The organism is uncultured Sunxiuqinia sp., assembly GCF_947495665.1.
GTDB classification, from domain to species: Bacteria; Bacteroidota; Bacteroidia; order Bacteroidales; family Prolixibacteraceae; genus Sunxiuqinia; species Sunxiuqinia rutila.
Genome location: NZ_CANLZV010000007.1, coordinates 115343 through 173013, shown reverse-complemented (window position 1 = coordinate 173013; position 57671 = coordinate 115343). Strand labels below are relative to the sequence as shown.

The 57671-nt window shown below is 45.8% G+C and carries 45 protein-coding genes and 1 riboswitch (2 of these 46 running past the window's edge); of the genes, 18 read left to right on the top strand and 27 right to left on the bottom strand.

Translation table 11 applies throughout. The features are described 5' to 3' along the window. Both Q1A18_RS10855 and Q1A18_RS10850 read left to right on the top strand, forming a co-directional pair. Positions 1-410, top strand: partial view of a M20 family metallo-hydrolase gene (locus tag Q1A18_RS10855; protein ID WP_299579553.1) — the end only. The gene continues 646 nt to the left of window position 1, outside the view; the window shows 410 of its 1056 coding nt (coding positions 647-1056); its start codon lies beyond the left edge, outside the window; its stop codon occupies positions 408-410. A gap of 88 nt (positions 411-498) precedes the next feature. After that, on the top strand, positions 499-1875 hold the full coding sequence (locus Q1A18_RS10850) for an MFS transporter (RefSeq protein ID WP_299579550.1): 1377 nt from the start codon (positions 499-501) through the stop codon (positions 1873-1875). A 162-nt stretch (positions 1876-2037) separates the two neighbouring features. On the opposite strand, the gene Q1A18_RS10845 is transcribed toward Q1A18_RS10850, so the two are convergent. Next, positions 2038-3591, bottom strand: a complete 1554-nt coding sequence (locus Q1A18_RS10845; RefSeq protein WP_299579547.1) for a M48 family metallopeptidase — start codon at positions 3589-3591, stop codon at positions 2038-2040. 164 nt (positions 3592-3755) lie between these two features. Between Q1A18_RS10845 and Q1A18_RS10840 the strand changes: the two genes are divergently transcribed. After that, entirely contained in the window at positions 3756-4307 is a 552-nt protein-coding gene (locus Q1A18_RS10840) for a hypothetical protein (protein ID WP_299579544.1), read from the top strand. On the opposite strand, the gene Q1A18_RS10835 is transcribed toward Q1A18_RS10840, so the two are convergent. Continuing rightward, the gene (locus Q1A18_RS10835) at positions 4259-4900 is read right to left on the bottom strand and encodes a hypothetical protein (RefSeq protein WP_299579541.1); all 642 of its coding nucleotides are present in this window, start codon (positions 4898-4900) and stop codon (positions 4259-4261) included. The genes Q1A18_RS10840 and Q1A18_RS10835 overlap by 49 nt on opposite strands. 283 nt (positions 4901-5183) lie before the next feature. Further along, positions 5184-6572: a LamG domain-containing protein gene (locus Q1A18_RS10830; protein WP_299579538.1), complete on the bottom strand. Its 1389-nt coding sequence runs from the start codon at positions 6570-6572 to the stop codon at positions 5184-5186. A 229-nt stretch (positions 6573-6801) separates the two neighbouring features. Between Q1A18_RS10830 and Q1A18_RS10825 the strand changes: the two genes are divergently transcribed. Further along, positions 6802-7113, top strand: a complete 312-nt coding sequence (locus Q1A18_RS10825) for a potassium channel family protein (RefSeq protein WP_299579535.1) — start codon at positions 6802-6804, stop codon at positions 7111-7113. Positions 7114-7238: 125 nt separating this feature from the next. Here Q1A18_RS10825 and Q1A18_RS10820 read toward each other — a convergent pair whose 3' ends face one another. The 3 genes from Q1A18_RS10820 to argH form a co-directional block, all read right to left on the bottom strand. Further along, on the bottom strand, positions 7239-8657 hold the full coding sequence (locus Q1A18_RS10820) for a glutamate synthase subunit beta (protein ID WP_299579532.1): 1419 nt from the start codon (positions 8655-8657) through the stop codon (positions 7239-7241). A gap of 46 nt (positions 8658-8703) precedes the next feature. Then, positions 8704-13224: a glutamate synthase large subunit gene (gene gltB, locus Q1A18_RS10815; RefSeq protein ID WP_299579529.1), complete on the bottom strand. Its 4521-nt coding sequence runs from the start codon at positions 13222-13224 to the stop codon at positions 8704-8706. Positions 13225-13553: 329 nt separating this feature from the next. After that, entirely contained in the window at positions 13554-14885 is a 1332-nt protein-coding gene (gene argH / locus Q1A18_RS10810) for an argininosuccinate lyase (protein WP_299579526.1), read from the bottom strand. 744 nt (positions 14886-15629) lie between these two features. On the opposite strand from argH, the gene Q1A18_RS10805 reads away from it, so the two are divergent. The 4 genes from Q1A18_RS10805 (at position 15630) to Q1A18_RS10790 (ending at position 18488) form a co-directional block, all read left to right on the top strand. Next, entirely contained in the window at positions 15630-16280 is a 651-nt protein-coding gene (locus Q1A18_RS10805) for a hypothetical protein (RefSeq protein WP_299579523.1), read from the top strand. Positions 16281-16297: 17 nt separating this feature from the next. After that, the gene (locus tag Q1A18_RS10800; RefSeq protein WP_299579520.1) at positions 16298-16654 is read left to right on the top strand and encodes a P-II family nitrogen regulator; all 357 of its coding nucleotides are present in this window, start codon (positions 16298-16300) and stop codon (positions 16652-16654) included. A 21-nt stretch (positions 16655-16675) separates the two neighbouring features. Continuing rightward, positions 16676-17908, top strand: coding sequence for an ammonium transporter (locus tag Q1A18_RS10795; protein WP_299579517.1), 1233 nt, complete (start codon positions 16676-16678; stop codon positions 17906-17908). A 136-nt stretch (positions 17909-18044) separates the two neighbouring features. Further along, entirely contained in the window at positions 18045-18488 is a 444-nt protein-coding gene (locus Q1A18_RS10790; RefSeq protein WP_299579514.1) for a GNAT family N-acetyltransferase, read from the top strand. Between the two features lie 139 nt (positions 18489-18627). Here the strand turns inward: Q1A18_RS10790 and uvrB are convergent, their stop codons facing one another. The 5 genes from uvrB to Q1A18_RS10765 all read right to left on the bottom strand — a co-directional run bounded on the left by uvrB (position 18628) and on the right by Q1A18_RS10765 (position 25838). Beyond that, positions 18628-20646, bottom strand: a complete 2019-nt coding sequence (gene uvrB, locus Q1A18_RS10785) for an excinuclease ABC subunit UvrB (RefSeq protein WP_299579511.1) — start codon at positions 20644-20646, stop codon at positions 18628-18630. Positions 20647-20764: 118 nt separating this feature from the next. Continuing rightward, positions 20765-21763, bottom strand: coding sequence for an endonuclease/exonuclease/phosphatase family protein (locus Q1A18_RS10780; protein ID WP_299579508.1), 999 nt, complete (start codon positions 21761-21763; stop codon positions 20765-20767). 274 nt (positions 21764-22037) lie between these two features. Continuing rightward, positions 22038-22646, bottom strand: coding sequence for a beta-phosphoglucomutase family hydrolase (locus Q1A18_RS10775; protein WP_299579505.1), 609 nt, complete (start codon positions 22644-22646; stop codon positions 22038-22040). Between the two features lie 133 nt (positions 22647-22779). Next, complete coding sequence (gene rsgA, locus Q1A18_RS10770) at positions 22780-23883, bottom strand: ribosome small subunit-dependent GTPase A (protein ID WP_299579502.1); 1104 nt, start codon at positions 23881-23883, stop codon at positions 22780-22782. Between the two features lie 101 nt (positions 23884-23984). Further along, entirely contained in the window at positions 23985-25838 is a 1854-nt protein-coding gene (locus tag Q1A18_RS10765) for a hypothetical protein (RefSeq protein WP_299579499.1), read from the bottom strand. Positions 25839-26468: 630 nt separating this feature from the next. Here Q1A18_RS10765 and Q1A18_RS10760 point away from each other — a divergent pair. Beyond that, the gene (locus tag Q1A18_RS10760) at positions 26469-26783 is read left to right on the top strand and encodes a DUF3303 family protein (RefSeq protein ID WP_299579496.1); all 315 of its coding nucleotides are present in this window, start codon (positions 26469-26471) and stop codon (positions 26781-26783) included. 199 nt (positions 26784-26982) lie between these two features. On the opposite strand, the gene Q1A18_RS10755 is transcribed toward Q1A18_RS10760, so the two are convergent. The 7 genes from Q1A18_RS10755 to Q1A18_RS10725 form a co-directional block, all read right to left on the bottom strand. Beyond that, positions 26983-28134, bottom strand: a complete 1152-nt coding sequence (locus Q1A18_RS10755) for an iron-containing alcohol dehydrogenase (protein ID WP_299579493.1) — start codon at positions 28132-28134, stop codon at positions 26983-26985. A 110-nt stretch (positions 28135-28244) separates the two neighbouring features. After that, the gene (locus tag Q1A18_RS10750) at positions 28245-29120 is read right to left on the bottom strand and encodes a helix-turn-helix transcriptional regulator (protein WP_299579490.1); all 876 of its coding nucleotides are present in this window, start codon (positions 29118-29120) and stop codon (positions 28245-28247) included. A gap of 213 nt (positions 29121-29333) precedes the next feature. Next, positions 29334-31634 carry a family 20 glycosylhydrolase gene (locus tag Q1A18_RS10745; RefSeq protein ID WP_299579487.1) on the bottom strand — a complete coding sequence of 767 codons (2301 nt, stop codon included), beginning with the start codon at positions 31632-31634 and terminating at the stop codon, positions 29334-29336. Positions 31635-31961: 327 nt separating this feature from the next. Next, positions 31962-32525 carry an L-threonylcarbamoyladenylate synthase gene (locus tag Q1A18_RS10740; protein ID WP_299579484.1) on the bottom strand — a complete coding sequence of 188 codons (564 nt, stop codon included), beginning with the start codon at positions 32523-32525 and terminating at the stop codon, positions 31962-31964. Then, positions 32518-33642 (bottom strand): glycosyltransferase family 1 protein, encoded by a 1125-nt coding sequence (locus tag Q1A18_RS10735; protein WP_299579482.1) that lies wholly within the window; start codon positions 33640-33642, stop codon positions 32518-32520. The genes Q1A18_RS10740 and Q1A18_RS10735 overlap by 8 nt, the downstream gene beginning before the upstream one ends. A 124-nt stretch (positions 33643-33766) precedes the next feature. Next, positions 33767-34309, bottom strand: a complete 543-nt coding sequence (locus Q1A18_RS10730; RefSeq protein ID WP_299579479.1) for an isochorismatase family protein — start codon at positions 34307-34309, stop codon at positions 33767-33769. A 3-nt stretch (positions 34310-34312) separates the two neighbouring features. Beyond that, positions 34313-34930: an SIS domain-containing protein gene (locus Q1A18_RS10725; RefSeq protein WP_299579476.1), complete on the bottom strand. Its 618-nt coding sequence runs from the start codon at positions 34928-34930 to the stop codon at positions 34313-34315. A gap of 449 nt (positions 34931-35379) precedes the next feature. Between Q1A18_RS10725 and sucC the strand changes: the two genes are divergently transcribed. Together sucC and sucD are read left to right on the top strand one after the other, a co-directional pair. After that, on the top strand, positions 35380-36522 hold the full coding sequence (sucC, locus tag Q1A18_RS10720) for an ADP-forming succinate--CoA ligase subunit beta (protein ID WP_299579473.1): 1143 nt from the start codon (positions 35380-35382) through the stop codon (positions 36520-36522). Positions 36523-36534: 12 nt separating this feature from the next. Beyond that, complete coding sequence (gene sucD, locus Q1A18_RS10715) at positions 36535-37416, top strand: succinate--CoA ligase subunit alpha (RefSeq protein ID WP_299579470.1); 882 nt, start codon at positions 36535-36537, stop codon at positions 37414-37416. Between the two features lie 48 nt (positions 37417-37464). Here the strand turns inward: sucD and Q1A18_RS10710 are convergent, their stop codons facing one another. Beyond that, on the bottom strand, positions 37465-38325 hold the full coding sequence (locus tag Q1A18_RS10710) for a DUF4861 family protein (protein WP_299579467.1): 861 nt from the start codon (positions 38323-38325) through the stop codon (positions 37465-37467). Between the two features lie 318 nt (positions 38326-38643). On the opposite strand from Q1A18_RS10710, the gene Q1A18_RS10705 reads away from it, so the two are divergent. From Q1A18_RS10705 to Q1A18_RS10690, 4 genes are all read left to right on the top strand, one after another. Beyond that, the gene (locus Q1A18_RS10705; protein WP_299579463.1) at positions 38644-42420 is read left to right on the top strand and encodes a response regulator; all 3777 of its coding nucleotides are present in this window, start codon (positions 38644-38646) and stop codon (positions 42418-42420) included. A gap of 73 nt (positions 42421-42493) precedes the next feature. Next, complete coding sequence (locus Q1A18_RS10700) at positions 42494-44113, top strand: response regulator (RefSeq protein WP_299579460.1); 1620 nt, start codon at positions 42494-42496, stop codon at positions 44111-44113. Continuing rightward, entirely contained in the window at positions 44100-44945 is an 846-nt protein-coding gene (locus tag Q1A18_RS10695; protein WP_299579457.1) for a protein-glutamate O-methyltransferase CheR, read from the top strand. The genes Q1A18_RS10700 and Q1A18_RS10695 overlap by 14 nt, the downstream gene beginning before the upstream one ends. Next, positions 44938-45516, top strand: coding sequence for a chemotaxis protein CheB (locus Q1A18_RS10690; protein WP_299579454.1), 579 nt, complete (start codon positions 44938-44940; stop codon positions 45514-45516). Before Q1A18_RS10695 ends, Q1A18_RS10690 begins: the two co-directional genes overlap by 8 nt. A gap of 98 nt (positions 45517-45614) precedes the next feature. On the opposite strand, the gene Q1A18_RS10685 is transcribed toward Q1A18_RS10690, so the two are convergent. Next, the gene (locus Q1A18_RS10685; protein WP_299579451.1) at positions 45615-45863 is read right to left on the bottom strand and encodes a hypothetical protein; all 249 of its coding nucleotides are present in this window, start codon (positions 45861-45863) and stop codon (positions 45615-45617) included. 452 nt (positions 45864-46315) lie between these two features. Here Q1A18_RS10685 and Q1A18_RS10680 point away from each other — a divergent pair, with 452 nt between their 5' ends. After that, on the top strand, positions 46316-48040 hold the full coding sequence (locus tag Q1A18_RS10680; protein WP_299579448.1) for a DEAD/DEAH box helicase: 1725 nt from the start codon (positions 46316-46318) through the stop codon (positions 48038-48040). A gap of 58 nt (positions 48041-48098) precedes the next feature. Here the strand turns inward: Q1A18_RS10680 and thiD are convergent, their stop codons facing one another. From thiD to Q1A18_RS10645, 7 genes are all read right to left on the bottom strand, one after another. Then, positions 48099-48923: a bifunctional hydroxymethylpyrimidine kinase/phosphomethylpyrimidine kinase gene (thiD, locus tag Q1A18_RS10675; RefSeq protein ID WP_299579445.1), complete on the bottom strand. Its 825-nt coding sequence runs from the start codon at positions 48921-48923 to the stop codon at positions 48099-48101. A 16-nt stretch (positions 48924-48939) separates the two neighbouring features. After that, positions 48940-49941 (bottom strand): thiamine-phosphate kinase, encoded by a 1002-nt coding sequence (gene thiL, locus Q1A18_RS10670; protein ID WP_299579442.1) that lies wholly within the window; start codon positions 49939-49941, stop codon positions 48940-48942. Positions 49942-49993: 52 nt separating this feature from the next. Further along, on the bottom strand, positions 49994-50641 hold the full coding sequence (locus Q1A18_RS10665; protein WP_299579439.1) for a TenA family protein: 648 nt from the start codon (positions 50639-50641) through the stop codon (positions 49994-49996). A 4-nt stretch (positions 50642-50645) separates the two neighbouring features. Continuing rightward, positions 50646-51275: a thiamine phosphate synthase gene (gene thiE, locus Q1A18_RS10660; protein WP_299579436.1), complete on the bottom strand. Its 630-nt coding sequence runs from the start codon at positions 51273-51275 to the stop codon at positions 50646-50648. A 2-nt stretch (positions 51276-51277) separates the two neighbouring features. Further along, positions 51278-52072 carry a hydroxyethylthiazole kinase gene (gene thiM / locus Q1A18_RS10655; protein ID WP_299579433.1) on the bottom strand — a complete coding sequence of 265 codons (795 nt, stop codon included), beginning with the start codon at positions 52070-52072 and terminating at the stop codon, positions 51278-51280. A 112-nt stretch (positions 52073-52184) separates the two neighbouring features. Further along, positions 52185-52281: riboswitch (TPP riboswitch) on the bottom strand. Between the two features lie 74 nt (positions 52282-52355). Continuing rightward, positions 52356-54029 (bottom strand): HAMP domain-containing sensor histidine kinase, encoded by a 1674-nt coding sequence (locus Q1A18_RS10650; RefSeq protein WP_299579429.1) that lies wholly within the window; start codon positions 54027-54029, stop codon positions 52356-52358. Between the two features lie 91 nt (positions 54030-54120). Continuing rightward, complete coding sequence (locus Q1A18_RS10645; RefSeq protein ID WP_299579426.1) at positions 54121-55374, bottom strand: response regulator; 1254 nt, start codon at positions 55372-55374, stop codon at positions 54121-54123. A gap of 603 nt (positions 55375-55977) precedes the next feature. On the opposite strand from Q1A18_RS10645, the gene Q1A18_RS10640 reads away from it, so the two are divergent. Together Q1A18_RS10640 and Q1A18_RS10635 are read left to right on the top strand one after the other, a co-directional pair. Next, positions 55978-56478, top strand: coding sequence for an outer membrane beta-barrel protein (locus tag Q1A18_RS10640; RefSeq protein WP_299579423.1), 501 nt, complete (start codon positions 55978-55980; stop codon positions 56476-56478). Between the two features lie 87 nt (positions 56479-56565). After that, on the top strand, positions 56566-57671 hold the 5' portion of the coding sequence (locus Q1A18_RS10635; protein ID WP_299579420.1) for an OmpA family protein. It continues 202 nt past the right edge of the window; only the first 1106 of its 1308 coding nucleotides appear in the window; the start codon lies at positions 56566-56568; its stop codon lies beyond the right edge, outside the window.

The following is a 57671-nucleotide window of genomic DNA, read 5'->3' as shown; positions in this document are numbered from 1 at the left end:
AACTTTCGGTTACCCAAATCAATGCGGGCTCGCAACACAATGTGGTGCCCGACCAGTGTTCCTTTGTCATCGATGTGCGTACCAACGAGTATTATTCCAACCAGGAGACTTTTGAACTGGTGGATCAGCTGATTGAGTCCGAAGTAAAGGCACGGTCTTTTCGCTTAAACTCATCGGGTATTGCGGTGGATCATCCCCTGGTGCGTCGGGGGCAGGAGCTGGGCCTGACGTATTACGGTTCGCCCACCACATCAGATCAGGCGGTAATGCCTTTTCAATCCATCAAGATTGGGCCTGGCGACAGTGCCCGTTCGCATACGGCAGATGAATACATCCTGGTTTCGGAGATGGAGGAAGGCTTCCGGATTTATCAGGCCTTACTGGATGGAGTGGATCTTAGCAAAGCCTAGGGAAGAGCAGCAACTCTTGCCTGGTGTGCTTTCTTTTTGTTGACGTATTTTATTCCGTTTTTGTAAAACGAATGCCAAACCCAATAGAATGCAGTGGACCCGAGCGCAAATTTCCATTATAGCCGTTGTGGCAGTAACTTCTTTCATGGGGACTTTTTTGATCTCCTCGGTCAACATTGCCCTTCCGGCTATTGAGCGGGACTTTGGGCTGGATGCGGTGAGCTTGAGCTGGGTGATCACTTCCTTTTTACTGGCCACAGCAATGTTCTTGTTGCCGGTGGGGCGTTTGGGTGACCTGAAAGGTGTTCGACGACTCTTTAAGTTTGGTGTGTTGGTTTTTACTTTGTCATCGCTGGCTTGTGGCTTGGCTCCTTCAGGTTTTTGGCTGATTCTTTTCCGCTATGTTCAGGGGGTAGGCGCTGCTTTTACGAGTACCACTGGCCCGGCAATTCTGGTTTCGGCGTTTTTGCCTCGTCACCGGGGGCGGGTGCTCGGACTGGCTGTTTCGGCGGTGTACCTGGGCCTGGCTTTTGGGCCTTTTGCCGGAGGTTTGCTGACGCAATACCTGGGCTGGCGCTCCATCTTTTTGGTGGCCACCTTTTTCGGGGGCATTGCGGTGTTGGTGGCTTATCTTTTTCTAGGAAAGGATGAGATGCGCCAAGAGAAGCCGGCACAAATTGCCTTCGGAGGAACAATCTTTTATATGCTTGGGCTGGTGGCGCTGGTTTATGGCTCGGCTCATATCGACAAGCCGTTGGGCTGGTTGCTGATGGGAGCAGGCAGTTTCGCTTTGCTGGGCTTTTGGTGGATGGAATCCCGCTCGACAGCCCCGGTGATTGATACCCGGCTGTTTACCCGTAATCGCTTGTTTGCCTTTTCGAACCTGGCCGCGCTCATCAACTATAGTGCAACCTTTGCCATTGTGTTTTTGCTGAGCTTGTACTTGCAGAAAATTCAAAGTTTGTCGCCACGCGATGCCGGCACCATTCTGATTGCTCAGCCCATTATGATGGCCATTTTTTCGCCCATGGCCGGCCGGCTCTCCGATCGGATTCAGCCCCGCTACCTGGCAACACTGGGAATGAGCATGTGTACCCTGGGCCTGGCAGCCTTTGCGTTTCTTGCGGAGAGCACCCCGATTGGACTCATTGTGGCTTTGCTGGTTTGGGTGGGACTGGGTTTCGCCTTTTTCTCTTCGCCCAATATGAATACCATTATGAGTTCGGTTGATAAAAGTCAGTATGGTCTGGCTTCGGGATCGGCGGCTACCATGCGGGTGTTGGGGCAAATTGTGAGCATGACCATTGCCACGTTGTTTTTTGCAGCCATGCTGGGTGGAGAAGCAGTCGAACAGGTGTCGGATGCCTTGTTTCTGAAGGTTGTAAAGTGGGGCTTCATCAGCTTTTCGCTCATCAGTGTTTTGGGTATTTACTTCTCCTACAACCGGGGACAAATCAAGCGCTAAAGGTTAAAAATTTTATTGAACGGATTGGCTTAATGAGGGCTTCACTCAAAGTGAAGCCCTCATTAAGTTCTCTACTGTCAATGCTCCCCCTGTTTTCAATTGCGCTATGATGAAGGGCCGTAGGTATGACAACGGGGACAGACCAGCACCAGTGGACGAGAACTATTTCTTCATTTTAAACAACATTTTCTTTGTCCATATGAGTTCGTCATTTAAACGACTATTTAAGTCCATCCAGTTATTAGAGGTCAATAAATTTAGATCAATACTGTTTAAATGTTCTTGTAATTCTGTCTGATAACGAGAAAGTGCATTGATCGCTGCCAATTCATCATTCTTTCTTAAATGGATTAAGGATTCAACTTTGAAAGTCTGGTAGTCTGGATTTATACCCAATTGATTCGCTTTTTCTAAAAAATTAAGAGATTCTGCATATTTTTCGCTTGTGTTATACTGGGCCAAATTTACCAACGCCATAAGGATGTAGTCTTCTTCTGTTGCAGCACCTGATTTAATATTACGCCACAACAGCTTTTCACAGGTCTGGAAGTGACTCTTGCTATATTCATAATATGCACCTTGAGTTAGTAAGTCTGAAATTTTCTTATCGAAATCGGTGTCACGATATTCAATTTCCGGAATTCCTACGTTTTCAATGCGATAACTAATGTTTGGATGTGTGCCTTCGTCTGAAAAGACTTTAAAATTGCCAGTATAGTAATAATAGTCTTTTAGCTTCGACAAGACTGAGCCTAAAGCGTCTTTATTGTAACCCAGATATTCCATAAGTTCTGCCGCACAGTTATCAGCAGCCATTTCCTGCTCTCGCGAATATTTTAACCCCACTCTTTCGCTAATTTGTGATGAAATCGTATAAGCTAAAGCAGCTGAGGTTGAAATTATCGATGGATCAACGTATATGTCATGGTTTACCGAAGCATACGTGGCCGTAGCTGCAACAGCAACGGATGTCACGCCTGCCCAGAATTCAGCCCGCTTCTGTTTTTTTAGTTCAAGATTTATATTCTTGACAGCATGATCCAAAATAAAGTGTGCCGTTTCATGAGCAAGAACAGCGGTTAATTCCTCTTCTGTATTAACCAGGTTTAGCAAGCCAATTGATATTAAAGCTGTTCCATTTGGAAGTATCGCAGCATAGGGCTCATTGTTTTTTAGGATTCGGATATCTAACTGGCCAAGCCGCCCATCGTTTATAGGTTTTTGATATATTTTTAGGAAGATGCTTTGGAGATAGTCTTTGATAACTGCATCGTTTACAAAGGCATCCTGATTACTGAGGTAACTCAGATAATCAAGACTCTCTTCCTCCAGGTAATTTCTGACATCGTATTGAAATCCTGCTTCAATGATGTCGTTGTAGACTCTGGCTTGTAGGGCTTTAACTGTCCAGAATGATTCTGGAGTAATGGTGAGATTTAAGTCCTCCTCAAACTTTTTAGAATAGTCAAAGTCTAAAACTTCTCCATTTGTTTTTATCACAGAAACCACATTTTTTCTTGTAGGATATCCTGAGTTTGACGTGTTGTCTGCCATCCCTTTTAAAATGAGAGCTTCAAATTGATCTCCTTCCTGGATGTCCTTTGAGATCTTCTTTAAGGCAGATCCTGCAACATCTAATCTCACATAAACATCTTGAGCATTTGTTGAGGAAATTGTTAGGACTACCATCAAGGCCGCGAATAAATAGTTTTTCATAATAGTTGACTTAAGGTTGTTTTAGGTGATTGTTAATATCTTGGTTTTAATTTCGTTTCCCGGCTGGTCGGGATTTGCAATCCCGACCCTGCTAAATCCGGATTTTTAATCCGGTTGCCCGTTTTCCTGTTGTATGAGCGAATCGGTAAGCAGGGGCTAGCTGTTTGGAGTTTGTAACTCATTTTACCTCCGACCAAAGACTTTCTTTTTCCAGTCCCCAGGGGAATGGCTCTTTTCTTGATCACCTGCCCGGTATCCCAATTCAGGTCGTTTCCCCTGCTTCCCGCGTCCTGCCGATGTTCTGGCGCCTCGCCGAGTGCGTCTGGAGGGTTGGCGACACCGTCTGGCGCTCCTCCAACATCGTCTGGAGGGTTGGTGTCATCGTCTGGCTCCCGGCCGGCTTGTTCTGGCTGTTCGGCGACATCGTCTGGCGAGTAGCGGAGTTGGTCTGGCTATTCGGCATCATCGTCTGGCGAGTCGCGGAGTTCGTCTGGCAGCCGGGCATCATCGTCTGGCAGGTAGCCGGGGTGGTCTGGCTAGTTGGCTTCATCGTCTGGCTATCGGGTATGCTGTTCTGGCTGTTTGGCGGTATGCTTAAAGCAACCGGCAACCAGGTTTCCCCGGCTGCCGGTTTAAGATTGCAAGAAGTAAACGTCAATACCCCGGTTCAGTCAACAATGACCCGGGCCCGGGTATATTCTTCGAAAAAAGGCTGATCGGTAAATTCGAAACGGATCATCAGCTTATCCATTTTTTGCTTCAGCAGGGCATCCACTTGGTCCATCATTTCTTCGAGCATGCTCATCGCCGAAAAGGCCTGGTTGCGGATGGTACGCGGCTGCCCGATCAGGGCTTTAAAGCTGTCGAGGCTGGTTTCGGTTTCTACCACCATGGCTTCGGTGAGCATAAAATCGGCCAGCTCGGTAAGCAGGTTACGGGCCAGGGTTAAAACCGGGCGAATTGCTGCTTCCACATCGGTTTCGCGACAGGTTAACAAGTCCGATTTAATGAGCTTTGCCTGCCCGGCCAGCACCTTGTCGTCGTTAAAAGCGGCGTAAGCCTGCAAAATGCCGGAGATGCTCACCGCCTTTTCGGCCACCCCTCGGCGAACAGTCTCTTTCTGCTCGGTCGTGCCTTTGCTGTTGGCATCGGTCTCTTCATTTTTTTCTTGAATACGCTGGATCAGTTCATCCAGCTCGTTTTTCACAGTCACCATTACCGGAATGGTGTTCCAGCGCGGGGTGTGGTTGTCCAGCGCCGTCTGCGTAGCCAGGTACATACGCATGTGTTTGTTCTGATCTTGATTCATTTTTGTTCGTTTTTTAATGATTAATCCTGAACGTATTTTCTCTTACCACACCTTAAGCAGAATAAAATAAAGCAATTTATTATTTACATCAAATATGTTAATGAGCATGTAGTGTCTGAAATTCAACAAGAAAGGGGTGTTGCAGGTTCGGCATTTGCTTGTTTGGATGGAATACAAATAAGAGGCGAGGTCTGGTGAGGGCTTTTAGTAAGGGTCTCACTCAAAGTGAAACCCTTACTGGTGAAAGATCCAGAGTTTGGTGATGGAGGAAAGGGCGATGGAATTATTTTACCATGGCACTTTCAGCATACTCAAGCTGTTTGCACAAGGCATCAAAAGCCACTTTAGCACATTTAATTTTCAGAGGTTCTAAATTAGCCGGCTCAGCATTTACTGCCCACAAACTGTTGTAGGCCATATAATCGTGGTGCGCATTCAGTAAAAACGAAAAAGCATTCTCTGTATCCTTATCCAGAACGAGGATATGAATGCCAAAAACATTGACTGCCTCAGACTGCCGGGGAGGAAACAGGATTTCCAAAACCACGTAGTAGTCGGCATTTGTTCCTTCTTCCCGAATGGCACTGGCCAGCCGTTTCATGTCGTTATTGAAGAAGTTCAGCTGCCCCTGACCTTCCAGTTGTCCCGGGTTGAGTATTGTTTCGTTGAATTCGGCATTTAAATGCAAATCGTTTATCAGCAAGTCGGCAAAAGCTTTGGCCGAGCCTGGCGAAAAAGCGGTTGAATCAGGGGTGCGAATAACGGTGGGGTAAACCACAAACTTGCCGGGCTTATACGATTGCAGAAAGTCTGCGGACAAGTCGCTTTCGGGTTTAAATCCCGGATTGACCAGGACATTGGCGAGCAGTGCTTTGATTTCCGCAGGTAAGTCTTTTAGGCCAGCCTGGTATTTTTTAGCCGAAGCGGCAATGGTGGTGGCGTCCAGAACACCCTCGTAAATGTTGAAACGGTCGATGGTGCCAAACCAGGTGGGGTCTTGCATATAGCCCGATTTGCACAGGTAGGCGAACTGGTTGCTGAGGTTGGCAATTGAATTGTTGGGAAACTCATCAATGGTGTTTTGCCCAACTAAGATTCCATCCACATAAAATTTCATTTCATGGTTGTCGAAGGTGCTCACCACATGGTGGTATTTGGCATCTACGAGTGGCGTACCAAATACATTGGTGCAGGTAGCCCAGGGGGTCTGGTCGTTCTTGCACGATATGGCGGTTGCGCTGTGTCCGCCGTTGGTCAGCGATTGAAACAGGTAGCTTGTTCCGAGAGGTCCCACTGAATTTCCAAAGTAGGAGAACATGGTGAAATAGGCATTCAGATGCCCGGCACCCAGGTAAGCTTCCAGGCTCAACGCGGGATAGCTGTTGAGCGCAATCTTATTGGCCGGCAGAACGATGAACTGCCCTTGCGAAAACGAAACATACTCCCCGTTGATGATTTTTCCGCCATTAATGGTGCCATGTGCCTCGCCAACAATGTCATTGGCCGTTCCATCCTCAAAGGTATACGCGTGTTTCAACAGGGCATCCTGGCTCAAAGCGGTAGTTGAAGAGAGTGCCAGTAAGCAAAAAACAACAAGCAAACAGGGGAGGTATTGTTTTAAGATCGACCGGGTAGCTTGAGGGGTGAATCGGGTTTGTGCTGATTCTTTCATAACGTACGATCTTTGGTTTGTAACTGATGTTACGGATTTTATGGCCTTTTGATGCTGTATCCGACTGGTAATTGGGTTTGTTTGTTAGTGAGGTCTTCACTCGAAGTGAAGACCTCACTGGCAAAGGGGGTGAGGTTGAGAGCCAGGATGATGGGGTGTTGCAGTTTTGAAATATGTCGTACTTTTGCGTTAGAAAATCACACGCGTAGTAAAAATTTCATGCATGGGGATGTTTAAGACAATCATACTTTTTCTTAAGGAAAAAACGTATCGTAACCTGGTAATTTCAACTTTAGTAACACTGTTTAACGGAACGTTTGTCTACCATTTTGTAGAAGGGTGGAGATGGGTTGATGCTTTTTATTTTTCGGTCATTACTTTAACAACGGTTGGCTATGGTGATTTTAGCCCTCAAACTGATTTTGGGAAAATATTCACGACGATTTATATCCTGACAGGCATTGGTATTATGCTGGGATTCGTGAATGCGATTTATGCGACGGAAGAAAAGCACCGACGAAAGTTTGGGGCTACGAAATAAGGTGTTGACGGCGGATTGGAATTTGCGATTTCTGCTTTGAGTTTCTCCGGCTTGCAGAGGCTGCCAAAACAAAAGCCCCGCAAAATGTTGCGAGGCCTTTGGAGGGTATTACGAGTTAAGTAATTCTAGCTTAAAAATTCATCGATGGCTGCTGCTGCCTCTTTGCCGCATTGAATGGCATGAACCACCAGGCTGGCGCCTCGCTCCACGTCGCCGGCTGCAAAAACTTTGTCCACGGAGCTTTGCTTTTTCTGGTTGACTTTCACGTTGCCGCGGTTGTCGTATTCTACGCCCAGTTCTTCCAGCAAGCCGTTGTGAACCGGTTGGGTGAATCCCATGGAAAGCAAGACCAGGTCCGCTTTCAGGATTTGTTCCGTTCCGGGTACTTCAGACATCAGCCAGCGTCCGTCTTTATCTTTATCCCAGGCTACTTCAATCACCTCAGCTTCTTTTACCTGCCCGTTTTCGCCAATCAGCCGTTTGGTTGAAAGTGCCCATTTGCGGTCGCAGCCTTCCAGGTGCGAGCTGGAGGTACGCAGCGTGGTGGGCCAATAGGGCCAGGGGTTGTTTTCGGCTCTTGTTTCTGAGGGCTTGGGCATAATCTCAATCTGAGTTACGCTGGCCGCTTTTTGGCGGATGGATGTCCCCACGCAGTCGGAGCCGGTATCGCCACCACCAATCACAAGTACATGTTTGCCTTCGGCCGACAGGCGCGCTTTCGTGCTTACCTTTTTGCCGGCCACCACTTTGTTTTGCTGAGTCAGGAAATCCATGGCAAAATGAACGCCATTCAATTCCCGTCCTTCGGTAACCAGGTCGCGGGGTTGTTCGGCCCCCATCGCCAGCAAAACGGCATCGTAATCATTCAGCAGTTCTTTTTGCGAAATGTCTTTCCCCACGTAAACATTCGTTTTGAATATGATTCCTTCTTCTTCGAAGATGGACAAACGGCGATCAATGATTCCTTTGTTCAGTTTGAAGTCGGGAATACCATAGCGCAGCAGTCCGCCAATGGCATCGTTCTTTTCAAAAACGGTTACTTCATGTCCGGCCCGGTTCAACAGGTCGGCAGCCGATAAACCGGCCGGTCCGGAGCCAATAATGGCCACTTTCTTTCCGGTACGGGTTTGGGGCGGATTGGCTTTAATCAGGCCCAGGTCAAAGGCTTTCTCTACCGTTGAGGATTCGTTCTCGCGGATGGTCACCGACTCGTTGTGGATAGCCAGCACGCAGGATTTTTCGCAGGGTGCCGGGCAAACCCGTCCGGTCATTTCCGGAAAGCTGTTTGTGGAGTGCAGAATATCATAAGCCGCTGCATAGTTCTTGTGGTAAATGGCATCCTGCCATTCCGGAATCTTGCTGCCAACCGGACATCCCCAGTGGCAAAACGGTACGCCACAGTCCATGCAACGTGATGCCTGTAATCTTCTGTCTTCTTCGTTCAGGGTTTGCTCCACTTCCCCGTAGTCGTATATTCTTTCGTTTAAAGGTCGGTAGCCGCTTTCTTTCCGCGCTACTTTCATAAAACCTCTTGGATCTCCCATAATGCTATAATCTTTTCTTTTTGTTTTACAATTCGTTCTTTACTTCTTATTCGTGACGGGATGGATCGTCTTCCGTCAGTTGTAATTTGCGTTCCAGTTCCTTCAACTTCAGTTCCTCAAGCACTTTCTTGTACTCGAACGGAATTACTTTTACGAATCGAGGCAGGTACTCTTCCCAGTTGGTCAGAATTTTTGCCGCTAAAGAACTTTGCGTGTATAAAAGATGTTTGCTGATCATTTCCTGTAGTTCATCAATGTCGGTGCGGTCTTCCACTGCCGAAAGTTCAACCAGTCCTTTGTTGCAGTAGTAATCGAAATCACCGTCCACATCCAGCACGTAAGCAATACCGCCACTCATTCCGGCAGCGAAGTTACGACCGGTTTTGCCCAGCACCACAACGCGGCCGCCGGTCATGTACTCGCAGCAGTGGTCGCCGGTACCTTCAACAACGGTTTTGGCTCCTGAGTTTCGTACGCAGAAACGCTCTCCGGCCACTCCGCGGATGTAACCTTCACCTTTGGTAGCACCATAGAAGGTGGTGTTGCCGATGATGATGTTTTCTTCCGGCTTGAAGGTTGACCCGGCTGGTGGAACCACCACAATCTTACCGCCGGAAAGCCCTTTGCCGATGTAGTCGTTGGCGTCTCCTTCCAGTCGGAAGTTAATCCCTTTGACCAGGAAGGCACCAAAACTTTGGCCGGCAGTTCCGTGGAAGGTGCAGCTGATGGTATCTTCCGGCAGGCCTTCTTCGCCGTAGCGCTTGGATATTTCACCGGACAGCATGGCTCCGATGGTCCGGTCGGTGTTGATGATCGGATGTGAAATCCATACTTTCTCCTTGCCTTTAATCGCTTTGTTGGCATCCAGAATCAGTTTGTGATCCAGGTGATCCTCGATGGATTTCAGGTTCGGATGCGTGTTGCGAATGTCGTATTTTTTGGCTTCTTCCGGCATGTGCAATACCTGGGAGAAGTCGATGTTTTTCATTTTCCAGTTGGTGGCTTTTTCATCTACTTCCAGCAGGTCAGCACGTCCAACAATGTCTTCGAACTTGGAGAATCCCATTTCGGCCAGGTGTTCGCGAACTTCTTCGGCTATGAAACGGAAGAAATTAATCACAAACTCGGCTTTTCCGATGAAGCGTTTCCGCAGTTCTTTATCCTGAGTGGCAATACCCGCCGGACAAGTGTTCAGGTGGCATTTGCGCATCATGATACATCCCATGGTAATCAGGGCTGAGGTGGAAAAACCAAACTCTTCGCCTCCCAGGCAGGCCATGGAAACCACGTCTTTACCGGTTTTCAGCTGGCCGTCAACCTGCAGCTTCACCCGTCCGCGCAGGTTGTTCATCACCAGGGTTTGCTGGGCTTCAGCAATTCCCATTTCAGCAGGCAGTCCGGCATGTTTGATTGAGCTGGCCGGGCTGGCTCCGGTTCCACCTTCTCCACCGGAGATGATGATCAGGTCGGAGAAGGCTTTGGCTACCCCTGCGGCAACGGTTCCAACGCCATTTTCGGCTACCAGTTTCACGGAGACTTTGGCTTTGGGATTGGTCACTTTCAGGTCGTAGATTAACTGTGCCAGGTCCTCAATGGAGTAGATGTCATGGTGGGGTGGTGGCGAAATCAAAGTAATTCCGGGGGTTGAGTTCCGAAGTTTAGCAATGATCTTGTTCACCTTAAAGCCCGGAAGCTGACCTCCTTCACCCGGCTTTGCCCCTTGGCAAACTTTAATTTGAAGTTCATGGGCGTTGGTCAAATAGTTGTTGGTCACTCCAAAACGTCCGGAAGCAATTTGCTTGATCGAGCTTTGTTTGATGGTGCCAAAACGGTCTGAGCTTTCGCCCCCTTCACCAGTGTTGCTTCTTCCGCCAACGGTATTCATGGCAATGGCCAGCGCTTCGTGTGCTTCCTTGCTGATGGATCCGTACGACATGGCGCCTGTAACAAAGCGTTTCATGATGTTTTCAACAGGCTCCACCTGGTCCAATGGAATTGGGTTTTGCTTGAATTTGAAGCATCCTCGAATGAAGCCCGGCTTTTTGTTGTCCTGGTCAATCAGGGCGCTGTATTCTTTGTATTTGTTGTAGTCGTTGGTGCGGGTTGCCCACTGCAGCAGGCCAATGGCCTCGGGGTTCCAGGCATGGTGTTCGCCGTATTTCCGCCAGGCGTAAACCCCTGAATTTTCGAAACGAAACCTTTCGGAAGTTTTGGCAATTTTATAGGCTGCTTGATGGAAGCGGCTGTATTCTTCAGCGATTTCCTCCAGACCAATACCGCTTAAGCGGGAGGCTGTGCCGGTAAAATACTGGTTGATCAACTCGCGGCTGACGCCCATCGCTTCAAACATTTGAGCGCCGTGGTAGGAGCGGAGTGTGGAGATTCCCATTTTCGATAAAATCTTCAGCAAGCCTTTATCAACCGCTTTGATGTAGTTTTTGCGGGCATCTTTGTATTCCAGTTCAACCTCCCCTTCTTTAACCAGGCGGTCGATTGCCGCAAAGGCCATGTAGGGGTTGATCACGCTGGCTCCATAACCCAGCAATAAGGCAAAGTGGTTGATTTCGCGTGCTTCGGCTGTCTCTACAATGATACCAACCTGCATCCGTTTCTTTTTGGAGATCAGATGGTGGTGAACAGCAGCAACGGCCAGCAGCGAAGGAATTGGTGCGTGTTCCGAGTCAACTTTACGGTCCGACAAAATGATGAAATTCTTTTTATCGTCAACGGCTTTTTCGGCCATCTCCAGCATGTTGTCAAATGCTTCTTTGAATGCCTGGTAGCCACCTTTTACCGGGAAAACCATAGGGATCGTTTTGTGGGTAAACATTTCGTCCTTCAGGTCTTTAATTTTGCCAAGGTCGGTATTGGTAATCAGTGGTCCGTCAAATTTAATCAGCTTGCAGTGTTCCGGCGTTTCTCCCAAAATGTTGGAGCTTAGGGAGCCGATATAATTGGTTAGTGCCATCACCAGCCCTTCCCGAATGGGGTCGATGGCCGGGTTGGTAACCTGGGCAAACATTTGCTTGAAATAGGTAAAGAAAAGCTGGGGCTTGTCAGAGAAAATAGCCAGCGGGGTGTCATTTCCCATGGAACTGGTTGGTTCGGCAGCGCCCACAGCCATCGGCTGAATGAGGTCGTGCAGGTCTTCTTTGGAGTAATTAAACACCTGTGCCAGGGTCTCAAAATCTGCTACTTCAGAAGGAACCCGTTTTTTGACTTTAATATCTTTCATACGCATGCGGTTCTGTTTTAACCACATCTCGTAAGGATTGCGTTTGCTTAACTGGTCTTTGACTTCCTTGTCGGGAATGATAATGCCGAGTTTGGTGTCTACCAGTAGAATTTTTCCGGGGCGAAGACGGCCTTTTTCAATGATTTCTTCGGGTTGGAAATGCTGAACACCAACTTCCGATCCCATCACAATGAGGTCGTTTTTAGTAATGACGTAGCGCGAAGGACGCAGGCCATTGCGGTCGAGTGTTCCTCCAATGTATCGTCCGTCAGAAAAAACCATGGAGGCTGGTCCGTCCCACGGTTCCATGATGGTGGAGTGGTATTCGTAAAACGCTTTGAGCGATTCCGGAATGGGGTTCTTTTCGTTGAACGATTCCGGGATCATCATACACAAGGCATGATGCAGCGAGCGTCCGGTGAGGTGCAAAAATTCCAGCACATTGTCGAAGGACGCGGAGTCGGATTTATTGTCTTCAATGACGGGTAGAAGCTTTTGCAGGTCTTCGCCAAATATTTCCGATTTCAGCAAGGCTTCCCGGGCTTCCATCCATTTGCGGTTTCCTTTAACCGTATTGATTTCGCCATTGTGGGCAATCATGCGGAAAGGCTGGGCCAAGTCCCAGGTTGGGAAGGTGTTGGTGCTAAAGCGCGAGTGCACCAAGGCAATGGCTGATTTAAAACGTTCGTGTTGCAGGTCTTTGTAATAATCCGACAGCTGGTGTGGGGTTAACATCCCTTTGTAAACAATGGTTCTGGCTGACAAACTGGGTTGGTAAAATGCTTCCTTGTGTGTCAGGTTGGAGTTCGCAATGGCATGTTCCGTTAGCTTGCGGATGATGTAAAGTTTACGCTCCATCGCTTCGGGCTCCAGCTTTCCTTTAATAAATACCTGCTTGATGGCCGGCTCGGTTTGCTTGGCGATCTCTCCTGGCGCAGAGGTGTCAACAGGAACATCGCGATAGCAAATGAGTTCCAGGCCTTCCTCGTTGATGTGTTTGGTCAGAATGTCCAGACAAATATCTGCTTCGCTTTCTTTTTGAGGCAGAAATATTAATCCGGTGCCATATTGACCAGGCTCAGGAACATCGATCTTCAGAACCGACTGAATGTATTCGTGAGGAATTTGCATGAGTATTCCTGCGCCATCTCCTGTGGCATTATCGGCACTGGTTGCTCCCCGGTGATCCAGGTTTTCTAATACCCGAAGGCCTCTGGTGATAATGTCATGAGAGGCCTGGCCCTTGATGTGCGCCACAAACCCGATCCCACAATTGTCATGTTCGTTGGCAGAGCTGTAAAGCCCTTGTTCTTTTGGAAATCTTAACTGCATTCTATATCCTTTTTTAAGTTTTTATCACACCTTGTCTTGCCTTTTCACAGCAGGACACAACACGAGTAGATTGAAGCCATTTACAGCTACTTAAAAACTCTAAGCAAAACCCACAAAATACTTATGAAGTGATAGCGAAAATAGCTATTAATTGAATGATATCCAATTGCTAGCTCTGTTTTGCATGTTTGATAACATGAACAAATTCCTTTGTTCTTTTAAAGTTTGTGATATAAAAACGTGGAATTCACCGTGTTTACGCGTGAAGACCGAATGTCATTTTGTAATTAAAAGGATTTTAGAAATAACGTTTAGTTAACAGTTGACCCCTATTTTAATAGCTTTTTGATTGCCAAATCCATCTTTTTAAAGTTAAATGAATTTATGATCTGTTCCATTTTTTGTTGAATCTCGGGAAGGCACAGGTTTCCGATGCTTCCGGCATGGGTGTGAGCCACCTGTTTGGTGGGGGTGTATTCGCCCTGCTGAATCTGCTTGCCAATCTGAATGTAGGCATCGCGGAAGGGAGTTCCTTCCTGAACCAGTCGGTTAACATCTTCAACACTAAACAGGTATTGGTAGCGATTATCTTCCAGAATGTTTTCCTTGATCGTCATTTCACTAATGGCGAAGTTGGCAATTTTAATGCAGCTCATGAGTTCCTGAAAAGCGGGCAGGAAGACTTCCTTGATAATCTGCAGGTCGCGGAAATAGCCGCTGGGCAGGTTGTTGGTCATTAAAGTAATTTGGTTTGGAAGTGCTTGCAGCTTGTTGCAGTGCGAACGAATCAACTCAAAAACATCCGGGTTTTTCTTGTGAGGCATAATGCTTGAGCCGGTCGTCAGTTCATCGGGCAGACCGATAAAGCCAAAGTTTTGGCTCATGAACAGGCAGGTGTCAAAGGCCAGTTTCGAAAGTGTGGCCGCAATGGATGAAATGGCAAAGGCGACCGTTTTTTCCATTTTGCCCCGTCCCATTTGGGCATAAACTACATTGTAGTTCATCGAGTCGAAGCCCAGCAACTCTGTGGTAAGCTCGCGGTTGAGGGGGAATGAAGAACCATAACCGGCTGCTGAGCCCAGTGGGTTTTGGTTGGTAATTTTAAAGGCTGCCTGCAACAGGGTGAGGTCGTCAACCAGGCTTTCGGCATAAGCGCTAAACCAAAGACCAAACGACGAAGGCATGGCTACCTGAAGGTGGGTGTAGCCTGGCATCAGTTGCTCTTTGTGCTTGTCGGCCTTGGCGATAAGGGTGGCAAACAATTCCTGGCTGGCCTCTACCAGCTGGCGGATTTCGTCGCGCGCATAAAGTTTCAGGTCAAGTAACACCTGATCGTTCCGGGAACGGCCACTGTGTATTTTCTTTCCAACATCCCCCAGTTTTTGAGTCAGGAGGGCTTCTACCTGAGAGTGTACATCTTCAACTCCTTCTTCGATGGTGAACTCGCCATTTTCGGCTAATTGGTAAATCGCTTTCATTTCCTGAAGCAGCTGGTCCAGTTCGTCCTGCTCTAGTAAGCCGATTGATTGCAGCATTTTGGTGTGGGCCATGGAGCCCAGGATGTCAAACTTAGCCAGGTAAAGATCCAGTTCGCGATCTTGGCCTACGGTGAATTCTTCGATGAGTTTATTTACAGATATACCTTTGTCCCAGAGTTTCATACAATAAAAAATTAGCGAGTTACTTGGTGCCGGTCATCACTGGACAAGCACGAATCAATTTATTCTGTGAAAGAAAGAAACTACAAATTAATTACTTTTTTCCCAATAGTCCTATTCTGGCTTCCTTGAAAAATAGTCTTTCCCCTCAGGCTTGGCCTGGCTTTAAGTTGAAGGATGACGAGCGCGGAGGGTGTATATTAATATATAGTATACGAGTTCGCATGTTGGGTGTTTGATCGTATGGCAGGTCTTCTTTGGAATTGCTTTTAGTGCGATCATAAGGCGGGTGAATTGGAGTGGTTTTTAGCAAATGGGTGGTTTCTATTTGTCTTTTGTGTCATTTTGAATATTCGAGCAAGATAAGGATGTCTTGGTGACTTCATTGTGAGCTGAAAAGTGTTAAAATGTCATTTTTCTTGTTGTTTGTTGTCCATTGTGTCTAAAAAACGATATTTTTTTTGTCTACTCCTCCATAATCTGACATATTTCCATAAAAACAATGATTTTTCAAGATTAACCCCCTCTGAAATAGGGGGGGTGTGATGTTAATTGAGTATTAAATATGAAATCAACCCTGTCTGTACTGGGGGTGTGTTCTCGAAATAGACATACTTTTGAATGAGAGACCACAAAAAATAGGGGGTCATGTTCAAAAAAAGAGACTTTTTCAGAATTACACGCTATAGCAAGTACACACCAAAGTAGATCAAATGAAAAATTGTAAAACCATTAAATTTTAGAATCATGAAAAAATTACGATTACTTCCCGTTTTTGTATTGGCAATAACACTGGCTGGAAATTTACAAGCTCAGGACTGGGATACCGGGGCAGACTTTGTTTCAAGCTATGTGTGGCGTGGAACGAAATTCGGAACAGGTCCGGCTATTCAACCTTGGGCGGAGTATAGTACCGGCGGTTTTGCGCTTGGGGCCTGGGGCTCATACGGGTTTACCGATGATGAAGCGGCGGAGGCTGACTTATATGTCAGTTACGGGTTTGATTTGAGTGAGGGAGCGGCTTTGTCTTTTACGGTTACGGACTATTACTTCCCCGGAACGGATTATTTCAATGGTGATTCCCACTTTTTTGAGCCAATGGTTGGACTGGAATTGGGTGACTTCTCTTTCCTGGCGGCTTACATGATTGGCTCGGATGCCACAGATGTGAGCGATGTTTACCTGGAGGCCGGTCTGAACGTTGGAAAACTGGCTTTAACCTTGGGGGCAGGTGACGGGGCTTATACGACAAATGGCAATTTCAATGTTTGTAATATTGGTGTAGGCACTTCGAAAGAAATCAAAATTACAGACTCCTTCTCACTTCCTGTTACCGGAACAGCCATTTTGAATCCTTCTTCTGAGCAGTTTCACATTGTTGTAGGCATTTCATTATAAAACAAAATTCGATAGAGATGAAAAAGATTGAAGCAATTATTAGAAAAACCAAGTTTGATGAAGTGACTGAAGCGCTTCATGAAGCAGGCATTGAGTTCTTCTCTTTCTGGGATGTCCGTGGCGTTGGACAAACCCGGCAAGAGCGCGCTTATCGGGGTGTTGTTTACGATACCAGCACGATTGAGCGGACGATCCTCTCCATTATTGTACGCGATAAAAATGTGGAAAAAACGGTGTTGGCCATTATGCAAGCCGGACGAACCGGCGAGATTGGCGATGGTAAGATATTCATTTCAAACATTGAAGAGTCGTACCGCATACGCACCGGAGAGTTTGGTGATGAGTCCTTATTCATCAAAGGCAAAGAAGAGTAATAACCCTAAAACAAAACAATCATGGATGAAACTTTACAAGGCCTACAAATAGGCATCGACAATATGTGGTTACTGATTGCAGGGTTTATGGTGATGTTTATGCAGCCTGGTTTTGCAATGGTGGAGGCTGGTTTTACCCGCTCGAAGAATACTGCGAACATTTTGATGAAGAACTTGATGGACTTTTCCATTGGCTCCTTGCTCTATTGGTTTATTGGATTTACCCTGATGTATGGAGACTCGCTTGGAGGTTTGATTGGGACACCCGACTTATTCTTTATGAGTGAAGGATTTGGCGAGAACTATTCGGACTATACTGACCTGTTTTTTCAAACTGTTTTTGCCGCAACGGCCGCAACGATTGTGTCGGGGGCCGTGGCTGAACGGACTGAATTTAAGGCTTACCTGATTTTTAGTGTTGTGATTACGATTTTTGTTTACCCGATCTCAGGACACTGGACCTGGGGTGGTGGCTGGTTGAGCCAGCTGGGTTTTCACGATTTTGCCGGCTCGTCTATTGTGCATTCGGTGGGGGCCTGGTTGGGATTGGCTGGTGCTGCCATCATTGGTCCGCGTATTGGCAAATACGGGAAAGATGGCAAGGCTAAAGCTATTCCGGGACATAACCTGGCCTTAGGTGCTTTAGGGGTTTTTATCCTGTGGTTTGGCTGGTTTGGCTTTAACCCGGGCTCGCAGCTGGCAGCCGCCGGAACCGAAAATGCCGTGGCACTTGGGCACATTGCTGTAACAACCAACCTGGCCGCAGCGGCGGGTGCAGTGGTGGCTATGTTGGTTTCCTGGTTTCGCTACAAGCGGCCGGCGCTTTCCATTTCGTTGAACGGCGCTCTTGCCGGTCTGGTAGCCATTACTGCCGGTTGTGATGCCGTTGATCCGGTGGGGGCCGTTTTGATTGGAACCATGGCCGGAATAGTGTTGCCTTTTGCGGTTGAGTTTTTTGATAAAGTTCTGAAGATTGACGACCCGGTTGGAGCGATCTCGGTGCATGGTATTAGTGGTGCACTGGGAACCCTGGCCGTTGGCTTGTTTTCAACTTCAGAAGGCTTGTTTTACGGGCATGGCGCCGGCTTGCTGGGAATTCAGGCTATTGGCGTACTTGCCTTCTTTGTTTGGGCGTTCGGATGTGGTTTGGTTTTATTCTATATCCTGAAAAAAGCCAAAATCCTCCGGGTGTCTAAACGCATCGAGGAAGAAGGCCTTGATGTTTATGAACATGGAGAAAGTGCCTACAATTAATAGTTTCTTCAGCCTTCAAAGTCTGTAGCTTTCTCAAGGGTCTGCCTGTCTGGCAGGCCCTTTTCTTTGGCTGTCAATTTTATTCAACTTTTTGCTGAAGTAGCCGTTGGTGTAGTTGAATGATTAAAACCAAACCATGATTGAATTGAAATTTTTTACGGAAACCAATCAGCCAAGCCGGGAAGAAAAGAGCCGGTTGCTGGATTTTTTATACCATCATCTGGAGAATTTTGGAGATCCGAAGAACGACATTGAAAAAGCCATGGATTATGCCTTGAAAGTGTATCCATCGTTTGGCGGTTTTGTCCTTGGGGCTTATGATGCCGGGCAGCTAGTTGGGGCAGTGGTGATTAATCAAACCGGGATGAAGGATTATATTCCGGAGAATATTCTGGTGTATATTGCCACGCATAACGAACACCGTGGGCAGGGTCTTGGCCGGCAGTTGATGGAGGCGGCCATTCAGCAGGCGGAAGGAAACATTGCTTTGCATGTGGAGCCGGATAATCCGGCACGTCGCCTGTATGAAAAGCTGGGCTTCAGCTCGAAATATCTCGAAATGCGCCTGCAGAAGAAGTAGGTTGCTGGTGGGCGGAGTACAGTATTTGGAGTTCAATATTCTGAAAATCCAGAAATCCGAATATCTGACAATCCTTCCTCCGGCTTCCTGTTTCCATTCTCCTCTTCGCCCTATGCCCTTTGCTCTTGGCTCTCTGCCCTTACTTTTTCTTCTCTTTCAAAATTTCCTGCAGGCGATACATCTCATCGCGCAGGCGGGCAGCCTCAATAAAGTCAAGTTCTTTCGCAGCAGCCTGCATTTCTTTTTTCGTTTTTTCAATGGTTTTTTCCAGGGCCTCCGGGCTCATATACTGAACAACCGGGTCGGCTGCAACATCCGGATGACTTGCTCCGCCTGCATATTCTTTCTGCTTGCTGTTGCGGTACTCGTAGCCGATGATTTCGCGTGTGGGCTTAACGATGGCTTTGGGCGTAATGCCATGCTCCTCGTTGTAGCGTATTTGCTTGGTGCGTCGGTAATTGGTGGAGTCGATGGTTTTTTGCATCGAGTCGGTAATCTTGTCGGCATACATAATGACCATGCCGTTGAGGTTTCGGGCCGCACGCCCTGCAGTTTGGGTGAGTGAGCGTTCCGAGCGCAGGAAGCCTTCCTTATCGGCATCGATAATGGCGACCAGTGAAACTTCCGGCAGGTCGAGCCCTTCCCGAAGCAGGTTGATGCCGACCAGCACGTGAAAGCCGCCATTGCGCAGTTCTTCCAGAATCTCAATGCGCTCCATCGTGTCGATGTCGGAGTGGATGTAGCGCGTTTTAATCCCCATGTTGATCAGGTATTTGCTGAGCTCTTCAGCCATACGTTTGGTAAGTGTGGTTACCAGGATGCGCTCGTTCTTTTCAATGCGCAGGTTGATTTCATGAATCAGGTCATCAATCTGGTTGGCCGAAGGACGTACGTCAATGATTGGGTCAAGCAGTCCGGTGGGGCGTATGATCTGTTCAACAACCACCCCTTCCGATTTTTCCAGTTCGTAGTCGGCTGGCGTGGCGCTAACATAAAGTGTTTGGTTGACCAGGTCCTCAAATTCTTCAAATTTCAGCGGGCGGTTGTCGATGGCTGCCGGAAGCCGGAACCCGTATTCCACCAGGTTGATTTTGCGCGAATGGTCACCCCCATACATGGCGCGGATTTGGGGAATCGTCACATGGCTTTCATCCAGGATGGTCAGGAAATCGTCCGGGAAATAATCCAGCAGGCAGAAGGGGCGTGTGCCTGCCGCCCGTCCATCGAAATAGCGTGAGTAGTTTTCAACACCGGGGCAGTAGCCCAGCTCACGCATCATTTCCATGTCGTATTCCACCCGTTCTAAAATACGTTTGGCTTCTAAGGGCTTTCCGATTTCCTTGAAAAAATCGACTTGCTTAAGAAGATCATCCTGAATTTGGTGGATGGCCGACTTCATGCGTTCCTTGGTGGTGACAAAAATATTGGCCGGGTAGATGATGGCTGTTTCCAGCTCATCTATGGTGGTTCCGTCTGTCGGATCGAAGCTGTAGATTTCCTCAATTTCATCTCCCCAGAAAACCACGCGGATGGCTTTGTCGTCATAGGCCAGGAAAATATCAATGGTGTCGCCTTTCACCCGGAAGTTGCCTCGCTTGAAGTCGGCTTCGTTGCGGGAGTAAAGTGCGTCAACCAGCTTATGCAGAAACTGGTTGCGGTTGAGTGTTTCGCCAACGCTGACGCTGGTTACGTTAGCATGGAAATCTTCGGGGTTTCCAATACCGTAGAGGCAAGAAACGGATGAGACCACCACCACATCACGCCTTCCGGACAGCAGGGCAGAGGTGGTGCTGAGTCGCAGCTTCTCAATATCCTCGTTGATGGAAAGGTCTTTTTCAATGTACGTGTCGGTGGTGGGCAGGTAAGCTTCGGGCTGGTAATAGTCGTAATAAGATACAAAGTATTCCACCGCATTGTCGGGGAAAAACTGCTTCATCTCGCTGTACAGCTGGGCGGCCAGCGTTTTGTTGTGGCTTAGGATGAGGGTTGGGCGCTGCACCTCCTCAATCACTTTTGCCATGGTGAATGTTTTTCCTGATCCGGTTACCCCTAAAAGAGTCTGGTTGCGTTCTCCCTGACGGATGCCGGCTGCCAGTTGTTTAATTGCTTCGGGTTGATCCCCGGTTGGTTCATAGGGTGAAACTACTTTTAAATCCATCTTCTGTCTGTCCTAAATGCTACGTTTCTGAATTGCTGAAAAATGCTCAATTCCTGTTTTAATGCTTCCGTCCTCCGGTTTCCGTTCTCCTTTCTCCCGTTTCCCTTCCCCATTTTGGCTATTGCCAGTTCAGTTGAAGATAAACCGGAAAGTGGTCGGAAATGCCGCCGTAATAGTTGGGGCCACCGTAGGTCCGGTTGGGCGATACCTGTCCGTTCTTGTTCCGGTATTCCATCCATTCCTGCTGAAAAACTTGTCCCAGCTGGTCGGTAACAACAAATCCTTTTCCGCGAAGTACCGAAGCTGAAACAACCAGGTTGTCCAACATGTTCCAGTTGCCGCGGTAGAAATAACTCCCTTTTTGCTGTTCATCCAGTGGAATCATCAGGTTATAGAGTTCGGCCTGGGTGTTGGGCGCCCGGGCATTCAGCACTTCGGCCAGGCTTTTGTTGTCTGGCTCGTCATTCATATCGCCCATAATGATAATCTTGGCTTGGGGGTCGGCAGTCAGCAGCTCGTCCACTTTGGTTTTGAGCGTTTGCGCAGCGACCAGCCGGTTGGGCTGCGATTTTTTTAGTCCACCCCAGCGCGAAGGCCAGTGATTGACAAACAGGTGTATTTTATCCTTTCCCAGCTTGCCATATACGTGCAGGATGTCCCGGGTTTCGAAGCCCGGATCAACGGGCAGGGCTTCGTGATGAATCAGTTTAAATGCACCTTTTCTGAAAAGCAGGGCCACATCAATGCCGCGCTTGTCGGGACTGTCGATATGAACCGCTTGGTACTTGCCCTCAGCCAGCGGAGCTGTTGCCGCCAAATCTTCAACCACCTGCCGGTTCTCAACTTCGCACAGACCAATAATTTCAGGAAGTTCTTCGGGGTTAACCGCCCCAAGCACCCGGCTTAGGTCTTCCAGTTTTTTCGTGTATCGTTCGCTATTCCACTTTTTCTCCGCATCCGGCAAAAACTCTTCATCGTTAATGGCCGGATCATTGATGGTGTCAAACAGGTTTTCAACATTGTAGAAAACAAGGGTTGCCCTTTTGGTCAGCGGGTTAGGCTGACAGGCGCTAAGGACAAGGACGACAAGAGCAAGTAGAATAAGTTTTGATTTCATCGTTGGCGTTGTTTGAATGTCTGGTTATTGATAAACGGATTTGCCCCTAAAGTTAATCAATCTGCCTGGAGTTGAGTTCCTGTGTTCAAAAGTTCCTGAGTTGGCATCGTTCTCTGCTCCCTGCTCTTTGCACTCTTTACTGGTGATCGGTGACCCGTGAATTGTGGTCGGAACGTTCGTCTTCAATCTTAACGCTTTGCTCCATGCACTCTGCCCTCTGCTCCATGCTTTTGCCCCACGCTCTTCTTCCTCCGGTTTCCTTTCTCCCAATCAACTACTCCTGTCCAATGGTTACCTGGTAGTATTGGGTAACATCCACTACGCGCATGCCGGCGGTTTGGGCGGCTTGAATTCCCAGTACGCCATCTTCAAATACGAGGCAGTCTTTGGGATCAATACCAATCAGCTCGGCACATTTCAAAAAGGTTTCCGGGTGGGGTTTGTGGTGAGTAACATCGTCGGCCGAAACCAGTTCATTAATGTATTGATCGACACCCACCAGGCGCATGGCTTTTTGCGAAATTTGGCGGCCACCACCGGTTCCAACAGCCATGGGTAATTGGCCATGATAGCGACGGATTACTTCCATTACCGGTTCTACCGGACGCGCTTGGTGCATGTTGTCTTCGTATTCCTGTTCTTTGGCATCGCCCATTTCCCGGGGATCAATGTTTTTGTTGAAGAGCTCATTCAGCTTTTCAACTGTTGGGTAGAGCGGAATGCCGGCCAGCTGCTCAAACAGCTCGGTGGTGAAATCGATGCCGTGGCGGGCGGCTGCATTTCTCCAAGCGATGTAATGAATTGGCATGGTATCGGAGATGGTACCATCCAGGTCAAAAATCAGTCCTTTAATCTCCGGGCTTACTTCTATTTTTGCTGTCATGTTAATGTGCTTTCTAAAATGAGCAGCAAAAGTAGCCAAATTCTAATGAACGCCCTTAAGTCCAGCATTACCAAAAAATTAAGAGTTCGGGCCGGGAGGAATGCACGGATGTTGCCTGGGGTGAACGTGTGCGCTATTTTTTGGTGGGTTTGTGGTGTTTGGCACTTAACTTTTGCATGTCGGTTTTAACGTTCTTAATCATTTTTCCAAAGGCTTTATCCTTTTTGCGTTTTTCAGAAACCGAAAGGTCAAAATGCGCCTGCTCCCGTTCCATTTTCAGGAAGTTTTCATAGGCCTGCTCATCCAGCTTTCCTTGTTTGACGGCTTCGGAAACCGCACAGCCTTTTTCCGAAGTGTGGGTGCAATCGCCGAATTTGCACTGCTGCGCAAGATGCATAATCTCGTCGAAGGTCGCTTCCAAAGCTTGGGCAGCGTCTGTGATTCCGATTTCCCGCATGCCCGGGTTGTCAATAAGGATTCCTCCGCCGGGGAGAATAATCAGTTCGCGGTGGGTGGTAACATGCCGGCCTTTATGGGTACTTGTGCTGATGGAGCTGGTCTTCATGAGGGGCCTGCCCGACAGCTTGTTCATCAGTGTGGACTTGCCAACGCCCGAAGAACCCAGCAAGCAATAGGTTTTTCCTTTTTCCAAAATTCCTGTTAGTGAGTCATAACCTGCCATGGTTTCGTTGCTGATGGCCAGGATGGGGCTGTTTTTAATCCGGCGTTTTATGCTTTCCTCAATTTCCTGTAGCCTTGGCGGGGCGATTAAATCGGTTTTGGTCAGCACGATGATTGGGCTGACGTTTGACGAATAGCAGATGGTCAGGTAGCGCTCCAACCGGTTGATGTTGAAATCACGGTCGACGGCCTGCACCAAAAAAGCAAAGTCGATATTGGTGGCAATGAGCTGTTTTTCGCCAAACTTCCCAACGGCCTGCCTGGCAAGTACCGACTGGCGGGGCAGGATGCTGTGAATAAAGGCCAGATTGGTGTCGTAGCTGATTAAGGCCACCCAGTCGCCAACCGCAGGAAAGTCCTCCCGGCTCTGAGCCGCAAACCGTAAGTTGCCGGTCACCTCGGCTTCGAAATCGCCCGTTGCGGTTTTCACCAGGTAGCGTTCCTTGTGTTCGGCAATCACCCGTCCGATTTCAAAATCCTCCAACTGATTGGCCTTCCGTAATTCTTCGAAGCTTGCCTTATAGCCCAAGTCTTCCAGGCTGATGTTCGTTGTCATGGGATCGTTGTTTTCCCCTAAAAATAGTTGTTTTTGTGCAATAAAGCACCGATTTGACGACTGCTTTAAGGTTGCAAGGTTGTTGGAATTTATTTGATCATCTACTTCTTTATTGCCTTTAAAATTCTTTCTTCTTTTATCAGAACATCTTTCATGAGCAATTGGTAAGGAAATTGCTTGTGTTTTGATTCTCGGAATCCATCAAGGATGCTTACAAGCGAACTTGCCGTTATCAATGATAAATTTATTTCGAATTCTAAGTCACAATCGTTTACAAATTCATCGCTAAAGTCAGGTGCAACCAGGAGCGATTTTACAACATTGAAGCCTTCTTTTTTGGCTAGATCCACGTAAGACTTTATTTGTCTGGAAACGGAACTGAATTTATTATAACCGCTCTCTTTTACTGTTTTGCATTCAACTATTATTATGTCATTATTCCCTAAGTTCAACACAAGGTCGATTTTGTTCTTAGCAGTATTAAGTTTTTTCTTCAATGATTCATCAACATTAAAACCTAGTTGCTCAAAAATTTTCTGGGTGAGGCATTCAAACTTTAATCCAAGTTCACTTTCTTTAATGATGATGCCATTTTCTTTCAATAGATTCAAGTTTCGAAATCCAATAGCAACATAGTTTTCAATGAGTAGGTTTTCTGAATCTTTGTAAGCATCTAAAATGTTAAGAACTAAATCACCTCTTGATTTTAATTCTTTGGCAGCAATAAAGGTTTTAAGGTCCTCCGTTGGTAAAATGTCGAGAACATCACGTGGTTTGATGTTAAAATCTAAAAGAGTACTGCTGTTCAAGACTGTCTCGTCAGGCATCTCAAACTCATTTAGCACTAACTTTCTAAAAGACTTCAATTCATCATTGATCTCTAAAAGTAGTTTTTCGTAGCCTTCAACTGAAATACCGACTTTTTCATCAAGTTCAATTTCATTGAAATGGGCAATTATATTTTCAATTTTTTCATCCAGTGTACTCCCTTTTAGTGTTGTCGATATTTTTAACCCTTTGCTCCAAATATCGGTAATTGCTTTTTTTCTATCAGTTAAGTTAGTTCCATCTTTGTGCATACTGCTTTTTAGCAGATTTGAAAATGAAATACCCTCTTTAATTATTTGCTTAATCTTTGATTCGTAATCAAGTTCTTTAACATCGATGTTATGTTTGCGACAGATGAGGTTTATTTGTGATTCCTTTAAGGTCTTAAGTATCCGGCGGAAGTATTTGTCTGCGATTTGTTTTTTTCTGACTTTTCGCAGAACCAGAACAACTTCATCTGCTACATAAATCAGGTTGTTCTTTTTTGAGAAAAATATTACCCCAATATTTTTAAGGAATGTTGTTACCGTATCAATATCAGATTTCTCAGGTGGAATGATTAGGTAGTTGATCAGTTTTACTTCCTCTTGTGATAATTCTAATTGATTTGTTAGTGTTAGTAAAATTGATAATTCATCATCAGTGATTTTTGAATCTCTGTTATTTTCGTAGTCGTTATTATAGGCCGTTTCTACACATGCTTTATAGATGAGATAGTCACGTTTTCTCAATTCGCTAATTTCAGATTTGTCGGATTCAAGTTGTGTTTTTAGTTCTTTCGTTTTCTTTCTGATTTTTACTAATTCTCTTTCGTAGAGCCTTGCAAACCAATCTTGTTTTAAGATGTTGTTTCCGTCTTTTATAACTATGTCAATTAGAATGTCGAGTTGCGAGGTTGTATTTACAAACTCTGCTTTAATGGTTTCTGCAAACTCATCTTTTATTAGGTCAAAAACCTTGGCGATGTTAATACTGTCCACGCTTTTTAGGTTATTACTACTCTCCGAAAGAATTTTATCAATTTCCTTACTGTTTTTGGGATTGGAGGACTTAATGTTGTCAATAATCTTTAGAAAAGAATTTTTTTCAAGAGAATTAACATTGTCAAGGATTTTTTCAAGTTTCATTGTTTCAGGTTTTTGTTAGTATTTCTCTTTTTAATGATAAAGAGTTTTTTTGTCGTGTTCAGATTTGCAATTTTGGTAATAAACTATGAATCACTTGCACTTTCATCTCCCCCCGCCTTATCTTCATTTCTTCCAATTCCAGAGCAAGTTAGCAAAACAAAATGATAAGTTGGATTATGTTTTTTATGCTATAGAGCGTGTTGGCGCCCTGTGGAATCTTTAGCCGTCCTGTAGCTTTTCTGGTTGTCCTGTAGGTCTTTTCCCTGTTCCTGTAGGTTTTTTTCTGATCCTGTGCCCTTTTTTGTCGTCCTGCAAGCTTTTTTTGTAATCCTGCAGGGTTTTTTCCGGCCCTGTAGTCAGATTTTGTAATCCTGCGTAGCAGGGAAGGGGACAAGGCCGCAGGGAGGCTTTAGAAGCTACAGGGCTTCCCGGATGCTTACAGGACGCCTCAAGGGCTTACAGGGAAGGGCTGTTGGGTGAAAGCAGCTTGCCGGCATGTAACTTTTTCGGAAACGAGGGGTAAGCTTTCAACAGGTGGTTCTACTTGCTTTTCCGAATCCTGTTCGTTGCAGAAGTGTGCTGCCTGAGTATTCAATACCAGTAATTTCCCAAAAAAGAAAGGAGCAATTTATGAAGTATGTCATGCGCGTGAAGTGGCCCACAGCCGCGAGTAGCAACGACCTGTTGAAAGACCCTAAATTTGGCGAAAAGATGAAAGCGCTTTTGGCCGAAGTGAAAGCGGAAGCTGCTTATTTTACAACCCTTTGCGGAAGCAGGGGCTGTTTTGTGGTGGTGAATATGGATGATGCTTCGCAAATGCCTGCTGTGGCTGAGCCGTTTTTTATGTGGCTCCATGCGGAGATTGATTTTTACCCGGTAATGACTCCGGAAGACCTGGGCAAGGCCGGTGCGGCCATTGAAAATGCGATTAAAAAATGGGGATGATGCCCGGGGCTGCTTAGCTAAATGCCGGGTTTTGGATCGGGGCTAAGCAAGTTGCTGTGCTTCCCTTGGTGAAAAAGGACAACTGGATGTGAGGTTGCCCTTTTTTTTGGCCGGATGTTTAGGACCACCAATGAAAAAGGCCGCCCGTGGGGGCAGCCTTTTTCGAATAAACGGAAGAATCCGTTTTTTCTTTTAATGCTTAAAAGTTGATTGCTGTTCCTTCGAAACAAGCCTGGTAAATGGCTTTGATTTCTTCAGCCTTGGGTACCCGCGGATTAAACAAGGTACAGGGATCTTTCAGGGCATTTTCGGTTAGCTGATCCAGGTGGTCAGCCCACACTTGTTCGTCAATGCCATATTCCTTGATGGATGAAATGGTACCTACCTTGCTGCGCAGGGCTGCAATTTCCTCAGCCAGCTCTTCGGCGTTTGTTTTGCCCAACACAGCAGCCAAGTCATTATACTTGTCGGTTACCTGGCTGTTGAAGCGAATGACGTTCGGCATCAGAATCGCATTGGCACACCCGTGAGGAATGCCAAAGGTGCCTCCCAGTTGGTGCGACATGGCGTGGACAATACCCAGCCAAACGTTGGTGAAGGCCATGCCTGCCATACAGGATGCGTCGTGCATGGCCTGGCGGGCTTCCTCATTTTGGGGCTCGCTAACGGCCGTTGGCAGGTAGTTGAAGATCAGGTCGGTGGCGTTTTTAGCCAAGGCGTCGTTGTAGCGGTCAGCAATGTTCGACACATACGCTTCCACGGCATGGCTCAGCGCGTCCAAGCCGGTGTTGGCGGTTACATGCGCTGGCATCGACTTGCAAAGCTCTCCGTCAACAATGGCAACATCAGGCGTCAACTCGTGCGACACAATGGGGTGTTTGGTGCCTTTTTCGGTGTTGGTAATAACTGCCAGCCCGGTAATTTCGGTGCCGGTTCCACTGGTTGTTGGAATGGCGACAAAGATTGCTTTGTTGCGCAGGGGCTTTACGGCAAACGGCTGAGCCAGCTCTTCCAGTTTCGAGTCCGGGTACTCGTAATACACCCACATGGTCTTCGCGGCATCAATGGCCGAGCAACCTCCCAGCCCGATGATTACATCCGGTTGTTCCTGGCTGAAAAACTGAGCACCTTTCAATACGGTTTCAATAGATGGGTCGGCTTCAACACCTTCAAACACAACCGAGCTGATGTTGGCTTCGGCTAAATAGGCCTGAGTGCGCTGCAGGGCCCCATTCTTTTTTACTGAGCTTCCGCCGATCACAATCACGGCTTTTTTACCTTTTAATTCTTTTACATTTTCGAGACTTCCAATTCCATGGTAAATCTCCTTGGGAACAATAAATTTTGCCATCTTACTTTCTACTTTAATCGATTCGTTTGGGGAATTTCCGTTTGAGGAAGAGTTCCCTTGTTTTTTCGAATACAAAAGTAGTCTGACTGTCAGTGACTGGCGATATACATTTAGGGCTGTTTGATATAAATTTGGGTGAGGCGGTTCTGCAAGTCTGAGGGACTGCAGCCGGCTTTCTTCTGAATAAACTTGTTCAGGGCCGAGGGGGAGTCAAACTTGAGCTGGTAGGCAATTTCCTTGTGGGTCAATCCGGAGAAGGCCAGCAGGTGTTTGGCTTCCTGAAAAATGCGTTCGTGAATGACCTGCAAGGCCGTGATTCCGCCATAGGTTTTGGATAGGGCGTTTAACTTTTTGGGGGTTACGTCCAGCAGGTCGGCAAATTCGCTCACCAACCTTTTCTCTTTAAAATGAAGGTCGACCAGATTGGAGAAGGCATAATACAAGTCTGACTCGGAGGTTTCCTTTTGCGACAGTTCTTTGGTCTTGCTGTAGTCCATCAGTTTCAGCAAAATCACCTTGATTAAATGCCTGATTTGTTCTTTGCCCAGCACATTCAAATCGTTGAAAAGCGATTGGATGAGCTGGAAAAGGAGTTGGATTTCGGTAAACTGACTTTCGCTTAGCTTCAGGAAGTTGAGCCTGTTTTTTAAGTCCACACAATAGGCCCGTAGCTCTTTGCGAAGCATTTCGGAACAAAACAATTCTTCGTTAAACATGATGACATGCCCTTGTGCGTCGGCACTTCTGTTGAATTGGTGGGTCTGATGGGGAAACACGACCGACACACAGCCGGGATGGTAGTTGTAGCTTGTAAAGTCGATGGTGTGTGTCCCTTGGCCTTGTTGATACAGGTATATTTCGTAGTAGGCGTGCCGGTGAGCCGATCGATTGTCGTAGGGAGGGGTGTGGTTGAGTTCCTCCATATTGAATAGTAAGCAAGGCATACCGTCTTTAAAATAAGTGTCGAGTGTGTAAGTTGTATCCATTGTCAGTTGTGTTAAGAGCCCGGTGCTTCGGTTAGTCATCCATTAAAACGAGTACGGTCAGGCAATTGTTGCACCCGGAAGAGGTTGGGAAGAGATGGTTGGTTGGGTAATCCTCCTTCAGGACTTGCGAATGATGGGATGGCGAAGAGCTGCCCAAAATAAACGAGGGCTTAACCTTGCGGTAAGCCCTCGCTGCTTATGATTGAAAATGAATTATTTGCTGGTTTCTTTTTCAGAAAGCTTGCAGTTGAAAACCTTTAGTTCATCAATCTGGAAGGTTTCCTTGTTTGTATCAGAGCCTAAGTGTCGGAGTGGGAATACCAGCGTTTGGATGCAGGCCATTTTGTCTTTCCCTTCGTTGAATTCCTGCATTTTTCCTTCCAGGCGCTCCAGTTGCTTGTCATTCACAAAAAGAGATGTCCCTTTGTGGTCGCCTTCAATGACGATGGAGGTCCATTCGTTTTCCGGAACCGTGTAGTCAAAGTTGAAGGTGTAACCATCGCGTGAGAAGGCCAGCTTGCCGGTTTCAGCATCACTCAACCAAAGTTTGGCGTTGGGTGATTCAAAAAGCACGGTTCCGGGCAGGGCCTGATCTCGTTTGATGGTCATGCTTACCGTGTAGTTGTAGCCAATTTCATCAATGGGCAGTTGAACCACCGATCCTTTGGACAGCTGCAGTGCCTGGCTGTTTGTGCTGGGAACCGTTTTGGTTTGTTTGCCGGCACGGGCATGATAGGCATTGGCCGACCGGTCCTGAATTTTTTTGTTGTTGAAGCTATAGTGTAGCACCAGCTCGCTTTTCGAGGCTACCTGTCCTGCCAGGTTAACCCCAGGTGCTTCGCTCAGCTTGGCCGCTTTCGACTGGAACTGGTCGAAGCTTAGTGCGGTGCTGTTGCCCATCCACATTTTTTGCGACAAGACTTTCATGGAATTCAGTGCGCGATGATGCACATCTTTTTCCGAAATACCATTGCCAACATGGTCGTTCCAAACGGCAAACTTTCCACCTAAAATCTGCGGGTGTCCAAACGGAAATACTGCCTTCCCGATCTGAACCGGTTCCCAGTTCTCATAAAGGTATTGGTCGTTGAGGTAGTCGTAGTAATAGCCGGCAGCCGGAACAATGTAAACCAGTCCGTCCGGAATGCTTACCAGGTCGTAGCCCAGTTCAATCATGTCGGCCGGGTTGGCGTAACCGTTGTACCAGGCATCCATAATGACATTCTCCGATTTAACCGGCGTGCTTCCTTTGGCGTGTGTTAAAGCTCCCCAAACACGGGCTCTTTTCCCGAACGACTCCACATACCGAATGTACCGATCGGTAAAGGCACGGAACTTTTCAGCTACTTTATTGGAGTACTCATCGGTTCCGATATGGACCTCGTTTCCAATGAAAACCGGATTTGGTCCCTCCAGGTATTCCTTGAAAAGAGCATCCATGAACTCATAGGTTTTGGGATTGTCAAGATCAAGGTGGTCGCGGCCAAATTCCTCGCTTCCCAACTCCTGGTTGTAGTGGTAAAAGGCCAGGGTGTGTGCCGGAGCATCAATCTCAGGGACAATGTTCACGCCGTATTGCTGAGCCAGTAATTGCAGATCGATAAATTCTTCTTTACTGTAATGACCGTCTTTGGCGGTAAGGCCGGGGAATGTGGTGCTTTCAAGGCGGAAAGCCGAGTAGGTGCTGTCCCAGTCGTGGTTGAAGAACTGCTTAAATCCGTTGTCGTTCAGGTGAATCTGAAACTCATTCATTTTATAATACGACATGAATTTGACGTAATCGCGAAGAAAATCGATGGTGAAAAATTTGCGGGCTACATCGAGCATAAAGCCCCGGCGTTCGTATTTTGGGTAGTCGCGGGCAAGGCCTTTGGGAATACGGTCCGATTGTTCCAACAGCTGCAGCAGTGTTCTGGTTCCCCAGAAACAGCCTTGGCTGGTGTTGGCTTTTAGGCTTATCCAGTCCTTAATCTCCAGTACATAGCCTTCATCGCCTATGGTTTTTTCTTCGTTGTTGAGGGAAAGGAAGATGTTGCCTTTCTTAGGAAGCTTGTAGCGGATCTTCATTTTTTTACCGAAGAGTTCCGCGTAATCGCCGGCCAGTGTTTCGGCTACCTCCTGCAGTTCCGACTTGTACTGTGGATCTACGGCAAGCTCCATTTTGTCGGAAATAAGAAATTCTCCTTCGTGTCCCAGCCATTCGCGAAGTGCGGGAACCACAAAGGGTTTCGGATTTGATTGATCCGTGTTTTGGTAGCGTCCCGGAATAAGTACCGGAATGGAAGGCACATCGGTTTTATTGCCTTGCTGGTCGCTTAACACATAGTAAAGATGAACTTTGGTATCGACCAGTGGCGAAACAATTGAACCATCAGCTGCAACTACCGGAAGACAATCGGAGCTAATCAGTTTTAGCTTAAGGTCGGTAGGTACTTTCGGAGTGTTGATCGATTGGTCGCCTTTGGCGGGCGAGCTTAGCTGAATGGTTGAGGCGACTTCTTTTAGTCGGGCCATTGAAGTTGAATCAGCGCTTGACGCTGTGTTTGCATGGGCGGCTGAAAATAAAATACAACCAAGTGCAAAGAGTGTAATTTGTTTGAGCATGATTTGAAATAATTATTGGGGTAAAATTTCATAAGCGTGCAAAGATAATTATTCTGTTGAGCTCTCAAGATTCGGCCTGTTGGGGAGAGCAGAGGGCGGAGAGGAAAGAGCAAAGAGGAGAATGGAGGCAGGAGCCAGGAAGCGGGAGAAAGGAATTTTGGATGTTCAGGTTTTCGGAAGTTGAAAGTCGACCAAGGCTTCCATCTTTTGTGAAGGGATGGAAGCCTTGGGGACAGGTTATTTCCTTAAAATATCTATTTCGCCGCCAACACCCAGTTTTATAATGCTTGACGGGCTTTTCGGAGTGGTGTCATCCTGTCGGTATTCTACCACATAGTCAACTGCATCGATAATCTCCGGGCTAATTTCATCAAAAAAGGCGGGCGAACCCTCGCCGCTGATATTGGCCGAAGTAGAAACCAGCGGTTTTTTGAAACGCTGAATCAGCTGGCGGGTAAAATCCTCGGAAGTCAAGCGTATGCCAATGCTTCCATCCGCTGCCACCAGGTTTTTAGCCAGGTTTTTGGCTCCCGGATAAATGATGGTCAGTGGTTTGTCGCTCACTTCAATCAGGTCATAGGCGATTTCAGGAACTTCTTCCACATAGCGGCTCAAGAAATTAATGTTTTCCATGAGCACCAGCATGCTTTTGGAGTCTTCCCGCTTTTTTAGCTGGTAAATACGCGATACTGCTTCTTCGTTGGTGGCATCGCAGCCAATTCCCCAAATGGTATCGGTAGGGTAAAGAATAATTCCCCCGTTTTGCAGCACTTCCAGTGCTTTTTTAAGATCGTTATGCATGGTCTAATTCTTTATAAAGGGTCATCAATTGTTGGGCATAAGCCTTACCGGTAAAACGTTCGGCATTTAACTGGCCTTTAAAAATCAGCACATCACGATAGGCTTTATCCTTACTGATCTGCTGGATGGCCTCGCTGATTTCCTTGTATTTTTTCGGATGAATGTAGTGCGCGCCATCACCTCCTGCTTCGGGCATACTGCTGATGTTGGAGGTAATCACCGGGCAGCCACAGGCCTGTGCCTCGGCAATGGGGAGGCCAAATCCTTCAAAAACCGAAGGGTAAATCATTAGTTCAGCCAGCTGGTAAAGCCGGCTCAGGTCGGTGTCGTTGACTTCCTGCAAGAAAATAAGCTGATCGCCCAGCTTTTGAACCAAGGGTTTTAAGTGGTTCAGGTAATTGGTTTTTTTACCAATAACGACCAGCGGTGTCCGGGTGTTTAGCTTGTTGAGGGCTTTCAGAATGGAAGCCAGGTTTTTCCGGGCTTCAAGGGTGCCAACCGTGAGCATGAAATGCGGAGGAAGCGCCAGTTTCTTTTGAGTTTCCAGCAGTTCCTGTTTGCTGGACTTGGTGAAATAGATGGGCTTGATGGCTTGGTAAATCACCTTGATTTTGGCTGGATCAGCTCCGATAAACTGAATCAGGTCATTTTTGGTTTGCTGACTGATAGCGATGATTTTATCGGCTGCCTGGCAAGCGTGCTGTACCTTCCGGAGATAGATCTTTCGGTCGGTCATGTTGTAGAACTCCGGGAATCGCATAAAGATGAGATCGTGCATGGTGACCACACATTTGATTCCGGTTTGTTCAATCCCCCGGGGAAGCTCGTGGCTGAGGCCATGGTAAATGTCGAGTCCGGCAGCTTCTGCTAGTCCGGCAATTTTATAAGTGCGCCATAACGATTTGAGGATGGACCACCAGGCTTGTGGGTAAATGATGGTGGCTCTTTCCGGTGCCTGAAATCGTTCAATATCAACATCGGGTGTGAAAAGAAAATAGTTGTTTTTCGGGTAGAAATCCGATAGCGAAAGAATGGTGTTCCGGCTGAAATGGCCCAGTCCGGCATCATTCAGAAACGCCCTTTTCGCGTCAAACCCAATGTTTAGTTTATTATCCATGAGGCTAAAAATACAAATTCAGACTCGACCTGAAGGTTAATTAGGTATTAAAAAAAAGCCGGAAACAGGCATGCTTCCGGCTTATGTGTTCGTGCTCTGTTATTTAGAGACCTTTTTTGTGAGCTTACTTAACCAGTTTTGAAATTGTCCGGAACTCAGCTGCAGCTGCAGAACGGGTCAATTCAAATAAAATGGATTCGTAAGAAGTCATCATAATACCCTCGTGGCGGAAGCGTTCCGCAGCAAGGTCAACGTTATCCAGAGAGCGGGATGAAACACAATCCATCACCACTACCGGGTTGTAACCCGACTCTTTCAGATCGATGGCAGTTTGCAACACGCACACATGGCTTTCGATACCACAAATAATGACATTTTTGGCTTCCAGTGTTTGGAGCTGTTCGCTCACCGCTGTTTCGTCACAGCAGCTGAAATCACGCTTTTCAATCGGTTTAAAGTCGGTAATGAGCGCGCTGATCTCCGGAATGGTTTCTCCCAGTCCTTTGGTGTACTGCTGGGTCACAAGCAAGGGAATCTGAAGGGTTTGTAACCCTTCAATTAAAATTTTACAATGGGCGGTCAGTGTTTCGTTTTCAGCCATGGCTGGCACCAGTCGTTCCTGGATGTCGATCACTAATCCTACGGTATTTTCTCTTGTAATGCGCATGGTCTATTTTTTATTTTGAAGACGTGCCTGTGTGCGGGATTTGTCTCCCAGGTAGCCACCGTGGTGACGCTTGGCGTAATCTTCGTTTGTAAATCCAATTTTTTTCATCAACAGCACCACCAAAATATCACCAATAACGGTCATGGTTGTGGTGGATGTGCTGGGCGTTAAACCCAAGGCACAAACTTCATCCGGGTTGCCGGTGAAAAGAACGGCATCGGCCAGTTGAGCCAGTTCGCTGTCAGGGTTTCCGGTAATTACCACAATCGGAATATTCTCATACAGGTTGTCGGCCAGGTTGACCAGTTCCACAATCTCCCGGGTTTTTCCGGAATTGGAAATTAACAACAACACATCGTTGGGCTGAACAACTCCCAAGTCGCCATGCTGCGCATCGCTCGGGTGCAGAAATACGGCCGGCGTACCGGTTGAGCTAAACGTAGTGGCAATGTTTAAAGCAATTTGTCCGGCTTTCCCCATTCCGCTGGCTACCAGCTTACCTTGTTTTTGGTGAACACATTTTTCAATAATCCGAATGGCTTCTTCATATTGGTCGGTAACAGGAATGTTGGCAATGGCGTCGGCTTCCTGCTTAATCAGTTTGATAACTTCCTCTTTCATTTTTTCTATGTTGTGCTTTGGCGTTTTTTTATCATGAAGTGCTCATGAAACAGAACACTTGAAATTTGTGCGCCCAAAATTACAGTTATTTTTAGCTTTTGCCAATGAGCCTGACACTTTTAAGGAGCCTTACGGCATTTCAATAGGCATCTTTCTCTTGGAGGCAGCACTGCTGTTGGCTTAACACCCCTTTATTTTATGGGCTGCCACTCCTTATTGACGGCTTATTGCCCTGCCTGGCAGAAGGCTTCTGATGAAAAATACTACCGAAATAATGCTCCGGGTCGCGATGTTTTGTCTTGGAACTTTTGTACAAACAATTCAGTAATGCGGGTGTTTATATGTTTTAAAATAGCTAGTGACTATGAGTGATGTACTTCCATGCCACTGGATATTTTGATACATTTAAACCAAGCAAGAATTTTCTAACCTTTATTAATAAATACTTTATGAAGATACACGAATATCAAGCCCGGGAAATCTTCAAGAAATACGGCCTTCCGGTACCGAACGATGTGCTTTGCCATTCGGTAGAGGAAGTAGAAAAAGCAATGGCAAAGAAAGACGACATGGTTGTTGTAAAAGCGCAGGTGCTTGTTGGCGGACGCGGAAAAGCCGGCGGAGTAAAACTGGCTAAAACCAAGCAGGAAGCCGTAGATGCAGCTCGCCAAATTCTGGGAATGGACATCAAAGGCTTTACGGTAGAGAAGGTTTTGCTGGCTGATGCTGTCGATATTGAAAAGGAATTTTATGTTGGTCTGATCAATGACCGGAATACCAAGTCGGTCACCCTGATGGCCAGTGCCGAAGGGGGAGTGGAAATTGAAGAAGTGGCTAAGAATACGCCGGAGCTGATCCATAAATTCCCCATTGATCCCTTGACAGGCTTACTCGATTTTCAGGCCCGTGCCATTGGAATGAAGCTGTTTGGCGACGTCAAACTGGCCCGCAAGGCAGCCGGCATTATGCAAAAGCTATACACCCTGTTTGTAGAAACCGATGCGACTATTGCAGAAGTCAACCCTTTGGTGCTAACCCCCGATCAGAAGATTTGGGCCATTGATGGCAAGATGAATTTTGATGATAACGCCTTGTATCGTCAACCGGAAATTGAAGCCATGCGTGAAGCTGATGAAGATGAGCTGAAAGAGATTGATGCTCACGAAAAAGGCTTGTCTTATGTGAAGCTTGATGGCAACATTGGCTGTATGGTGAATGGCGCAGGACTGGCGATGGCTACCATGGATATGATTAAGCTTTATGGTGGTGAACCAGCCAACTTCCTGGATATTGGCGGAAGTTCCAACCCGCAAAAAGTGGTGGATGCCATGAATATCCTGACTTCGGACAAGAATGTGAAGGCAGTGATGATTAATATTTTTGGCGGAATTACCCGTTGCGATGACGTGGCGCGTGGCTTGATCGAAGCGCTGGACACCATTGGATCCAAGATGCCTATTGTGGTGCGTTTGTCGGGAACCAATGCCGAAGAAGGTTTGGCTTTGCTGAAAGAAAAAGGATTGCCGACTGTGCAAACCATGAGTGAAGCGGCCAAAAAAGCGATTGAGTTAAGTCGAATTCAGGAATCTTAAAAAATCGAAACCATGAGTATTCTCGTAAATAAAGATACAAAACTGCTGGTGCAGGGAATAACCGGCCGTGACGGACAATTTCACGCCGGCCGTATGAAAGCATATGGAACCAATATTGTAGCCGGAACATCGCCCGGGAAAGGCGGTCAGGTCGTTGATGGCATTCCGGTTTTTGATACAGTCGCTGAGGCTGTCCAGGCAACAGGTGCCAATACATCAATCATTTTTGTGCCGGCCCCCTTTGCTGCCGATGCCATTCTGGAAGCTTCTTACGCAGGCATTGAGTTGGTGGTGGCGATCTCCGAAGGAGTTCCTATTCAGGATATGATTCGGGTAACCTCAGTCATTGAGCGCAACGGAACCAAGTTAATTGGCCCCAACTGCCCCGGACTAATTACGCCCGATGAGGCGCTGATTGGGATTTTGCCGGGAATGATCTTCAAAAAAGGAAACATCGGGTTGATGTCGCGCAGTGGCACCTTGACCTATGAGGTGGTCAATATGTTGACAAAAAGTGATATGGGGCAGAGTACGGTTGTTGGCATCGGGGGAGACCCGGTAGCCGGCTTGTACTATATTGATTTGCTGGAGATGTATGAAAATGATCCTGAAACCGAAGCTGTGGTGTTGATTGGCGAGATTGGTGGCGATGCCGAAGAGCAGGCTGCTGAGTACATTGCCAAACACATGACCAAGCCGGTGGTATCCTTTATTGCCGGACAAACCGCACCTCCCGGAAAACGAATGGGGCATGCCGGAGCTATTATTTCAAGTGGCTCAGGAACGGCCGAAGAAAAAATCAAGGCTTTTGCCAAGGCCAACGTGCCGGTAGCCAAAGAGCCTTCCGAGATTCCCGGATTGTTAAAAGAAAAGTTGGCTAAGGTCAACGCCTAAACAAAAATCCCGCTGGAAGGCGGGATTTTTTGTTTCTTAAAAGGAATCTTATTGAATGTTGTTGAGGTAGCTTATAAAATCTTCCAACGAGTTAAATCCTTCTTCTTTCTCACAGGCTGAAGTAATCCAGGTGCTCATGTAGTTGGTTGGCTTCGAAATCAGGATGTATTGATCGTCTCCTTTTTCCTTGCTTACAAAATCCTCGGGCTGATAGAGCAAGGCAGCCCCAATGGTGAGTTGGTAGGCAGCTACATCGGCGGGGTGAAGGCCCCAGCTGGCCACGTAGCCATCACCGTCCTGCGTGGCTGTTCCCGGATGGAAGTTTACGCCAGTCATAAATTGAACCGGCTCAGAACTAAAGGCAAATGCTTCAACCTTGGCTTCGCGTTGGCCCGAATAAACCGTAACGCGAACCAGCACATCAATGCTGTCACCTTTGTAAGGCACATTTTCAGAAAGCATTTCCATGTACGATTGGTTGGCTTCTTTTTTTACCCGGGCAGTTCGTTTACTAACCGGATCCAGAAGAACAATCTGCTCGCCGTCCCATAGACGAACACCGCCCAATCCAACCGTTTGGCCTACTTTGTACTGATCAGCTCCCCAGTCTTCTTGCTGTTGCTTCGGAGTCGGGTACCAGCGGGCTTGTGCAAGTTCCAACTGCGGTTTGGTTTTGTTGTACACGTCAATGGCCACTTTGTGGTCGAAATAGAGGCGCAGGCCCAACCATTCATTTTCAACTGCCGGGCCATGATGACCAAGTTGACGGTATAAGTCTCCGCTTAACGATTCGATAGCGCTGACTTGGTCCGGATTGTCTTTCCAGAATAAGCTGATTTCCGTTTTGTTCTGTGCTGCTGCTGAGAGTCCAAAGAGGGAAATCAGTGCAAAGGTGATTAGAGTCTTCATACTGAAATATTTATTATTAATTATATCCATTGCAGGCAAATATAGGAATTAATACCAATAAAATACAATCGATTGCATGAGGTGTGCCCCTTGCTTGATTACCGGAAGTTAATCAGTCGTTTAGCGGTTGTTGTTCCTCTCTTGTTTTGGGTTTTGTTTGACTGCCTGGTTTAGCTGCGTGTATGGAGTTATGAATGTGTAAGATGAGATAAAGGTTTTGTTTAAACCCCATTGCTCGGCATCTTTTTGTGCAAACAATTTCAAAAAGTATGGGTCCGCTAAGTAATCATTTTCTATTTTTGGCCAAAATAATCCAAAATGACCATGGCTAACTTCAGCGGACTGAAGCTTCGGAATAAACTCCGGCTTCTGAGTCTTTTTTCTATTCTAAGTTTAATCGTGTTAGGCTTTATCTCCAACTTTTTTTACAACACAGGAAAAACACTTAATCTGATGATTAATGCAGAGCGGGTGCATAACAATGTGTTCCATGAAGGTATCGAGGATTTTTATCGCTACCAGATTTCGAATGATGAAGCGTTGCGGAATCAGGCGGTAGCGAAAATGGAAGCTGCCAACCAGATGGCCCGGAATTTTGCTGCTATTGAGCAGCTGGCTCAACTGCCCCGTGAAGCATTTGTTGATACTCTTTTTAGTTGCTATAGAGAGGCATATAATGATGATCGCTCAAATGCGGTGTTAATGGCAAGCCGGGTTAAATTGCTATTGGCACTTGATTCAGATAAGTTGGATGAAGCTCAGCAAATCACTCGAAGAGGCTATGAACTGGGAGAGCAAATTCAAAAGGAAGTGTTGGCCTACCGATTTAACACGGACCAAGCAACGAAAGCTGAAATTACGGACGACTTGGCACAAATGAGGGGCTTTTATGGTGATTTTGCCCAAGCTATTTCTTCTTTAAATACCATGGCAAATAACTTGTTGTTGGCTGGTATTTTGCTGATCGTGCTAGTGCTGGTTGTTATCGTATTTGCGGCATCCGAGTGGATTAGTCGCTCTATAACCAAGCCAGTGCAAGAAATGGTTGAAAAATTTGGAGAGATTGCCAAGGGGGATCTTACAGCCGATCTGGCGATCCAGGCCAATAATGAGATTGGCGAACTGGCCAACTCATTCAGGGAGATTCAAAACGGATTTCGTGAGGTGATCAACTACACCAAAAACGTGGCGAATGGCAATTACAGCACTCAGATTGTTCCCCGGTCTTCCAAAGATGAATTAAGCCAGGCGCTGAATAAGATGGTGGACGAACTGCGGGAAGCGCAGGAAAGGACAGCCAAGGATTCGTGGTTTAATGCCGGAATTAATTCAATCAATGAAAAACTCCGGGGCAACCAGCAACCGGATGAAATTTCATCCAAAGCATTGACCTTTCTGATGGAGTTCCTGCATTCTCAGTTGGGGAGCATTCATATGTACGATCCGGATTACAAGTTTTTGACCTTGCTCAGCTCCTCAGGATTCGATCCGCAGAAACTGAAAAGCAAAATCAAACTGAACGAAGGAATTATTGGTCAGGTGGCTGCATCGGGAGAACGTGTTATTCTGAATGATATCCCGGATGAATCTTACCTCACTTACTCGTCTTCGGGACAGTTTAAGCCCAGCCAGGTGGTGGTGATTCCGCTGCTTTTCAACGAAATACTTATCGGAACACTGGAGTTGTCTTCGCTCACCGCTTATACGTCATTGGAACTGGATTTTCTGCAACAGGCATCTAAAATTCTGTCCATCTACCTCAATTTGTCTGAGAATGTGTTAAAAACCAACGAACTCCTGCAGAAAACACAGGATCAGGCCAGTGAGCTGCAAGTACAGCAGGAAGAGTTGCGGGTGGCCAATGAGGAGCTGCTGGAACATACCAAGGTGTTGACCGATAATGAGAAAAAGCTGCAAGTACAGCAGGAAGAACTTCGGGTGGCCAACGAGGAATTGGAAGAGCGAACCCGCCAGTTGGAACTTCAGAAAGAAGATATTAGTTTAAAAAATAATGAGTTGATAGAAACTCATGATCAGCTGGAGGCCAAAGCCAAAGAGCTTCAGCTAGCCAGCCAGTATAAGTCCGAGTTTTTAGCCAACATGTCGCATGAGCTGCGGACACCGTTGAACAGCCTGCTGATTTTATCGAGTCTGTTGTCGGCCAATAAAAAAGGCAACCTGACGGAAGATCAGGTTCAGTCGGCCAAAATTATTCACAAAAGTGGAGCCGATTTGCTGCACTTGATCAACGAGGTTCTGGACTTGTCGAAAATTGAGGCTGGCAAGATGACTGTTGACATGGATTTCGTTCAAACGATTGATTTGAAGGAAGAAGTGTTGATGAGTTTCAAGGCCACAGCCGAAGATAAAAAGCTGGCTTTTGAGGTGCTGATTGAGGCGGGCTTTCCCAACGAAATAAGGACCGACAGGCACCGCTTAATGCAAGTGTTGAAAAACCTGCTTTCCAATGCGTTCAAGTTTACCAGCCAAGGGCAAGTTGCGGTTTATTTTATGGGGAGTTGTCCGCAAACACAGTTCCGGTCAGCCGGACTTCAGCCAGAAAACACTTGCTGCATTCAGGTCTCAGACAGTGGGGTAGGGATTCCGGCAGAGAAGCTGGAGGCCATCTTCGAAGCGTTTCAGCAGGCTGACGGAAGTATTTCCCGCAAATTTGGAGGAACGGGGCTGGGCTTGTCCATTTCGCGCGAACTTATACGCATGCTTGGTGGCGAAATTCAGTTGGAAAGCCAGGTTGGCAAAGGCTCTGTGTTTTACGTCTATTTGCCTGTTCATGCCGGAATGGACGCCATTTCGGAGCCGGTGAAATTTGCTCAGCCGAAAGTGGCCAATATTCAGGAAGCATCAGAAACAATTCCGGTAAGTCACCCAATTTCGGATCCGATACTTACGCCTTTTATTGACGATGACCGAAATGATTCCCTGAACGGGCAGACCGTTCTGGTCATTCACCCATCCAAAGCGCAAGCCGAGAAGTTTTTACAGCAAGCCCGGGCAAAAGATTTTCGTGTGATTGCCGCAGCTAATATTCCGGATGGAATTATTCTGGCAGAGAAATTTCACCCCAAAGCCATTATGCTGGCGGTAGAGTTTGCCAACACCGCCGATGCTGATTATCAAAAACTGAAAACTCACCGGCTGTTAGGGAAGCTGCCGGTTCATGTAATTACGCCTATTGACTACAACGAGTCGGAAGAACAAGGCGAGCTGAAAACCCTTGAAACCATAGAATTCGCTGACGCTTTAAAGTCGCTTGACAGCCATTTTGCGTCTCCGCTAAAACGAATGCTGATTGTGGAAGATAATGCGGTGACGCGCAGTGTGATTAAAACCATGCTGTTTGATCTTGACCTGGAAATCAGTGAGGTGGAAATGGCACACGAAGCATTCGATCTATTGAGCCGCGAGACCTTCGACTGTGTGATTCTGGACTTGGGTTTGCCAGACTACTCCGGCAAGGCGTTGCTCGAAAAACTGAAAGAGCACAAAATTGCCATACCGAAAGTGATTGTGTACACCGGCAAAGAAATGTCGCAGGAGGAAGTGCGGGAGTTGAATGCCTATACTGACACCATTATTTTGAAAGGTATTAAATCCGATGAACGGTTGATGGACGAAGTAACCTTGTTTTTGCATCAGGTTTCCAGACAGATTCCAGGAAAGAAAACGAAGCCGGCCATCACCAATGAGGAAGCCCTTTTTAAAGGGAAAAAGATTATGGTTGTTGACGATGATATTCGCAATGTGTTTGCGTTGGGGCAAATTCTTGAAGAGCGGGAAATTGAAGTGGTTGATGCCGAAAACGGGCAAGTGGCCATCGACTTGCTGCAGGAGGATCCTCAGGTCGACTTGATTTTGATGGATGTGATGATGCCTGTTATGGATGGGTATCAGGCCATGCACATTATTCGCAACACGCCCAAAATAAAAGATATTCCAATCATCTGTCTAACGGCTAAAGCCATGAAAGAAGATCATGAGAATGCCTTGAAAAACGGAGCCAATGATTATTTGTCCAAGCCATTGGATGAAGGAAAATTATTTTCCATGCTTAAAATTTGGCTTTACAGAAATTAAAGATTTTTAGACTGCTGGCGAGGCATGGCTTTCGAATAACTGGCGGGCTTATTGAAGATAAATTGTAAATTACATGAAACCAAAAATTCTGATTGTCGACGATCTGGTTGAGAATCTCATTAGCCTGGAGGCTGTTTTAGAGGATTTTGATAGTGATATTTTTCGGGCGTATTCAGGAGAAGAAGCACTGAAATTAAGTTTGAAAGAGGAATTTGCGCTTGTAATCCTGGATGTTCAGATGCCCGGGATGAATGGATATGAAACCCTGGAGATGATGCGCCAACGTAAGAAGACCAGGTACCTGCCTGTTATTTTTGTTTCTGCCATTCATCAAAGTGATTTGCACATTATCAAGGGCATCGAAACCGGTGCAGTCGATTTTATCCCCAAACCCATTATTCCTGATATTTTGAAGGGGAAAGTCCAAGTTTTTCTCGACCTGTACTTGCAGCGAGCCAAGCTGGATTACCTGCTCGGCGAAATGGAAAAGGCCAATTTGAATCTGAAAATAGCCAAAGACAAAGCTGAGGAGGCTACACGAACCAAGTCCATGTTTCTGGCCAATATGTCGCATGAAATACGTACGCCACTCAACGGTGTGCTTGGGGTTTCCAAGTTGTTGCAAAAAACGGATTTAAACGATGATCAGAAAGAACTGCTCAATATTGTGACCAATTCGGGTGAGAATTTGATGTTGATTATCAACGATATTTTGGACTTCTCAAAAATTGAATCCGGGCAGATTCAGCTTGAAATGATTGACTTCAATTTAAAAGAACTGGTTGAGAATGTCTTTCAGCTGATGAAGTTTAAAGCCATTGAAAAAGGCATTCAATTTAAGTACGCTATTGGCGATGATGTGCCGGAAAGGCTTTGCGGAGATCCTTTACGGATTAACCAGATTTTGATGAACTTGGTCAATAATGCCATTAAGTTTACCCACCAGGGGAAAGTCGAAATTTGTATTGAATTAGTGGATTGGCACGAATCCATGGCACGAATTTTATTCCGGGTGATTGACACAGGAATTGGTATTTCGGAGGAAGGCAAGCTGTTGTTGTTTAAAGAGTTTTCTCAATCGGAAACATCCATCACGCGAAAATATGGCGGCACAGGATTGGGGTTGGCCATTTCACAAAACTTGGTGTGCCTGATGAATGGCGAAATAAATGTGAACAGTGAACTGGGGCAGGGAGCTGAGTTCTGGTTTCGTCTTCCGTTAAAAAAAGCGGCATGCCCGGGGGGAGAGTTGGAAAGGCAGGATGTACAGCATCAAGCTGATTTTCGCATTTTGCTGGCAGAAGACAACGCCATTAATCAGCGGGTTTGTGAGCTTAGTTTAAAACAACTGGGCTACAAATGCGACATTGCCAACAATGGGCAGGAGGCTGTCGATATGCACCAGCAGTTGCCCTACGACTTGATTTTGATGGATATGCAAATGCCGGTTCTGAATGGTATTCAGGCTACCAAAGCGATAAGGAAAATGGAACGGGAGGCCTTGGTAAAACATCCGGTTTATATTACTGCCGTAACGGCCAATTCCTTGGTTGAAGAGAAAAAAGATTGCATGCTGGCCGGAATGAATAACTTTTTAAGTAAACCTTTTTCTGAAAAAGAACTTTTATTGGTATTGCAGGAAGTTAGTCGAACGAAAACAACAAAGAATCAGACTGAACATGAGTGCCTATAGTGATGCCAATGCCGACTTGTTGACCATCGAATTGCAGCTGCTTTTGGAAGGGATTTTCCAGAAATACGGCTATGATTTCAGAAATTACAGCAAAGCCCATATTCGCAGGCGGGTTTTAAACCGGCTGAGTTTGTGCCGGCTGGAAACCGTGTCGGAATTACAAAACAAGGTTTTGCGTGACCCGGATTTTTTTCGGGACTTTTTGGAAGACCTTTCCATTAATGTCACCGAGATGTTTCGTGATCCGGATTTTTACCGCTCGTTTCGCGAGAACATTGTTCCCAAACTTAAAACCTACACCTATTTTAAGGTGTGGCATGCCGGCTGTGCCACGGGAGAGGAAGTATATTCGCTGGCTATTTTGCTGCAGGAAGAAGGCTTGCTGGAGCGTTGCCAGTTTTATGCCACCGACTTTAACCGAAAGGTGCTGGAAATTGCAAAAGAAGGGGTTTATCAGAAAGCCGACATGGAGCTGTATGAGCGCAATTACCAGCTATCAGGCGGAAAGGGAAAGTTATCGGATTATTACAATTCAATGTATGGATCGGTCATGTTTAAAAAGGAGCTTTCCAAACGGATTGTTTTTGCCGACCATAATTTGGTTACCGATGGTGTTTTTGCGGAAGTGAACCTGGTTATGTGCCGGAATGTGTTGATCTATTTTGATAAGATGCTTCAGGATAAAGTGCTGAATTTGTTGACAGAAAGTTTGGTGCCTGCCGGCTATTTGTGCCTGGGAAGTAAAGAAAGCCTGAAATTTTCGACGGTTGAAAATCGGTTTGTCGCTCTGGATGACAAGCAGAAAATTTTTAAAAAGAAGTTGAATGTATAAAGCAATAGTTGTTGGTACTTCCTATGGCGGCTTGGAAGCACTGAAGCTTATACTGCCTCAGCTGCCCGAAGATTTTCCGTTGCCCGTCATTGTCGTTTTGCACATTGGCGAGCATAAGAATGATACGTTTATACGGCTTTTAAATGAGCTTTGTACTTTGCAGGTAAAAGAAGCCGAAAGTAAGGAGCCTGTTTTACCCGGACACATTTATTTTGCACCGCCAAACTACCATTTGTTGGTTGAAGATGACCGGACCTTTTCCTTGTCGACGGATGAAAAACTGAATTATTCGCGCCCCTCTATCGACATCCTTTTTGAGTCGGCTGCCTGGGCCTATCAACACGAGCTTATTGGCTTGATACTTACTGGCGCCAATTCTGATGGTGCTGAAGGCCTGAAGACTATCAAAAGCTTTGGAGGGAAAACAATCGTTCAGGACCCTTGTCATGCTATTGCCCCGATTATGCCGCGCTTTGCCTTAAAAATAGCTCAGCCCGAAATCAGGCTCAGTCTTGAAGCTATTCCCGCCAGGCTTGTAGAATTGGCCAGTTCAAAAAAGGCAGTTGAGTAAGCTGAACCAGCCTTTTGGGGTTCGGGTAATTCGGATTTGGTATGCCGAAAAATGACTGGCCTTATGGGTAGCAACAGGCGATAAAACGTACTGCTGACTTAGTTTTTTGATCGTGGGGCAAAGCAGAGTCTTCCAGTCAGTTGGCCGGCAAAAAATGCACCAACAAGAATCGGATAGGTGTAAAAAGCAAAGCCAATATCGCTGTATATGCGGAGCAATATGACAAAGGGAACCGGAATGTGAATATAAAGCCACCACATCAGGCTGAACTTTTTGTGCTTGGAGCGAAGGTAGCCAAAAGGGATATTCAAAATAAAAACACAAAGGGCAACGAGTACAATGGTCATTTCAACTTCTTTAGATCAAAACTAAGGATATAAACTTAATTCCAAAGCATTTGGTTTGCTGAATTATTTCAGCATAGATTTTTGTCTGTCTTTTTTGTTGGCGGTTGGTTCAAAGTTTTTCAATTTGAATCGGGTTACTGACTTTCTGAGGGCTTCCAAGCCTTCCATAAAATGCAATAATTGATGATTTAGCAGTCTGGTCGTTGTTTGTTGGTTATTGTTTTGTTTTTTGTAATGTGTTCTGCTGTAGTTGTTTGGTGTGGTTTGTATTTGTGTGCCTTAACAGGAAATTTACATGAGGAAGCCGCGGGAGCCAGGTCTGGAAAATTAACCTATCTTTGCAGCTCAATTTTTGGCATCGGTGGCATAGGGGTGTATTGAAAAGTAAATTTTATTGTCATCAGTGCTTATTGGGTTCGGAAAGCGTGTTGCTTTTCGGTTAAATAAATACAATGATGACATTTGAACAGACGGGTCTCAAACCCGAACTGCTTAGCGCCATTTCAGAAATGGGCTTTGAGCAACCTACTCCTATTCAGGAGAAAACAATTCCACATCTTATCAATAACAAAAACGACTTGATTGCTTTAGCGCAAACAGGTACGGGAAAAACAGCTGCTTTTGGTTTGCCTGTTCTTCACAATTGTGATGTGACTAAAAAAGATATTCAGGCTTTGATTTTGTGCCCAACGCGCGAGCTGTGTTTGCAGATTAGTCGCGATTTGGATGCTTTTTCCAAGAACCTACGTGGTTTTAAAAACATTGCCGTTTATGGTGGTGCCGATATCAGTAAGCAAATTCGTGAGTTGCGCAGTGGCGGCCAGGTGGTTGTAGGAACCCCCGGGCGTGTACATGACTTGATTCGCCGTAAGGTGTTAAACGTTAGTCAGATTCGATGGATGGTATTGGATGAGGCGGATGAAATGCTAAACATGGGTTTCAAGGAAGAGTTGGATGCAATCTTAGCAGAAACACCGGCCATCAAGCAAACCCTGCTTTTTTCGGCGACCATGCCTCGTGAGATTTCCAACATGACCAACAAATATTTACATTCTCCTGAGGAAATTTCAGTAGGGCGTAAAAATGAAGGTGCCGCAAATGTGGAGCATCATTATTACGTGGTTCAGGCCAAAGATAAATATGCTACTTTGAAACGAGTGGCTGACAACTACCCCAACTGTTATGCTATTGTTTTCTGTCGTACTCGTATGGAAACACGCGATGTGGCAGAAAAGCTGATGGAAGATGGTTATAATGCGGATGCTTTGCATGGCGACTTGTCGCAGGCACAGCGCGATTATGTGATGAACCGTTTTCGTACGGGGCAATTGCAGATGTTGGTAGCAACCGACGTGGCAGCACGTGGGCTTGATGTGAATAGCCTGAGCCATGTTATTAACTACAGCTTGCCCGATGATCCGGAAGCATACATTCACCGTAGTGGACGTACCGGTAGAGCTGGGAAAAGTGGAATCTCAGTTTCTATTTTACACATGCGTGAAACCGGAAAACTGAGACATATTGAGAAAATCTTCAATAAGCGCTTCGAGCGGAAAGACGTTCCGGGAGGAGAAGAAATCTGTGAAGTTCAGTTGATGCACCTGGCAGAAAAAGTAGCGCAGGTTGAAGTGAATGACTCTAAAATTGATCCTTACATGCCGGCCATTATGGCGAAGTTTGAAGGATTGAACAGCGAGGAAATACTCAAGCGATTTGTTTCGGCTGAATTTAACCGCTTCTTAGCATACTATAAAAATGCACCGGACCTGAACGTTCGCGGACAGGAACGCAAGGGTGGAGATAAGCGTGGCCGGCGTGGTGATCGTGGAAATGACTACAACGACAATGGAATGAACTTTAGCCGCCTGTTTATCAATGCGGGTAAAAAGCAAAACCTGAATGCTTCACGCCTGTTAGGCTTGATTAATGAGCACTCGAAACGGAAAAATGTTGAAATTGGCAAAATCGATATTCAACGTAAATTCTCCTTCTTCGAGATCGATAGTCGTTTTGAAAAGGAATTGATTCAATCGATGAACCAGTCTTCATTGGATGGCCATTCTTTGGAGGTTGACCGAGTGACGGGCGAAGAGCGCGTGTCGGTTCCGAAAATTAAGAAGAAAAAGAAAACCGCCATGGACCAGCCAAGGGCCAAACGCAAGCGGACAAAAAGATAAAGCAAAAGCGGAGTGAATGGATTTTCACTCCGCTTTTTTTTTGCCTTTGGGCATGGTGTCAAACCAATTGTGGTTCTTCTTTCCAAAGGTTGTGGAAATGATGAACAGGCCCGTTGCCTTTGCCGATTTGGTAGGCAGCTCCTTTTTCAATGGCTTGATTGATGTACTGTTTTGCATGAGTCACTGCATCGTTCAGCGATTCTTGTTTAGCCAGGAAAGCGGCCAATGCCGAAGAAAAGGTGCAGCCTGTTCCGTGCGTGTTCCGGGTATTGATCCGTTTTGATGAAAGCTCCAGAAACTCATCCGTTTCAGCATTGTAAAACACGTCGATAAGCTCATCATCCGTTAAGTGTCCTGCTTTGAGCAAAACGGAAACGGTTTGCTGGCAGGATAAGGCCTTGGCAACTTTTTTCAAATCAGCTTGCTGGTTGATTTTTAGGCCGGACAAGATTTCTGCTTCCGGAATATTGGGGGTGATTACCCGCACCATTGGAATCAGCTCTTGTTGTAAGGTTGCAATGGCTTCGTCTTGTAGAAGTTTGTCGCCAGAGGTAGCTACCATAACCGGATCCAGAACAATATTGTTGACCTGGTGTGGCAGGATTGACTCTTTAACAGCACGAATGAGTTCCGAAGAGTGCAACATACCAATTTTTATGGCATCAGTTCCAACATCTTCCAAAACTGATTTTATCTGTCCTTTTACAAAATCGATTGGGACAGGGTGGACGCCATAAACTCCAACCGTGTTTTCATCAACAATGGCGGTGATAGCTGTTGTTGCAAAACAGCCACAGGCTGAAATTGCCTTTAGGTCAGCCTGAATGCCGGCACCACCACTGGGGTCACTTCCGGCAATGCTTAAAACTCGTTTATAGTTCATTATTACGATTTAGAAATTATTGAAAATGATTAAAACCGGTTTTCCCGAATTGAACTTCTTTTCCTTCTTTGAACCAGTGAATTTCTGGCTCTCCTTCTTCAATGACACCGATTGGGAAAACGGTTTGGCCAAACTGTTTTTGAAACAGCCCTTGTAATGACTCAAGTTGGTTGGCTTCGAGGGTGAACAGCAATTCGTAGTCTTCGCCACCACCAATTGCTAATTCTTCCGGCTGCCAGTTTTGCTCCTGACTCACTCGCTTCAGTTGGTCGGAGATCGGCAGCTGCTGCAAATCAATTTTGGCCATTTTACCAGAAGCCTTCAGGATATGTTTGAGGTCGGAGGCAATTCCATCCGAAATGTCCATCATACTATGCACCCCGTTAAGGTTGACTAAGGCTTCTCCTTGTTCAATCCTGGGCTCTGGCTGATGATGTTTTTTCAAAAGGTAATCCGTATCCTCGTTTGATTCCAGCTGGTTGAGCAGAACCTGCAGCCCACCTGCCGAATCACCCAATGAGCCGGTAACACAAACCACATCGCCTGCTTGTGCGCCAGAACGTAACTTAGCCTTCCCTTTGGGGCACTTCCCAATGGCACAAACATTAATGGCCAAATGTTTAACGGATTTGGTGGTGTCACCTCCTAAAAGTGGAGTTTGGTAGCGATCCGAAATGGCGTGGTAGCCTTTCATCAGTTTATCCAGGTATTCAACATCGACTCCCGGAGGAATGGCGATGGATAGAAAAGTCCCAATTGGCGTTGCTCCCATCGCAGCTAAATCACTCAGGTTAACAGCAACCGATTTGTAGCCCAATTGCCAAGGGGTGATTTTTTCACGCAAAAAGTGAATATCCTCAATCAGCATATCGGTGGTGACCAGTAGGTCTTCAGTGTCATTCATTGGTAGAATGGCGCAATCATCACCAATGCCAAATACATTTTTGGTCAGCAGCGATTTAAACTCGGGTGAAAAACGTTCGATAAAACCGAATTCTCCTATTTCTTTTAATTCCATGGGTTTCTTTTATCCTCAGTTTTGATGCCTCTAGAATTCATTAATTATTCTGTCAAACAAGCCATTGCTCTTGCTGCCAGGCACTGTGCCAAAACATCCATTCCATTTTAAAGGACAGCTCAAAAGCTCTGGTCATTTCCTTGCGTTTTGCTGGTGTTGCGTTTTGCGCAGCTTCATCGCAAATGGCAACTGCCTTTTTTACGGCAAGAGCAAACTCTTCTCCACCATAAGTATTGATCCATTCCTGGTAAGGATTTGCTCCTTTCGTTTGGTTAGCGAGGATATAATCACCCACTTCTTTGTAAACCCAGAAGCAAGGCAATACAGCAGCTAAGGCATTTTCAACCGATCCGCTGGCCAGCTGTTGGTGCATATGTCCGGTGTAAAGCGTGCAGGTTGGAGAAGGCGTTGCTTCTCCGCTTGCTCCTTTTAGGTACGATTCGTGCAAGGCTTGTTCTACGGTGACGGTATCTGAAGAGAATGAAAGAAAATCTTCGCGCCACTCTTTGCAGTCAAGTTTTGCGGCAATGCCTGCTAAAATTTTTCCATACTCGGCAAGGTAAAAAGCATCCTGCTGTAAGTAAAAAAAGAACTTTTCCTTTGGAAGTGTTCCTTCCATCAGTTCGTTCAAAAAAGGTAATTTTAATATTTGGTTATAGACTGGGGTACAGGTTTCCCAGGCTTCTTTACTCCATTTCATAGCTTTATTTTTTTACAATTAATTTTTTTAATGATGCTGCGGCTTTCATGGGACTATCTGCTGACGAGATGGCCGAAACAACAGCAACTCCGTCAGCTCCTTTGGCAATGATCTCCGCGGTGTTTTCAAGGTTTATTCCGCCAATGGCTACAGCAGGATGTTTGGATAATGCACAGCTGGCTTTTACGCCTTCGAGCCCAAATGGGGTGAACGTATCTGTTTTGGTCGGGGTGGCAAATACGGGCGAAATTCCGATGTAGTCGATATCTAAAGCATTGGCTTCTTCAACCTGTTGAATGGTTTCTACTGATAGCCCCAGAATTTTATTTTTCCCCAGAAATTGCCGGGCAATCTCGCAAGGCAAATCGCTTTGTCCAATGTGCAACCCATCAGCATCAATGGCCAAGGCGATGTCTAGGCGGTCGTTAATGATGAGCGGAATATTCTGTGGTTTGAGTAACCTTTTTAACCGAATTCCAAGCTCATAAAAGTCGCGGGATGAGCAGTCTTTTTCGCGGAGCTGAACCATGGTGACGCCTCCTTTCACTGCTTCGGCAGCAATGTATTCCAATGGCCTTCCTTTCGACAAATCGCGATCGGTTACCAGGTAGAGGCTTAAATCAAAAGGAATCATAGTTAATTGATAAAGGTGTTGGTAATTTCTTCTTCGGAAAGTTGATACAAGGTGTCAATGAAGACGGTTTGTAAACTTCCAGGACCGGCAACTTTAGCTGCTGATAATTCACCGGCAATTCCCATTATGGCCATCGCATGAGCTGCGGCCTGAAGTGCATTTTCGTTGATTGCGGCAAAGGCTCCGGTGATGGCCGATGCTGTACAGCCCATGCCGGTTACTTTGGGCATGAGCGTGCTGCCATTTTTGATGGAAATGACTTGTTCGCCATTGGTGATAAAATCTTCCACTCCGCTAATGACCACAACTGCTCCGGTTTGATTGGCCAAGCGCTTGGCGGCTTCTAAAGCTGAATCGGCAGCGATGGTGCTATCGACTCCTTTTGTGGCTATATTTTCTTTTGCCAAAGCCATAATTTCGGAGGCATTTCCGCGGATAATGGTTGGTTGGCTTGTGGCTATAATTTGGGTTGCTACTTGATTCCGATAAGGAGTAGCGCCTACACCAACCGGATCGAAAACAACAGGGATTCCTTTTTGCTTGGCAGCAGCTCCAGCCTGAAGCATGCCGTCAACCCATTGTGGGTTTAAGGTTCCCATGTTGATGACTAATGAAGAGGCAATTCCGACCATATCGGCAACTTCCTCAATGGCGTGAGCCATCACCGGGGAGGCACCAATTGCAAGCAAGGCGTTGGCTGTATTATTCATAACCACAAAATTGGTGATGTTATGGACCAAGGGGACGTTTTTTCTTAAGGCTGTTAAATCAGCATAAATTGATTTTGAATTGATCATGACATTTGTTTTTGGGAACGAACGAATCTTGCCGCTAATGTTTTTATAAAACAAAAGCCGCTCCGCAGAAATGCGAAACGGCTTGTATTTAGCGTTCAATTAATCGTCAATTGAAATACAATCCTCGTTTCCCTCCGCTGTTATTATACATTTCAGGTTCCGGGGTATAATCTCAGCCCGCCTATTGGCAGACACCCCCAACGAGATGCAGTAAAAGTATCAAATATTCTTGAAGAACGAAAGTAGCTTACGCTACCAATTGGTCATACTCAATAAAAAATAATTAACTAAGAGGAATGGAAAAGCAGAATTTGCTTCCTTTTCCTAAATTGCTCTCGGCCCAAATTTTCCCTTGATGAAAGTCGATAAATTCCTTGGCAATGATTAAGCCAAGACCTGTTCCTACTTCATCATTTGTTCCTCTTGAAGAAGAGTTCTTATCGAGTTTGAAAAGGTTCTCAACTTGTTCTGATGACATGCCGACTCCTGTGTCAGCAACCACAAAGTTTAGATTGTCAGGCTCCGTTGTTGCTGTAACTTTTACGCTTCCTCCGTTTTCTGTGAATTTGATGGCATTTGTAACCAGGTTCTGGAGTGCAGAGCCGATCATATTTGAATCGAGTTTGGCTGTAATTTCTTTTTCCACATCCCATTCGAGTTTGATTTGTTTATTTTGAGCAATCGGAGCAACAATTAGCATGGTGTCCGAAACGAGCTCTTCAACTTTTTCAGTCTTTGGAGCGTACTTGGTTTTACCATTCTGCATTCTTGTCCAAACTAAAAGGTTTTGAAGCAAGTTAAAAATTCGTTTGGCAGATTGGTGAACAATTGATGCGTATTCACTGGTGTCTTCTTTGTTTCCTTTTTTTGCTGATTCATTCAGCATTTCACTGAAACCCAGAAGTGCATTGAACGGGTTCATCAAATCGTGGCTAACAATGGAGAAGAACTTGTCTTTTTGCAGAGAATCCTTGGTTACCTTTTGGTTTAGATTAACAATGTGTTCCTGAAAACGATCGTTTTTAAAGGCAAGCAAAAGAATGTAGCCAGCTAGAATACAGGCTAGCAACATAAGTGCAATCAGAATGTTTTGTAAAAAATCGGTTGAGCTTCTTACTGAAACTAGAAATGAATTATTCTGCTTGGCCTCCTGAGCCCGAATGCTGTTTTTTATCTCATCAATGAGTTGATGAATTTCAGCAATTAGACTATTGTTAATGGCAATAAGTTTGAGTTCACTTTCTTTGAGCTTATACGTTTTTTGAACCAGCTCTTTCATATTGCCGGAACTTGGACTCAGGCTGGTTGTTTGTTGGTTTGGAGTTGTTCCAGGCTGGCTTTGTGGAGACTGCACCAGAAGTTTGGTATTGACACGCTCCTGGACTTTTTCACCAACGAGGGCCGTTTTTATTTTTCCCAGCAAGCCTTTTTTATGACTCTCCCGTGTTTCTGAAATGCTGATTGTGTCTACCCGTCCTTCAGCCAGGAGTGGGGAGTACTTTCCCGGATTGGTTTGCTGTGCTTCCAGATCGGCGACTGAAAAAATCAAGGAATCGGTAATTTGTCGTAGCCGGACATAAATGTCAGTTTCTTTGGTTTTTTCATCCAGGATACCCGTAATGTGGTCACTTTCTTCAGCAGACATATTCGCGAAAGCTTGCTGTAATAGCCGGATATTTTCAGAGAGCGTCTGAACATGCAACTTGTAGGCTTCAAAAGCTTGTGGCTCAAAAGTAATGCAATACTCTTGAAAGCGGGCTTCCAGCAACAAAAGCGATTCGGTAACGCTTTCTGTTTTCAGAAGCTGTTCTCGGTTTTGCTGAGATAGATTTAGTGCTGACTGAATTTGGGCTTTTTCATTAATTAGGCTAATGATTACTCCAACAATCAGAATCAGAGTTAAGACCATCAACAGGGTTACTGTAAGCAGGCGTTTTGGGAGTTTTAATTTTGACATTTCCGGAATCGTCCTTTAACTGTTTTCGAATTTTGCTTTGCAAAAATCGAAATATTCCAGCAGGAAAATCAATTGGAGAACTATACTTTATCTATACTTCAGTGGTAATGGGTTGTTTGTCAGTTTGTTGTTTGTCAATCAAAAGAAGAAAATCGGTCAGGTTTTCATCATTTACCAGGTTTAGCTTTTTTCGCAAACGGTAGCGGGCTACATCAACACTTTGCGGGTTTTGAAAGGTAAGGACAGCAATGTCTTTGGATGAAAAACCAGAGCGTAACAAGGCGCACAATTTGCGCTCGTTGGGTGTTAGGTTTGGAAAGCGTTCCAGCAGGATGCGGTAAAAGGAATCGAAAGCACTCTCAAAGCGGGCTTCAAAATCATTCCAGATCTGCTCGGCCATGTTCATTTTGAACTTGCCGGTCATCTTTCGAATTTGTTCCTGACCTTCTTTGGTGGCATGGGGCAGTACTTTTTCCAAATCGTTGATCAGGCTGGTGTTCATCTCGTTGAGGTGCATCAGTTTTAGTGTGCTCGAGATCAATTCAATTTTTTTGTTGTTGATATTCTCTTCGTTGGCCTTTTTTAGCTCTGAAATGTCAGTGAAAGCCGTGATAATCCCTAAAGGTTGGTTGTGGCTGTCAAGTACAACATTTTTTGAGATAATAAATGTTTTATCTCCCGGAAAACCATTTTTTTCATAGGCTATGGCAACGCCATTCTGAATGAGTTCAATATCTTTTTGGACATGGTATCCAATTTCGTCGCTCAGGAAATGCCGGTAGACAGATTTTCCCAGCAATTCGGCCTTGTCTTTTTCAATGAGTTGCTCGAAAAAATGGTTGCACATGAGCAAGATTCCTTCCAGCGAACAATAAATCACCGGATGCGGAATGCTTTCGAGCAGGGAGGAAATGAAGATGCTTTTATCTTCCAGCGAATGGTTGTGGGCCTTTAGGATTTTTAGGGTGCTCGACAGCAAGATGATGTTTTTGACCCGGGCATTCAGCTCCAGTTTTTCAAAGGGTTTTTTCAGAAAATCGATTGCACCACTATTCATGGCCAAAGCCAAATCTTCCGATGAAGTCATCACACCGGTAATCATCAAGACGGGAATGTCTTTGGTGTGCTCGTTCTGCTTCAAGCGTTTTAATGTTTCAAGCCCATCAAGTACGGGCATGTTCCAGTCCATCAAAATCAAATCAGGAGCAGCCACCTGAACCTGATCAAGGCATTCCTGCCCGTTAGATGCTGTGATGATCTGAAAATCATTCTCCTTCAGCATATTTTGAAAGAGCTTTAGGTTTAAAGGCTCATCATCAACAAGCATTATTTTTTTATTGCTCATTCGTGCATGGTTTAGATTTTTTATTAGGGAACATAGCAATAGACTGATTGTTCCCATTATTTTCTAGTTGAGGATAGGTTGCTTTATAATAGTAATGGTTTTATTTATCCTATAAATTTATCATAAATATGTATAAAATCAAAAAATTTCTGAGAAGAACAGTGCTTTTTTAGTCTTCTATTTTCGGGCTAAAATAAAGTAGCCGATGTTATTTCATCTTTTATGTCAATTTCCATTTTTATTGACTTGTTTTATAGGTGGTTGTAGCGTGTGTATAGATGTTGTATGGATTGGCGTATAGATATTGTAAAGGGAGGTAGTGTGCGTGGTAGTTAAAATCTACGGATTTTTGTGCTCGAATTTTTTGTTCGAAAAGAATTGATGCGCAATAAATTAGTTATGAATATAGCGTGGTGTTTTTTCGGAACTTTTCTGGTGTTTATTGGTTACAGTAACTTCGGCTTTGTGCCCGTTTCCGGAACGCATTTAAATTCGGAACGAAGCCTTAGTTAAGGCATGTGGTCAGTACAGGGAGACTTGGAGGAGAAGGCAAATCCGGAACTTAAAACGCCAATGAAAATCATATTCTTAAAAATAATAGCCATGAAAAAACAAATACTCATTCTGTCTTTTGTGTTTTTTAGTCAATTACTATTTGGGCAGGCGCCAATTGCCAAGGGAGAATCGCAGTTGAATGTGGGAGTGGGATTATCTTCCTGGGGAGTTCCTTTGTATGTTGGGTTAGACTATGGGGTGCATGAAGATATCACCATTGGAGGAGAGCTTTCTTATCGTTCGTACAACGACAATTATGCCAATGTGAACTATGACCATTCGGTGCTTGGCATTTCCGGAAACGGGAATTATCATTTTAACCGGGTATTGGAACTTCCTTCGGAGTGGGACTTTTACGCTGGATTAAACTTGGGATTTTACATCTGGAATTCTCCGAAAGGGTATGGCGGTTCTCATTCTTCGGATTTGGGACTTGGTGCCCAGGTTGGAGGTCGATATTATTTCTCGGAGAAGGTTGGAGTCAACCTTGAATTTGGGGGAGGTAATGCTTTTTCCGGTGGAAAACTGGGAGTGACCTTCATACTATAAAAAATAATATTGCGTTATGGCCTTTTGTATGCATTGGTCCACGCAAAACGAGATAAACAAACAATTAAAAACAATGATCAATTTATTATGAGAAAATTACTTTTAATTTTAACAGTAGGAGTGCTTTTTCAAACAGCACATGCACAAAACCGCGATAAAAAGTGGGGATTAGGCCTGGGAGCCGGAGCGTATTATGGAAACACGCTTGAAGGAACAGGACTGGCAACGGAGTTTTATCTGAGTCGGTGGTTAAGCCCTTCTTTTGACTTGATGCTTTTGAATAACCTGGGAATTGCTAACAGCGAAATTTCAAGTACCTTGGATTATTCTGCGTCTTTCCTGAACTTGCGATACAAGTTTAATAACGGTTATATTTTCAAAGAAAACAGCAGTGTTCAGCCTTACTTGTATGGTGGTCCTGGTATTATTATGGACAACAAAACAGAAGGATTGAACTGGGATGCTGGTTTAGGTTTTAAATTTCCATTGAGCCCTTCTGTTTCATTATTTGCTGAAGCCGGATTTATTGAAGGCTTAAGAGGTGAGAAAGCAAGAGATGAAGGAACGTTTACTGAAAGCTTCTGGAAAGGAGTTGGAGGTATTGAAATTAGCTTCGGAAAATCGAAGGATGCTGATGGTGATGGTGTTCCTGATCGCAAGGATGACTGTCCCAATACGCCACAAGGAGTTGCTGTTGACAAGAATGGATGTCCTATTGATACCGATGGTGATGGTGTCCCAGATTACAAAGATGACTGCCCAACTGAAGTCGGAGAGATTGCTTTGAACGGATGCCCGGATCGTGATGGCGATGGCGTTGCTGATAAAGATGACCTTTGCCCGGATGTTGCCGGAGTGAAAGAACTTGCTGGATGTCCTGACAGTGACGGTGACGGTGTTGCCGACAAAGATGACAAATGCCCGGATACTCCTCGTGGATATAAAGTAGACCGCAATGGTTGTCCTTATGATCGCGATGGTGACGGTGTAGTAGACGAAGAAGATGATTGTCCGACTGAAGCTGGCCCGGCAGATAATAATGGCTGTCCGGTTGTTGCTACCAATCCAGAGGCCATTCATTACGAATTTGATAAGAGTAGCCTGACTTCATCAGCTAAAGCTGGTTTGGATGAGGTGATTAAAACGATGAAAGACCACAGCGAATATTCTGTGGAATTGTATGGACACGCAGA

What these genes read in the sequence shown, in the direction of transcription:
- Q1A18_RS10825 (WP_299579535.1), top strand. Translation starts at nt 6,802, where the DNA reads ATGTTTAAGACAATCATACTTTTTCTTAAGGAAAAAACGTATCGTAAC.
- gltB (WP_299579529.1), bottom strand. Translation starts at nt 13,224, where the DNA reads ATGCAGTTAAGATTTCCAAAAGAACAAGGGCTTTACAGCTCTGCCAAC.
- Q1A18_RS10740 (WP_299579484.1), bottom strand. Translation starts at nt 32,525, where the DNA reads ATGCATAACGATCTTAAAAAAGCACTGGAAGTGCTGCAAAACGGGGGA.
- Q1A18_RS10805 (WP_299579523.1), top strand. Translation starts at nt 15,630, where the DNA reads ATGAAAAAATTACGATTACTTCCCGTTTTTGTATTGGCAATAACACTG.
- Q1A18_RS10690 (WP_299579454.1), top strand. Translation starts at nt 44,938, where the DNA reads ATGTATAAAGCAATAGTTGTTGGTACTTCCTATGGCGGCTTGGAAGCA.
- Q1A18_RS10650 (WP_299579429.1), bottom strand. Translation starts at nt 54,029, where the DNA reads ATGTCAAAATTAAAACTCCCAAAACGCCTGCTTACAGTAACCCTGTTG.
- Q1A18_RS10795 (WP_299579517.1), top strand. Translation starts at nt 16,676, where the DNA reads ATGGATGAAACTTTACAAGGCCTACAAATAGGCATCGACAATATGTGG.
- Q1A18_RS10830 (WP_299579538.1), bottom strand. Translation starts at nt 6,572, where the DNA reads ATGAAAGAATCAGCACAAACCCGATTCACCCCTCAAGCTACCCGGTCG.
- Q1A18_RS10800 (WP_299579520.1), top strand. Translation starts at nt 16,298, where the DNA reads ATGAAAAAGATTGAAGCAATTATTAGAAAAACCAAGTTTGATGAAGTG.
- Q1A18_RS10820 (WP_299579532.1), bottom strand. Translation starts at nt 8,657, where the DNA reads ATGGGAGATCCAAGAGGTTTTATGAAAGTAGCGCGGAAAGAAAGCGGC.
- Q1A18_RS10750 (WP_299579490.1), bottom strand. Translation starts at nt 29,120, where the DNA reads ATGGATACAACTTACACACTCGACACTTATTTTAAAGACGGTATGCCT.
- Q1A18_RS10680 (WP_299579448.1), top strand. Translation starts at nt 46,316, where the DNA reads ATGATGACATTTGAACAGACGGGTCTCAAACCCGAACTGCTTAGCGCC.
- Q1A18_RS10695 (WP_299579457.1), top strand. Translation starts at nt 44,100, where the DNA reads ATGAGTGCCTATAGTGATGCCAATGCCGACTTGTTGACCATCGAATTG.
- thiM (WP_299579433.1), bottom strand. Translation starts at nt 52,072, where the DNA reads ATGATCAATTCAAAATCAATTTATGCTGATTTAACAGCCTTAAGAAAA.
- Q1A18_RS10745 (WP_299579487.1), bottom strand. Translation starts at nt 31,634, where the DNA reads ATGGCCCGACTAAAAGAAGTCGCCTCAACCATTCAGCTAAGCTCGCCC.
- sucD (WP_299579470.1), top strand. Translation starts at nt 36,535, where the DNA reads ATGAGTATTCTCGTAAATAAAGATACAAAACTGCTGGTGCAGGGAATA.
- Q1A18_RS10780 (WP_299579508.1), bottom strand. Translation starts at nt 21,763, where the DNA reads ATGAAATCAAAACTTATTCTACTTGCTCTTGTCGTCCTTGTCCTTAGC.
- Q1A18_RS10710 (WP_299579467.1), bottom strand. Translation starts at nt 38,325, where the DNA reads ATGAAGACTCTAATCACCTTTGCACTGATTTCCCTCTTTGGACTCTCA.
- Q1A18_RS10645 (WP_299579426.1), bottom strand. Translation starts at nt 55,374, where the DNA reads ATGAGCAATAAAAAAATAATGCTTGTTGATGATGAGCCTTTAAACCTA.
- Q1A18_RS10725 (WP_299579476.1), bottom strand. Translation starts at nt 34,930, where the DNA reads ATGAAAGAGGAAGTTATCAAACTGATTAAGCAGGAAGCCGACGCCATT.
- rsgA (WP_299579502.1), bottom strand. Translation starts at nt 23,883, where the DNA reads ATGACAACGAACATCAGCCTGGAAGACTTGGGCTATAAGGCAAGCTTC.
- Q1A18_RS10730 (WP_299579479.1), bottom strand. Translation starts at nt 34,309, where the DNA reads ATGCGCATTACAAGAGAAAATACCGTAGGATTAGTGATCGACATCCAG.
- Q1A18_RS10845 (WP_299579547.1), bottom strand. Translation starts at nt 3,591, where the DNA reads ATGAAAAACTATTTATTCGCGGCCTTGATGGTAGTCCTAACAATTTCC.
- Q1A18_RS10685 (WP_299579451.1), bottom strand. Translation starts at nt 45,863, where the DNA reads ATGACCATTGTACTCGTTGCCCTTTGTGTTTTTATTTTGAATATCCCT.
- sucC (WP_299579473.1), top strand. Translation starts at nt 35,380, where the DNA reads ATGAAGATACACGAATATCAAGCCCGGGAAATCTTCAAGAAATACGGC.
- Q1A18_RS10665 (WP_299579439.1), bottom strand. Translation starts at nt 50,641, where the DNA reads ATGAAATGGAGTAAAGAAGCCTGGGAAACCTGTACCCCAGTCTATAAC.
- Q1A18_RS10775 (WP_299579505.1), bottom strand. Translation starts at nt 22,646, where the DNA reads ATGACAGCAAAAATAGAAGTAAGCCCGGAGATTAAAGGACTGATTTTT.
- Q1A18_RS10835 (WP_299579541.1), bottom strand. Translation starts at nt 4,900, where the DNA reads ATGAATCAAGATCAGAACAAACACATGCGTATGTACCTGGCTACGCAG.
- thiL (WP_299579442.1), bottom strand. Translation starts at nt 49,941, where the DNA reads ATGGAATTAAAAGAAATAGGAGAATTCGGTTTTATCGAACGTTTTTCA.
- Q1A18_RS10760 (WP_299579496.1), top strand. Translation starts at nt 26,469, where the DNA reads ATGAAGTATGTCATGCGCGTGAAGTGGCCCACAGCCGCGAGTAGCAAC.
- Q1A18_RS10705 (WP_299579463.1), top strand. Translation starts at nt 38,644, where the DNA reads ATGACCATGGCTAACTTCAGCGGACTGAAGCTTCGGAATAAACTCCGG.
- Q1A18_RS10765 (WP_299579499.1), bottom strand. Translation starts at nt 25,838, where the DNA reads ATGAAACTTGAAAAAATCCTTGACAATGTTAATTCTCTTGAAAAAAAT.
- Q1A18_RS10700 (WP_299579460.1), top strand. Translation starts at nt 42,494, where the DNA reads ATGAAACCAAAAATTCTGATTGTCGACGATCTGGTTGAGAATCTCATT.
- argH (WP_299579526.1), bottom strand. Translation starts at nt 14,885, where the DNA reads ATGAAACTCTGGGACAAAGGTATATCTGTAAATAAACTCATCGAAGAA.
- thiE (WP_299579436.1), bottom strand. Translation starts at nt 51,275, where the DNA reads ATGATTCCTTTTGATTTAAGCCTCTACCTGGTAACCGATCGCGATTTG.
- Q1A18_RS10755 (WP_299579493.1), bottom strand. Translation starts at nt 28,134, where the DNA reads ATGGCAAAATTTATTGTTCCCAAGGAGATTTACCATGGAATTGGAAGT.
- Q1A18_RS10735 (WP_299579482.1), bottom strand. Translation starts at nt 33,642, where the DNA reads ATGGATAATAAACTAAACATTGGGTTTGACGCGAAAAGGGCGTTTCTG.
- uvrB (WP_299579511.1), bottom strand. Translation starts at nt 20,646, where the DNA reads ATGGATTTAAAAGTAGTTTCACCCTATGAACCAACCGGGGATCAACCC.
- Q1A18_RS10850 (WP_299579550.1), top strand. Translation starts at nt 499, where the DNA reads ATGCAGTGGACCCGAGCGCAAATTTCCATTATAGCCGTTGTGGCAGTA.
- Q1A18_RS10640 (WP_299579423.1), top strand. Translation starts at nt 55,978, where the DNA reads ATGAAAAAACAAATACTCATTCTGTCTTTTGTGTTTTTTAGTCAATTA.
- Q1A18_RS10790 (WP_299579514.1), top strand. Translation starts at nt 18,045, where the DNA reads ATGATTGAATTGAAATTTTTTACGGAAACCAATCAGCCAAGCCGGGAA.
- thiD (WP_299579445.1), bottom strand. Translation starts at nt 48,923, where the DNA reads ATGAACTATAAACGAGTTTTAAGCATTGCCGGAAGTGACCCCAGTGGT.